Raw genomic sequence first — 53,441 nt, forward strand, 5'->3', positions numbered from 1 at the left:
TGTGTCTGTGTAGGTGTCAAAGTGACAAATATATATATATGGGGCACTCGCACCCGCTCTGACCTGCACCTTTTGCAATCCCTTTACTTGTCACCCGATCCAACCCACTGGTGCCAACGGTGACAAGTGACCCCCAGCGCCCACTGAGCCACCCCTACCTTTCCGCACGAAATCAACGATTCCAAGTTGCCACACCCCCTCCAACCAGAGGTGACAACACCCCAAAACGGTGTGCGAGCACCAACCCGCCCATCACGACCACCGAGCCCTGACCCTCGCGGCCACCGGTAGCCACCATCAGCACCCATCGGCGAGGCAGTTCGAGCACCCACCGGCGGGCAGTGTCCGCCCGGCCCCCATCCCGATACGGGATCCGGTCGAGGCACTCGTCCAGGGCACTCGTTCGGGGTGGGCCCGCGCATGCACGTGGGGCGCACCCGTAGGGGCGGGCATGGCCGGGTGCGCCGGGCTAGAACCCCCATGAGCAAGAAGACGCCCGCGCCCAGTCCCCGCCCGACGTTCCCGGCCGAGAAGTTCACGACCCTCGATTCAGGGCACGGGGCGGACAAGCTCGCGGCCTGTGCGGTGGCACCCCTGGTCGCTGCCGCACGCGGCTATGAGACGATCCGGCCGGACGGCATCAAGGACGCGGTGGCCCGCCTGCGGCTGGGGTCGATGAACTCTGGGCACGCCCGCCAGTTGAAGAACGACGTGGGTCTGTCCGATGCGATGCTCATGCCCTGGTACCGGGTCGATGAGACGGCTGCGGCCGCGAACGCCGGCAACGTGGCCACGCACACGACCCTGCAGATGCGCCCGGCCGAACCGATCATCGGCAAGGACGGCAAGCAGCGCAAATACGACATGTTCAAGGGCACGGACACCGAGCTCGACCTGCACCCGGCCACCCCCGCCTCCTGGGCCACCGACCCGGCCGGATTCTTCTTCACCGAGGGGCTCATCAAGGGCGATGCGGCACTGACGGGACTGCTGCGTGCCGCGGGCATCTCCGCCAAGCAGCTGGCGAAGGTCCACGACGGTGGCGACCCGGCCATGGAGCTGCGCGCCCTCATGGAGCAGGTGCCGCCCGAGCACCGGTTCCTGATCATCTCTTTCGTCGGTGTCGGGAACTGGAAGGGCCGACACGAATGGAACTCGCTTCCGGTCAAGGGCCGTCCCGTGTGGGTAGCCTTCGATGCCGACGCCGCCGTCAACCGGAACGTGTGGGACCAGGCACGCCAGCTGCTCACCCACCTCGATGCCCGCCACGCCTCCTCCGCCCAGTTGGTGAACCTGGCCCTGGCCAGTCCCGAGGCTGCGGCCACGAAGGCCGGCGTCGATGACTTCCTCGCCGAGTACGGCCGCTGGGAAGATCTGGCCGGTGCCCTGACGGACCTGCCGGAACGTCCCGCCGGTAAGGACGAGGGTGCCCCCAAGGAGTGGCGTGTCCACCCGGGCGGGGTGAAGACCCAGGAGGCCGTGCCCGTTCAGGACGACGGGTTGGGGGAGTCGACCCGCTGGGTGGACCGGGTGCCCATCGGTGGCCGGGTCCTGTCGGAGGAGACGCTGCGCCAGCCCACCCGCACTGAGATGCTGACCGGCCGCACGGCCCCCTACGACGAGTCGGCGGACGTGCGCGTGGAGGTGGAGACCTCGTGGATGAACGAGCAGACCGACCTGGTCGATTCTGCCGTGGTCACCGGCCCGGCCATCGTGCTCGGCTACCCGCCCAAGGACTGGGACCGCAAGGGTGGGCGCATCCCTGCGAGCCTGCTGCGTCACCCCGAATGGCCACCGGAGGAGGGCCTGAAGTGGCTGCGGGCGGTGAAGAAGAACCGCACTGCCGAGACGACCACCAACACCCGCTGGGCGTGCATGGGCTGGGTCCCCTCCGATGAGGGTCTGCCCTCATACATCGTCGGCAACCAGGTCATGACCGCCGACGGCATCCAGACCTCTTCGCCGATCATCGGGGTCGGGGACGACATGCTCGCCGGTGCCTCCAACTTCGGGGTCGTGCCCCCAGCGGCAGACGTGGACTGGATGGAGCAGGCCCGCGCCGACCTGCGCGACGTGATGGACGTCTACATCGACTCGGGTGCCTGGACGGACCCGAAGATGGCCTCGACGATCCTGGCTATCGCCCTGCGACCGGCGATCCCAGTACGCCCCTCGACGGTGGCCTATTTCGTGGGTGCCCGCCGTAGCGGGAAGTCGTTCTCGGCCTCCCACGTCATGTCGTTCTGGCACCCCTCCCCGGGCACGTGGGGCGGGGACCACCTGCCCGGTTCGGCCAAGGACACCATCGCCTCGATGGAGCATTCGGTGGCCCACGCCAACATCTGGGTCTCCGACGACCTGGCACCCTCGACCGACCGCAACCAGGCGTCCCGGGAAGAGGCCGCGATGGGTGACCTGATCCGGTCGATCCACAACGGCACCGGCAAGCGGCGCATGAACGCCGACATGACCGCCCGGGCGGTGAACAACCCGCGCGCGGTCCTCATCGTCACTGCCGAGAACGAGCCGTCGGTCTCCTCCGTCAGCGACCGGCTGGTGCTGCTGCATTTCGGTGACGGGGTGCTGGGGGACCGGTCCCAGACGAACCGGCTCGAAGAGATGCTCGGCCACGGCGGGCAGCCTGCACGTCTTGCTGGGGCGTTCATCCGCTGGCACCTGTGGAAGGCCGCGCAGAGCCCGGACGGGTGGGCCGGGATGGTCACCCGGGTCGAGGACGAGATCAAGGAATGTGAGGCGTACGCGGCCCAGGTGATCTCCCGTTCCGACAAGGGGGACGCCTCTCGGCACGCGGGCATGGCAGCCGATGTGATGATCTCGCTGGTGCGGCTGTCGCAGATGGCCGACGACCTCGGTATGGGCAGGGAGTTTACGCGCCGCCTGGCGATGGCAGGGCTGCCGGCATTGGTGGCCCAACAGGTCGCCTCCGCCCACGACGAGCAGAAGGGGACCTCCCCGGGACGGCGGGTGCTGCAGGCGGTCGGCAAGCTGCTCTCGGCCGGTCAGGCGCACGTAGCCGCACTCGATGACCCGAACTATCCACCGGCCAGTGGCGACAACGAATCCGACCTGATCAACCGCCAGCTCGGCTGGGTCAAGCAGGGCGGGGAATCCCGGCCACTCGGCCCCCGCATCGGCTGGGCGGTGACCACCCCGGACCGGCACACCCCGGTCATCCTCCTCGACCAGGTGATCGCCTTCGATGAGGCGCAGCGCCGCTACCCCGGCCTCCTGCCGTACGGGCAGAAGCAGGCCACCGCCTGGACCTCCGCCTGGGACGAGCGCCTGACCGTGCCCGAATCCAGTGGCTGGAAGCGCCGCTCGAACGGGCGGTCCCTGCAGCCGACGGTGCGCGTCTCCTCCGGGGACCAGAAAGTCGCAGGCGTCCCGGTTCTGCGGGAACTGCTGCTCAACGGGGTCGGTGACGAGGACAGCGACGAGGACGACACCGAATAGGCGGGCGGCGTGGGGTGGCCGGAATCGGGTGGGGAGCATGGGGTAGGGAGCATGGGGTGGGCGACAGCGAAGGCACCCGCTCCCGGGCTAGAACAACCATGCCCGCAACGACCCTCACCGCCCCCGCGCCCACCTCGCAGGCCACCCCGCCCGAAGGGGAATCGGCCCCCGAGCCCGCTGGTAGCGACACTGCTGGCGGCAACCCTGCTGAGGGCAGTGGGTCCGAGGGCAAGCCGGACACGGGCCAGGAAGCCGAACAGAGGCCGATGCATGAGGTGACTCACTGGACTGAGACCTCCCTGGTCGTCGACGATCCGGTGGCGCTGGCGAAGGTGGACCGTCCGGCCCTGTCGGCCTCGACGATGAAGGCGGTCCAGAGTTGCCCGGCCCGGTTCGTGGCCGACCGGTTGCGTCCCCGCGATGAGGACCCGTTCTCTCCGGCGGCGCTGGGCACGTCCGCCCACGCGGTCTTCGAGGAACTGTTCGGGCTGCCTGGACCGGAGCGCACCACAGAGCGGGCCATCGGCTTCATCGTCGAGCTCGCTGCACAGACGTGGCGTGAGGACGAGCAGGTGGACCGCCTCAAGTGGGGCGCGGAGGTGATGTCGAGGGTGCTGCCGCTGTTCAAGATCGAGGATCCGACCGCCGTCGATGTCGTCGGCCTGGAGGAGCGTTTCGACGGGATCGAGGTCGGCGGGGTGCCGTTCATCGGTTTCATCGACCGGATCAGCCGCACCGGTGAGGACGGCATCGAGATCGGTGACTTCAAGGCCGGCAGGGCGGTGACCGCTTCTCAGGCGTTGCGGTTCGGTGACGACCACGGCGACCAGATCCGCCTGTATGCGGCTGCCTATGAGGCCCGCTACGGGGTCCGCCCGAAGGTGGGACGGCTGCTGTACACGGGGGCCGGTCGGTCCCGGAAGGTGTCGGTGACGGGCCCAGCGATCAAGCGCACTGTCGCCGGATTCACCGAGACGTGGGACGAACTGAAGGGCTACGTCGCCGAGGGGGAGTTCCCGGCGAAGACTTCGGCCCTGTGCGGCTGGTGCCCGCTGGTGAACACCTGCCCTGCCGCGAAGCTCGCCGGTAAGGGGCCCCGGGTGCCGCAGCCGTCGGCACGGGAACTGCCGATCCCCGGCCCGCACACCCCGGTCCGCGGGAAGGTCAAGCGCATGGACATGCTGGCCGACCTGGAAGAGGCGACCGCCGAGGACGACGCCCCACCACTGGATGACGAGGCACTGGATGACGAGGCACTTGTAGACGAGGTGGCCGCAGATGAGCCACTTGCAGACGAGCCACTTGCAGATGAGGTTGCCGGGGATGAGGCAGCCGGGGATGGGGCGGCTGGATCGGATTCGGATTCGGATCCCGATGCGGGGCGCGGACCTGCCGGTGCCGCACACCGGAAGGGCAAGACCACCAAGGACGACGACGGTAGCGAGGATGAGGAGCACGAACCGATGACTGGTTTCACGAAGCGTGAGGGGAAGCCGTGGGATGACCCGCCCAAGCGCGGTATCGACCCCGCCAGCTACACCGCCATCGCCTTGTTCGGCACGGTGACCTTGGCCGTCCAGCAGCTGGATGCCCGCGGTATCAAGATGACCCCGCAGACGGTGGATGCCCTGTCCAAGACGTTCGGCATGGTCGTCCTGGACGCCCAGGAGAAGGCGTTCGGCACCCGCGACTGGCAGGCCGGGTCGAACACTCGGATGCGGCACGCACTGTCTTCGACGCTCGCGACCCTGCCGCTGCCGTTCGGTGGTGACAGTGACGATTGGGCCACGTGGGCGAAGAAGGCCACCCGCCGGTGCGCCTCGATTGCCGCCGCCGCGGTCTCGCTGCATGACGACGAGCCCGATGACCATCCGTGGGAGGCCCTGGCCACCCGCATGACCTACGACCGGGTCGCCTGACCCACCCCAACCCCTTCCATCAAGGAGCAACCACCGCCATGACCGTCACCACCGAGGATGTTGTCCTCGCCGCCGTCACCTCCATCGCCCCCAAGGGCACCGACGAGTCCGATGCCGACTACCAGACCCGCGTGAAGACCCAGGCGATCTCGCTGCGGATCATGACCGGGGAGACCTCACCGGTCTCCAGGGCTGTCGCCCAGATCGACGCCTGCAAGGTGTTCACCGCCACCGTCGTCAAGGTCGTGAAGGAGAAGTCCTCCACCCGCGGCAAGATCACGCTGAAGACGAAGCCCTCGAAGTGGAACGAGGACGGCGTCGAGTATGCGCGCACCGAACGTTCCGACAACCCGGACGGGATGGCGATGGCCAAGCGACTCAACGCCCTGAAGGGGCACCGGGTGCTGCTGTGGGTCGAGGTCGAAGAGTTCGACGGCGGCAAGGTGCGAGTCATCCGCCACGTCGAGGACCTCGGGGAGGCCGACAGCGACGACTGACCGGACTCCCGCTCGACCTCGGCGGGCCCAGTCAGCCCCGGTCACCGTCCTGGTGGCCGGGGCATCGGTCTGCCCGCCCCGCACACCCAGGTGGTCAGCACCCTGTTCGCCTCACCTGCATTGGAGAATGCCATGTCTGCCCGCCGCCGCCCGTCCAAGCCCGGATTCGAGCTCCCCGAATCGCTGGTGAGTGGCCGAATGCAGCACCGCTCCTCGGGTGCCGCCGGTGTCCACGCCGACCAGAACGCCCGCCGCCTGCGGGCCGGTGGCCGCACGAACCGGGTCGGGGCTCGCTCGTCCCAGCGCCGGGCCGCGATCACCGACCAGGCAAGGTAGGGCCAGCCAGAATCCACCCCTGACGGGCCACCACTCACTGCTACTCGAACCTCTACTTGAAGCCCCTGCGGGCACCGACTGCTGTCACGACAGCACGGACACGCGGGGGCTTTCGTGCGTCTACGCATGGGCCTATGCGAGGGGGCGAAACGCCCACCACGTGAGAACCAGGAGACAACCCACGATGACGACGATGACCGGCTACGACGAGTTCGCCGACACCTACGACGGCGCTGACACCGGTGCTGGCAACGACACCGGCGAGGACGCCTTCGACACCCCCACCAGCGAGCCCTCGGACGCCGCGTACACCTCGGACGCCGGGGACACGGCCGACGAGTCCAATATCGACGAGTCCGGTGCGGATGAGGGTTCGGGTCAGCCGGCGGCCGGCAAGCGGCGCAGGCGCACCGGACCTGACAAGCACCTGATCCGGCGTTCGGCTGCGAAGTCGATTGAGCTCAGTCGGGCCGATGAGACCGATGTGGGCCTGCTGGCGACGCTGCTCGGCACCGGCACCGATCCGGTGGATCTGGCGGTGGCGGTGATGACGTCCTCGCGGGCCGATACGACGGTCCTGTCCGATGTGCGTGACCTGGCGATCAGTGACCCGGCGGAGCGTGCGGTGACGGTGCTGACGATGAACAAGTCCCGGATGAAGTCGATCTGGCAGGTGCTCGCCGAGCTCGGTGTGCTGCCGGGGACGATGCCGACGGCGGATGCGAAGGCGGCGCTGGCCTTGTCGGCGGCCGACATCACCGACGCGGTGCTGGGGCATGTCGAAGAGGTGGCCTCGCTGGCCAAGAAGGGCTGATCGGGGTCATGGCCAGGTGCAGGAGTTGGCGTCCCACTCCCAGTGGTGCCACGTCTCCAGGGGTGTCCACTCCGGGGAAGGATCGCCGTGACTGGAGGCGGTGCCGCCGCCGGGTGGATGCCGGGCAGGTCCGCTGCGTCGAGTGCACGGAGATGCTCAGTGCCCATGCGGACGTGACTGTGCGCCGAACGTTGGCGCGGGAGACGGGCCTGGCCCGGGACGTGCTCGAAGTGCTCTTGGCCGACCCCGACTACCTGGTGGCCGAATACGCCCGGGAGGCGACCGGCCAGATAGGGGACGGCCATATGGGAGATGGGCAGACGGGGGGCAGGTCATGGTGAAGCGCAAGCGGGTGGATGCGTGGGCGGATCGGGTCAGTGAGGCTCCCCGCTCCGGCCTCCCGGATGAGCGTGGGGTGGCCCGGGCGCGCTGGCAGAGGCGGTACGTCACGTTCGCCACGTATGCGCTCGTGCCATCGCTGCTGCTGGCCGTGTTCGCCGTGTTCGGCCCGAACACCTCGGATGGGCAGGTTCAGGCCGCCCCGGGGACGGTGACGGCGGATGACCCGCTCACGGTCCAGTCTCGTGCCGTGGCCACGCAGGCGGTCAGGGATTGGCTGGCGGGTGACCCGTCTCCGTTGCCTGGCGGGCGGGTGCTGTCGTGGAACTATGCCCGCGAGGTGCCGGCCATGTCGGCTCCCGGCCAAGAAACCGACCCCGATGGACACTCAGGTGGGCTCTCGGGTGGGCCCACGGGCGCGGGCGGGCAGTTGGATCGGATCCTGGCTCACCGGTTCACGCTGACCGATGGGACGAACACGTTCTCCTCCCAGGTGACGACGATCGTGGACCCCTCCCTCGGGGTGCAAACCGTGGGAACCCCGTCGCTGGTTCCGTACGCGCCGAGCGCGCCCCAGTTGCAGGCCGGTACGCCGTGGCCGGGTGCGGTGACCGTGGGGGCGTCCAGTTCGGTCGAGGAGGCGGTGCGGCAGTGGGCGAAGGCGTTCACCGGGCAGGATCCGGCGGCGTTGCGGCTGGCGACCGGTGACCCCGATTCGGCGCACTCGTACATGCCGCTCATGGGCGTGTCGCTGGCCCGGGTGGAGCTCGGTGACTCCTCGGTCCCGGCCTCCCTGTTGAATGAGGAGGGGCGGGCACCGGCAGACCCCGATGTGCTGATCACGCGCGTCGAGTTGATGTTCACGTGGGGCGAGGAACCTGCGCAGGGGAATCCGGCATCGGATGCCCAGCCGGTCTCCTACGACCTGCTCATTCACCGGGCCGACACGGCCTCCCCGCAGGTGGTCGCATGGGGCGGGCCGGGCAGTGGGCCGGAGTTGAAGCCGTTCCAGAACGCGGTGACGGGCAGGACGCTCGTGGCACCGACCGATAGCGACAACTCGTCCAGCCAGCCTACCGACGAGCAGAGTTCCAGTGACCAGGGTGACGGCAGTGAGAGTTCCGGTGATGCCGGCAAGGATGAGCAGGAGGAGGACCAGTGAGCGCCAAGGCACGTATCGACCAGTTCGAGGGGACCGAGCCGGTGTGGCCGACGGCGATGCGCACCCGGCTGCGTGATGGCCGCCTGGTGGGCCGCCCGGGCGCGGGGGTGTGGCTGTACCGGCGGGTGCCGATGTCGGCGGTGCAGGACGCGAAGACGATGTCGAAGATGCTCGCCGCTTCGGAACCGCTGTTGTCGGCGTATGAGGCGGTCTCGGCGCTGACCCCGATCCGGGGCGGGAACCGGCGGGCGATGGTGAAGGCGAACTACCGCAATGTGCATCTGCTGCTGGTGAATGTGCCGACCTGGTTCGAGCCGCCGCGCGAGCACCCGTGCGCGGGCGACCTGCGGGACGATTACGGGCAGGATTCTGTCGACCGGCGGGTGTTGCTGTTCGGGGTGCGTCTGCGTGACCAGGTGGTCGGCAAGGCCGGGCTGCGGGGCGCTATCGACTCGGTCATGGAGACCCTCATGACCGGTGGCACCCCGATTGAGGACTTCGATGAGGATTTCGCCCGGGTCGATGCTGCGTTGACGCGCGCCGGCCTGTTGACGGCATCGGCCTCCGATATTCGCATGGCGAACGCCTGGTTCAATTACGGGCTGGCCTCGGACCCGGTGATGCGCCCCGAGGTGGATTCGATTGCCGTGTTCTCACGTCCGGCGATGGCCCGGTACGCCCGCGACCACCTGGCCGATAAGCCGATGGCCGACTGGCCGAAGATGGACGGGTTCCACACCCTGTCGATGGCGGCCGTCCAGGACGTTGAGCTCGACTATTCGCCCTCGGATTCCTACCGGGCGCAGTGGGCGACGCAACTGGTGGATGCCGGGGCCGCGGTCATTTCGATCCGGGGGATGGTGGAGCCGGCGAGGATCACCCGCAAGGAGGTCGAGGCGCAGCAGAAGCGGTACCGGGAGGACATCAACGAGCGGGCCCGCAACAACAAGCTCGACAAGGATGAGCAGCATCAGATGCTCGCCGAGCTCGAATCGATCAACGCCCTCTACGGCACCGGGAAGGCACCCTCCACGCTCGTGGACGCCTCCATCGTCGTCGGTCTCGGGCAGGCAGTCGAGGACATGGAAGACCTGCTCGGGCCCGGTTCACCGATCCGGTTGAACCCGATGACGAACCGGCAGCCGGCTGCCCTGGCCGAGACGTGGCCGTGCTCGAATGTGCGCGCGAACCCGCACCTGCTCGACCTGCCGACCTCCACCATCGCGTTCTCGGGCGTGGTGGCGTTGTCGAAGGTGGGGGATGAGCCGAAGAACGGTGCCGCGCTGGCTGGTTTCACTGAACGGGACCGGCAGCCGGCATGGTTCAACCCGCGTGCCGCCTATGAGGCGGACAAGTCGCCGACGTACCTCGTCGCGGGAGCGTCAGGTTCAGGCAAGAGCTTGATGATGCTGCACCTGGCGGACCAGTTCGCCCGGGCCGATGTCCCAGTAGTTATCGTGGACCCAAAATTGGGATCAAATCACCAGGACGCCGTCGACAACTCGGGCGGGCAGACGATCTCACTCGATGAACTCCTCAGCGCCGATGGCGTATTCGACCCGCTCCGGTTCGGGATGAGCCCCGACACCGCAGTGGACCTGGCCGCCTCGATGCTGCAACAGGTGAACCCGTGGGGCGACAACCGAGCCAACTTCGAGACGCCCTCGAACGTGGCCCTGGCCTACGGGGTCGAACACGGGGCAACCTGCACCGGGCAGGCACTCCAGATCGCGTTGCGGGACGGGGTGGCACCGAAAGAAATGGTCGACTCGGTCATCTCGCTGGCGGAATCGAACGCACAGTTCCGGGCCATGTGCGGGATCAACCCGACCTCCCGCGCACTCCGGCTCGCCCACGGGATCACCTACATTCGGGTCGGGAACGCGAACCTGTCCCTGCCGGAGCCGGGGGCCACGAATATCGGCCTCACCCAGCGCATCTCCATCAACCTGGTGCGCCTCATGGTGTCCGGTTCCGCGATGGCACTGACGGGCAGGCACGGCGTGGTCATGCTCGATGAAGCATGGGTGTTCCTCGGTGCCGGCAACAGTGAGCTCGAACGGCTCGCCCGGGTGGCCCGCTCCCAGTCGGTCTCGGCGATGCTGTTCACCCAGCGGGTCTCCGATGCGACCGTTGCCGGGATCGATGAGCACATCGCCGGCGGGTTCATCCTGCCGTTGAAGCGGGCCGAGGCGATCGCCGCATGCGAGATCCTGCAACTGGAACCGACACCGGAACGGATCCGCCGCATCACCGCCGAGGCGACCATCGGTGGGGTGGGCGATGGTGAACTGGAACCGAACTGGGACTCGATGCGGGCCTTGTACGAGCCGGGCACCCGGCAGGTGATTCGCGGGTCTGTCGCCCTGTACGCCGACATTCACGGCCGCGTGGTCCCGGTCGAGGTGAAGATCGGGGCGAACTTCCTGTCCCGAGCGTCGACGAACTATGAGGACGTGGCCGCCCGCGCCCGCCAGTAGCCCTGCTGTGACGCCAGTATCACTGGTGTGCGGGCAGTGGCCCTTCTGTCCCGCCAGTGGCTGGCTCTGCGGGCTAGAACAGTCCATGAAGCTCATCCCGTCCTCACCGCTGGGCCGAATGCTGGCCGCCGCCGCCGTCTCGATGCTGCACATCGTGGCCCTGTCCAACCTGGTTCCCGCCGTGGCGTCCGGGTGGGGCCTGGATGGGCGCGTCTACCTCACCTGGTCGATCACGGTCGTGCCCGGGCTCGTGGCATTGGCCGTCTCCCGGACCGCCCGCTCCTACTGGTGGCGCTGGCCGGTGCTGTGGATGCTCGTGTACGCCTCCTACGGGGACTGGCCGGTCCTGATCCTGTTGGTCGGTCAGATGTGGGCGCTGTGGCGGCTCGGGAAGGACACCCCGCGCCCGCGCCGAGAGCCTGCCCCGACGCCGGGGAGCGGGTTGAGGCTGCGGGCCATGCAGGACACTTCCAGCGGTTCCTGATCCGACCTGGATCCGATTGACCTGGCCCATTGGCCCCACCCGGTCAGCTGGTAGGCGGGGGCGGGCTGCCGGGTCCGTGCCGGGCTAGAACAACCGTGACCCCATCTCCCGGTCTGACCGACCTACTCACTGCCGCCGTCCGCAATGCCACCGGCCTGCCGGAGGCGTCCCCGCGGCCCGGGCAGCTGCGTCTGGCCCAAGACATCGACGAGGTGTTGCAGGACGGTGGGGGTCACGTGGCCGGGAAGGCCGGCACGGGGGTGGGCAAGTCGCTCGCCTACCTGGTCCCGGCCGCGAGGTTGGCGCTCATGGGGGAGCGGACCGTGATTTCGACCGAGTCGCTCGGGCTGCAGCACCAGATCACCGCCAAGGACTTCCCGGTCGTGGCGAAGGCGGTGCGTGATGCCACCGGCGTCGAGATCGAGGTCGCCGTCCACAAGGGATGGAGCAATTACGCATGCGTCGCGAAGGCCGCGGATGCTGCCCGCACGATGGTCCCGGCGTCGGTGTCCTCACGCGCCCCTGAGACGGGGTCGCTGCCCGAGCTGCGCGAAGGACTGACCCGGCTCTCGTCGGCGACGACCGCGACCGACCCGCTGGTCTCGTGGGCGTTGTCTCCTCAGAATCAGCGCGGGGACCGGGCCGAATACCCGCACGCGCTCGATGGCCAGGCGTGGGGGCGGGTCTCGGTCACCCCGGACGAATGCGAGGGGGCGGACTGCCCGCTGCTGGAACTGTGCTTCCCGGAGCGGGCGAAGCGGAAGGCGGCTGAGGCGAACATCATCGTCACGAACCATTCGATGCTCGCCGTGCAGGCATCCAAGCAGGTGCCGGTGGTGGTCGGGTCGAAGGCGCTCGGCCAAGTCGATGCCCTCGTGGTCGATGAGGCCCATACCCTGCCCGGGATCGTGCGCGATATGGGGGCGGTCGAGGTGTCCCAGAAGCGGGTCCTGTCGGCGGTGCGGACTCTGACCCGGGCGCTGCCGGAAGGCGACGAGGACGTGAAGGACATGTGCGATCAGGGCCGTGTGCTCGCCGACGCCGTGAACAGCGAGGTGGTGGCTGCCGCGAAGAAGGCCGGTGGGAGCGGGAAGAAGATCCCCGGCGACTACGACCCCCTGGCGGGCACTGGTGAGGCGCTGGCCGCCTGGTGTAAGCGGGCTGCCTCCATGATCATGTCGGCCACGGCGTCCTCGCGGGGTTCGGCCCGGATGCAGGCCCGCCGTGATGCCGGAAGGATCTCTGCCCTCGGCGCGGACGCGGGCGATGTGCGTACCGGCGATATCGGGGTGGCGCGGTGGGTCCAGCTGCCGGAGCAGGGCATGTTCACCCGCGGACCCCAGGTGCCGACCCTGTGCCTGTCCCCGGTGGATGTGTCGATGCCGCTGCGGGCGGGGCTGTGGACCACGCCGGAAGCACCAGGTGAGGATGATGGCCCGCGAGAACCGGACGGCTTCGACGAGAACGGTGAACCGGTGTGGGAACCGCAACTGCGCTACCTGCCGGTGGCGGCGGTCTCGGCCACCCTGCCGAAGTCGTTCCCGTTCGATGCGGGCTTGAAGGCCCCCATCGTCGAATACGAGTCGCCGTTCGAGTCCGCCTACGACTCCTCGCTGCTGTACGTTCCCCGGGCCCGGGCGGACGGGCGAGACCTGCCGGTGCGCTCCTACGGCCAGCGTGCCTCCCTGGACACCCAGGAGCACCCGGCCTGGGCGGTCGAGTTGATGCAGACCCTCATCGAGGCCGCGGGCGGGCGGGCCATCGTCCTGTCGGCCACGTCCTCGGCGGGACGGTTCTACGTCGAGGCGCTGCGCCGGCGTTCCCGGGGCCGCTGGCAGGTGCACTCCCAGTGGGATGGGCGCGGCAAGGAGCACACGACCCGGGCGTGGCGCGCAGATGAGACCTCGGTGCTCGTGGGCACCCGCTCCTACATGACCGGCGTGGACGCACCGGGACGGACCTGCTCGCTGGTGATCGTCGACCGGGTGCCGCGCGGTGCCGCGAACGTGGTCGATGACGCGCGGGTCGATGTCCTCGCCCAGGACATGAACGAGTTCCGTGCCCGCGACCAGGTGTACGCGGTCGATGCGGCCCAACTGTTGGAGCAGGCGGCGGGCCGGCTGATCCGGTCCACGTCCGACCGGGGCGTCGTCGCGGTCTTGGATCCGCGACTGCTGAAGAAGCAGCCGGTGTCCTACCCGGGCTCGACACGGTCCATCTACATGGGGGCACTCGAACATTTCACGTCCCGGACCGCTAGGCTGTCCGTTGCCACCGACTACCTGAATAGCCTGTGCGCCGACCCAATGGACACCCCCAAGGCAGCCTGATGACCGACCACCCGATAGCGGCTGTGGATGAGCAGATGCGCCGAGCAATCGTGCGCGGGTTCACCCGCAGTGACCTGCTGTTCATCGGCGAGCTCTGCGACGTGACACCGGCAGCCACCCAGCTCGGGTTCATCGCCCCCGTCGCCATCTCCCGGTCCGTACAGGATGCGACCACGGTCCTCGCCGGCGTCCTCGGTGTCACGACCGCCCAGGCCCTGCGAAAACTGCTGCTGTCACTGTTCAACCTCGTGAGGGACCGCGAGTTCGACCGGGACGAGAAGGCAGCGTTCACCAGCCCCGGCTACCCGTACGACCTGTTCGTGCATGCGGCACCGACCGACGCGGGGGCATGGTTCCTGAGCGTGTACGCCAGCGGGGAGACCGCGGCACTCGTGTGAAAGTCCAGCCGGACCCTCACCCGCCGTGGCGGAACCTCCGCGAGCGGGACCCGATGACGGGGAGCGAGATCCTCGCGGGCTAGAACATCACGTGACCCGCACACCGACCGCCTACCTCACCGGCACCTACCGTCAGCCGATACTGCGGCTCTCGTTCCCCTCCAACGCCCGCGATTCCCGCGGCAAGTTCCTCATCGACTGGGTCAAGAAGCTGCCCGGACGCACCTGGAATCCCGCCGAGAAGGTGTGGGACGTGACCGGTACCGGGCCCGCCCCGTCCCGGCAGCTGGTTGCCGCCGGGTTCGACATCGACCTGGACACGCTCTCGGGTGACCCGTCACTGGACGGGGTGGAAGACCTCGATGAGCTCGTGGCCCCACTGTTGAAGCGGTCGAAGGCCCGCCCCCACGTCGTGCTGGTCCGGCCCCGGCTGGCCGGGTTCATGGCTGCCCGGGACCTGCTCGGTGCCGGGGCCATGTGGGACAAGGCGACGGGACGATTCGAGCTGCCTTTGACCGATGTGCTCAATGATCGCGGGCGTCCCCGCCCAGGGGTGCACTGTTCGGACGCCCTCGTGGAGGCTGCACGCCAGGCTCGCCAGCCGGCGCGCCTCATCGAGGGGGTCTCCTCGCTGGCGCTGGCTTCATCGGTCGATGCAGCCGGGTCGGCCGGGGCAGGAGCAGTCGAGTCGGTGGGGGACGTGCCGGACTGGTTCGCGCTGGCGCTCTACCCGTACCAGCGGGCCGGGGCCATCGCAGCCGCCGGCGGGCACCGCATTCTGGGCGATCAGCCAGGTTTGGGCAAGTCACAGCCACTCACCGCTCCAATTCCGACACCGACGGGGTGGACGACAATGGGAGAGTTGCGCCCGGGGGATGAAGTATTCGCCCGTGACGGATCGGTCACGAAGGTGCTCGGGCTCTCCCCGATACACGTCAAGCCGGTGTACTCCGTGCATCTCTCTGACGGGCAGGTAATTGAGGCATCAGGCGACCATGAGTGGATCGTGGCACCGGCACGGGAGCGCAAGGCGCACTGCAGGAGCAAGGCATTCGGGAACCGCATGCGCGAGCGGGTATTCGCTGAGGCCGCAGCACTTCGTACAGTTGGAGCCCGTCTCGGCGAGGTCTTTCTACCGGCGAGAGTGATTGCTGCCGCTGCCGGGGTGAGCGTCCCATATGTGCTGGCGACGACCAAGGACTTCGGTATCGAACGGCGCACGGAAGACCGGGGGCCAACCAAGTACCGCGCCCAGAGCACGATCAACACGCTTGCGTGGCGACGTGAGCGGCATTACCTGCCGGGTGGGCGCAACTATCTTGCGCCGCTGGAGCGAATCGTCACGACCGATGAGATGCGCAAGCAGTTACGGTCGGGCATGTACGACGACGCTCGGAACTGGGCGATTCGACTGCCGGAGGCCGTAGTGCTGCCAGAGGCCGAGCTGCCTCTCGACCCATATATCCTCGGCATGTGGCTCGGAGACGGGCACCGAGGGGGTGGGGAGTTCACTGCAAGCCCCGTGCCGTGCTTGGATGGCACCGCTAGCGACCAGGAACACCTGATCGCCGAACTGGAGCACGCCGAGTTCAGGCCAAGACAGACAACGAGGGACCCGAAAAGGATTGGCACAACTGGCCTCAAAACAGTGCTTTCGCAGATAGGCGTGCTGTGGGATAAGCACATCCCGACTGAGTATTTGCGGGCATCCGCGGAGCAGAGGTTGGCCCTCGTCCAAGGGCTCATGGACTCAGACGGGTCCGTCGTCACGGCTGCGAACTGCGAGTTCGGCCAGTCAGACGCCCGTATTGCCTGGCAGATGGCGGAGCTTCTCCGGTCTCTCGGCATCAAGGCACATGTCAGGTGCTACGAGCACAGCTACCGGTATAACGGGGGGCGCAGGGATGCCAAGACCCGGTATCGCATCGGGTTCACCACGACCCAGCGTGTGTTCCGGCTGCCGCGGAAGGCATCCAAACTCCCCACGCACACACGCGAAACTCAACGGTGGCTCTACATCACCGACATCACCGTCGGTGAACCAGTCCCGATGCGGTGCATCCGGGTCGAACACCCGGAGCACCTGTACCTCACCGGTGGGTTCGTGCCGACACACAACACCCGGCAAGCCCTCGCGGCCCATGCGATCACTGGTGTTCGCCGTCTGCTCGTCGTCTCCCCGCCGGTGGCCCTGACCCAGTGGCAGCGCGAGACGACCGCCTCGAAGGTGGCCTCCCGGCCCGCGACGCCGCAGACCCCTCGTGCCGAATCCGAGGCCGTGGTCATCACCTCCAAACGGAAGGAGCCCGGCTTCCCCGACGTGGGCGCGGTCATCGTCTCCGACTCGCTCATGGCCTCCCGCCCGGCCCTCCTCGAACGGATCAGGGCGTGGGCTCCCGATGGGCTCATCGTCGATGAGGTTCACCGGCACAAGACGTGGGATTCGGCGCGCGCCAAGGCCGTACGGGACGTGGCCGAAGGGATCGACGGGACACGAATCGCGATCTCTGGGACGCCCATGCTCGCCAACCCGGTCGAACTCGCCTCACCGCTGGCGATCACGGGCCAACTCGGACCCATCTTCGGCGGGTACGACGCCTTCGCCACCACCTACGCCCGCCAGAACCACTTCAAGGCGTGGGTGGCGCGCAAGAAGATGATGCCGCAGCTGCGCACCGTCTTCGATTCCCGCGTGTGGGTGCGCCGCCGCAAAGAGGACGTGCTGGACCTGCCGGCCAAGACCCGCCACGACCTCATCACCGACGTGGACCTGTCCGGGTTCCGGCAGGCGCACAAGGACGTGAAGGCGAAAGTGGCTGAATGGGTCGCAGACTACGTCGACGAGCACGGCAAGACCCCCGACGATGAGGCGGTCACCGCCTACTCCCGCGACTCGATCGGCCTGACCTCGATGCTGCGACGCGCAGCCGGCATGGCGAAAGTCGCACCCGCCACCGAATACATCACCGACTGGATCGCCCAGACCGGAACGTCCATCGACGAGGCAGGTAGGACCACCTTCAACCGGCCCCTCATCGTGTGGACCCACCACCGGGTCGTCTCCGAGGCGATGGCGACAGCCGTCCCGGCCGCAATCGGGGGAGCCCGCGTCATCATCGGCGGCACCGACAACGACACCCGCACCAAGATCGTCGACGACTTCCAGGCCGGACTCGTCCCCGTCCTGGTCGCCTCCATCACCGCCGCCGGCACCGGAATCACCCTCACCCGCTCCAGTGACGTGCTGTTCGTCGAGACCGATTGGACCCCCGCGCTCGTGCAGCAGGCAGAAGACCGCGCGCACCGCATCGGCTCAACCAGGCCGGTCACGATCACCACCATGGTGGCCCCCGGCACCCTCGATGAGCGGGTCCAGAAGGTGCTCTCCGACAAGGGGCTCCTGCTCCAAGACCTCATGGGGGAAGGGCAGGACGTGTCCGTGGTCGACTTCGAGGACGACGAATCGGTGGCTCCGGCCCAGATCGTCGCCGACATCGCCCGGGACGTGGTCGACAAGGCGAAGCGGCGGACTCCGACCCGAAGGAGCACTGTCCGGCAGGGTTCCGGCGAGCAGTGGGCCGCGTAAGGGTCATGTCCGCACACCTGGATGGCATGACCACCACCTCGAATCGCGCCCGCCAGCCCGCCGGAACCCCGGACGGTGGCCAGTTCGCGCAGGAGACCCGTCCCGATGGTGGGCTGAGACTGTCTGAGCCGTCCGAATGGGTCGAGGAAGACACCGGCGACGACAACCATGTCCGCCAGGTGCGCCGGATCGAGTCGAACCCGGCGTTCAATGCCCGCGTGCGCCTCCTGCTCGGCGTGAGTGACCCGGACGCGCCCGTGAGCGTGGTCGAGGAAGAGGAGTCCTTCAACCCGTGGGGCTGCGACACGTGGGAGAGCTCCTCGTCCATCGAGGTGTCCGCCGGTGGGGTGTCTCGCACGTTCGGGACGCTGCCCGACCTCCTGGCCCGTCTCGAAGCCGCGGACCGGCCACCGATCACGGCCCGAGCGATCTTGGACGACCTGGGACGTGATGCGGAGTGGACGATCCAGGTCAGCGGAGACTCACCGATTCGGCTGCGGGGTCGCATCGGGAATGCTGACGGTGGCACCGTCGTCATCGTGACCGGAGACCGCACCACGGCGTATAACTGGATCCGAGGCATGCACAGCGACACGGGCGACGGCGGCACCCTGCTGCGGGTGAGCATCGCGGACGTGATCTCCTACGACGTGGACCGGACCCAGGCCCGGTGCATGCACTGTGACGTGACCGTCACAGACACTGTCGGGATCGAGACTCAGCGCTGCGACCCCTGCACCGATGAGCGCCGGTGCCGAACCTGCGGCGAATACTTCATCTTGATCGGGAAACTCGGCTACACCGAATGCACCACCTGCCAGTACGGGCAGGGCTGAGGCGAAGGCGAGCCCGCGCCGCACACCCCCAACACGCCAGATCGGCCGCTCTCCAACCAGGACCAGTAGAGGAGGCACATGCCTACGAGCCCAGCGAAAGTCACCGTGATGACGGTCGACGAGTCGCTGCCAGCTGCCGGGCAGGCCGCTTCACTGGCGCTGACCCTGCTGCGCAGGGTCAAGGTGAGCTCGATGGCCGACCTCGAAACGGGTCTCGCGCAGGGAGAGGCGAGGGTGGTGGCAGCACTGGGGGCGATCTGGCTGGACCCCGAACAGCACGACCTGCTCACCGAGCACCGGCAGGTGGCCTGCGCCGTCTCACCGGTGACCCCGCGGCGCACCATCGCCCTATGCGAGGTCTGCGGGGCCTACCTGATCGTGGCCGGAACCGTACCGTCCAGGTGCGCGATCACCCTCGGATGCGAGGGCACGTACGTCAAGGTCCAGCCCGCGAAGAGCGAACTCGTCCCCGCCGCCGACCTCACCCCGAACCCGGGAACCGGCGACGACGAGCAGGACGATGACGCCCTACCCAGCGATGAAGCCGAGCACCTTGATGCCCCTGAGCCCGATGATGATGATGACCCTGTACCGAGTGACGGGCCAGTCGGCGACGGGGTTGCCAGTGACGGGCCAGATGCTGATGGGTCAGATGCTGGTGGCCTGACGCCGCCGTGGCGCGGACCATGGGACGACGCCGGTGACGAAGACGACGAGGAGCCGTTCGACTTCGGATGAGACCGCCCCGGTGTAGTCTTCCACCGGCCCACGCTCGTTGTCATTGGTTCACGCTGGCGGGGCGGTGAATCGGCGTCGCCGCACACATGACCGGTATGCGCTCCAACGTCTCCGCCGGCAAGATCCTCGGCACCATCCTGATCCTGGTCCTCGCGTTCTTCTACGCCAACTCCCGCGGACTCATCCAGCCGCTGCAGGACGCGGTCAGCCACGCTGCCTCCGGTGAGACTTCCATCGAGGTGCCGGGACCGTTCGAGGGTGACATCGACGCCACCGAAGCAGCGGACCGGTTCGAGCAGATCACCATCGAGGGGCTACAGCCGATCACCTACGACCGGGAAGGCCAGTTCGGGCGCGCCTGGATGGACGTGGACGGCAACGGCTGCGACACCCGCAACGACATCCTCGCCCGGGACCTGACCAGCATCACCCTCGACGACGACGACTGCACGGTCCTGACCGGCACCCTCCTGGACCCCTACACCGGCAAAACCATCGACTTCGAGCGCGGGGTACGCACCTCCTCCAAGGTGCAGATCGACCACATCGTCCCCCTGCACCGGGCAGCCCAGTCCGGTGCCCTCGACTGGGACCAGGACACCCGTGAGGCGTTCGCCAACGACCCCATCAACCTCATCGCCTCCGACGGCCCCGCGAACATGTCCAAGGGTGACCGGGGCCCCGGCGACTGGCTGCCCGCCAATGAGGCGTTCCACTGCGACTACGTTGCCGCCTACGTCAGCGTCATCGACACCTACGACCTGGCGATGCCCGCAGGCGATGCCCGGGCCGCGCAAGAAGTCCTCGCCACCTGCTGACCTGCACTGGCTGACCTGCACTGGCTGACCTGCACTGGCTGCACTTGCCGAACGGGCCGGTTGGGCATCTTCTGCCCGGCGGATCACCGAACCGGGCGCGCCGCACACACCAGTAGGTGTGAAGAAACGAAACCCCACCACCCTCGCCCTCGTCGGTGTCCTCGCCTTCGGCGGACTGGCCGGCACCGGCGCAACCATCGACGGGCTCCGAAAGGCCCAGCACGAGCAACAGGTCACCGCCGAAGCCGACGCCGTCACCGCCATCTCCCAGACCCGCGCGTCAGGCCGTGAGTCCATGGCCGCCGACGCCCAGGACTGGATCGAGGAGCAGATCGCGGAGGCCACCAAGGCCCGCGACGAGGCGATCACTCCCGCCGAGAAGACCCTGGCCGAGACCAAGGGCAAGGTCGCCGACAAGGAGACCCGCACCAAGCTCGCCGACGCCATCGCCTCCGCCGAGAAGCAGTCGACGATCCCCGGCATCGAGAGCGCCACTACCAAGGTGATCGCCGCCGAGAAGAAGGTCGCCGAATCGCACGAGGCGTGGAAGAAGGCCGAGAAGGAGCGCAAGGAGGCCGAGGCAGCCGCCAAGCGCAAGGCCGAGCAGGAGGCTGCGGCCCGCGCCAGTGCCTCCGCGTATTCGCCTGCGAGCCGGTCCGCATCGTCGGGCTCCTCCTCGCAGTCCGGCACGTCGAACAACAGTAAGTCCAGCGCAGGTAAATCCAGCGCAGGCAAGTCCAACTCCGGTAAGTCGAGTGGGGGTAAATCCAATTCGGGTTCCTCGAAGCCGAAGGCACCATCGGGCGGGTACAAGTCCCGAATCGCCGGGATCCTCAGCACCTACGGCTGCGGCGGTGCAGGCATCAGCATCGACGACCCGCGCATGGGCAAGGGCGCGAACGGGACCGCCGACTGGTACAACAACACGGTCCTGATCCGTTCGGGCCTGACCGGCCGGCTCAACTACGTCGTCGCCCACGAGTGCGTCCACCTGAAGCAGTACCGCATCTACGGCGGGAACCTGGACGCCCTGCAGGCCGACATGAACCGCATCTACGGCGGCACCGGGTTCTCCGGCCTGGAGCAGAACGCCGACTGCGTCACCCGCCGCTGGGGAATCAGCCAGTACCACTACACGACTTCCTGTGGCGGTGCCCGAGGCAAGGCCGCTGCAGCCATCGCCGGGGGCAGCAAGCCCTGACCCGATCCGACTGAACCTGCTCCCGGAATCTGCCCCCGAATCTTCTCGGCAAGCACCCCCGATCCGTCCTGGGTCGGGGGTGCTCGTTTTCCCCGCACACACCATCGGCATGAGCATCCACAGCCGCAACCGTCAGCCCGCCGGTCGTCCCACCGGTGGCCAGTTCGCCCAGGAGGCCCGAGCCGCCGCCGGGCTGTCCCTGCGGGACGCCGACCCCGATACCGACGGGCACGATGTCGATGGGTTCGATGTCGATGGGTACCGGGAGCAGGAAGACTGGCAGTTCAGCCTCTTGACCGGGCCCGGCGGTGACGCCCTCAGCCCCGACGACTTCGAGGCGCACATCGTCGATGTCTACGAGTACCTCGATCAGCGGTCGCGTGGGAGTGTGTGGCGTTCCACGTTCGGGGACAACTGGACCAGCGAAGACGCCCGCCAGGACGCGGTGGAGGAGATGCTGGCCCGCGCGAAGCGGAACGGGCACGTCGCCGGCGTCAATACCGGGTACGCCCGCGGCTACCTCGCCGGCCTCGTCTCCCGCGGCGTGCAGGCGATGCGGGAGGGGAAGGACCCGAGCGACCACCTGAAGGTGAACTCGGCGCACATGAAGGCGTTCAACATCTACGCCGCCCAGGCCGACACCCTCGAAGCCGAACTGGGTCGCCCGCTCATGTGGCACGAGCGCGACAACCTCGCCGAGCAGGTCCGAGACGAATGGCCCGACCAGCGTCACCGTCCCAGTGTCGGCTTCCACCGGCCCATGCACGCCCAGTCCACCGATGCCGAAGAGTTCAACCCGGCAGCCTCCTCCACGGCCTCCGCCGAAGAGCTGTACTTCGATTCGCTCGCGGCCGGCGGGGAGGACACCGAGCGGGTGTTCAGTGCCCCGAAGCGCGGCGGTGGCGGTCGCAAGTACGGCTGGAATGCGATGTGCGAGGTGCGCGGCATCCCCAAGGCGGCCAACGGCTTCCTCAACAACCGGCAGGTCGCCTACTGCAAGGAGCACGTGCCCGAGACGAACGATGCCGTGCTGGACGCCCTGCAGGAGTGGGAGTCCGGCGGTCACAGTGAGCGGACCGAATCCCTGTTCCGCCCGTTCGGGGCCGCCTCCCAGTCTCACCGGGCACAGATCGCCGACCTGATGCGGGACATGCCGGATTCGGCCTCGCAGTTCTACACGCTGGCCCTGGCCGGTGCGACGAAGCGGAACTTCCAGTGACCAATACCCCGCTATTCGATGCTCCGATTCGCATGGGTGGGCCTGTGACCAGCACCGATGCGCGAATCCCGCACACACCGCTGACATGAGCAACTACATTCCCAGGCGTCAGCCCAAGGGGCAGCCCACCGGCGGCCAATTCGCTGAGACCGCGAAGGCCAGTCCAGGGCTGTCCCTGGGCCAGGACCCCCACTCAGGCGACCCGCTGCGCCCGAGCGGTGACGATTCCCGGCAGGTGCGTGAGCTCGCCAAGATCGCATCCCGGCCGGACGTGAGCGTGGCCGAACTGAACATGCTGCTCTCCCATGACCAGCCCCTGGTCGTGCGGGTGGCGGCGGCCCGGACCCCCTACCCGGGCGTGGCCGAGAAGGCGTCCTATGACCCGAGCCCGTACGTGCGTGCCCTCGCCCTCGAAGGATGGGACTTGTCAGAGGAGTCTCGTAGCCGCCTGTCCGCCGATCAGGGCGTCATGGGGCTGCTCTCGGTCGTCGGGCAGCCGTAGGGGCGGGCAGGTGGCTGCTCGCCGGGCTAGAACCCACATGACCACCCCACCGCACCCCCTCATTGGGCTGACCGGCTACAAGAAGGCCGGCAAGGACACTGTCGCCGAGATGCTCGGTGTCATCGCCGGATATGAACGGTACGCCTTCGCAGACGGAGTCCGGGAAGCGCTCTACACCCTCGACCCGCTGATCGGCGGGGAGAAGTCGCTTCGGGCCCTGGTCGACGCCTCCGGCTGGGACGCGGCGAAGCGGCACCGTATCTACGGTCCCGAGGTCACTCGCCTCATGCAGGTCCTCGGGACCGAGGTCGGCCAATCCTTCTTCGGCAAGGGCGCATGGATTCAGGTGCTCGCCTCGGAACTGGACAGTGCCGGCGGGCCATCCACGGCCCACCCGGTCGTGGTCACCGATGTGCGTTACGCCCATGAGGCGCAGTGGCTCATCGACAACGGTGGCCTGATCTGGCGTGTGGAACGCCCCGGCACCGGACCGGTCGGCACCCACTCCTCGGAGAGGCCGCTCGATGAGAAGTACGTGCATCGGCGCATCCCCAACGACTCCACCCGGTCGGCCCTGTCGCTGCAGATCGCGGCGGCGTTGGAGCACGCACCGGTCATGGCCGCACACCCTGCCGCGGCTGCTGCATAACAACCAGCCGCATTCAAGCAGCCGCATTCACCCGTTCAGCTTCATCTCTTCGACACAGAAACCAGAAGGAGGCCCACCGATGGGCGCACTCATCATCACCCACGACGAGCACGGCAATAGCCAGGTGCTCGAACCGGACCGGGAGTTCGCTCTGGTCCTGGGGGACCGGACCATCCTGGCCGACACCCGCACCGACCTCATCGAGGCCCTCAACCCCGGCTACGCCGACCTGCTCGCCGGTCCGAACGGCCAGCGGGAAGCCGCCTGGTCCCGGTACACGTTCCTGCTCGGCGCGGCCGACGCACTCGCCTCCACCGTCCTGGCCGCGATGGTCAACGCCGGTGACGTCGAGATCACCGCGCTCAGTGAGGACGAACTGAACTTCATCATCCCGCCCGACCGCATCCAGGCCCGCCCGTTCATCGGCAACTGGACCTCGCGGGTCCCGCTGGTGGCGCTGCGCAGCGACTACGCGCCCTTCACTGATGTCCCGGAGCCGACCGGCAACGTGAAGTTCTTGGATCCCTCGAACGAGACCACGTTCATCGACTCGCTCGTGGAGGCCGGTATCGCCCACTTCATGGTCAACGAGTCCGCCCAGGTCGCCGCATGAGGAAGGCAGCGCATCGTCCCCGTGACGGCCCGGGCCGGCAGGGCTGGCAGCCTCTCAGGGCCGGTCGGTCAGCTGCACATATCTGTGTGGGCCCGTCTACGCATGGGCCTGTTTGGACCCGTCTACGCATGGGTCTTCAGCGGAGGCACCACAACCGTCTCCGTCTCTTGCAAGAGAAGTATCAACAGAAGGGATTCAACCGTGACGGTTGATTCGACCAAGTCCGGGCGTAGCCCCGGCAACCACTCCCAGAAGGGGTGGCTGGCCCGTACGGGCCATAAGGCGGCGGCGATGTTCGGCGTCGCTGCTCTCCTCGGTGCCGGCACGGTGGGAATGATCTCCGGTCCGGCGTCGGCGAAGGATGCCTGGACCGGTCAGACGACCGGCTGGGACCGCGGCGCTGGCGAGGTCACGGGCGGAGGGAACTACTTCGGGAACTTCCAGGACTCCGCTGGGCACCGCGCCGTCTGCGGTGTCGATGGCTACACCTTGGGCCCCGGCCCCGGAAACCGCCCTACGACCTACTCGGCCCCGAGCGTGATCACCAGCTTCACGCCCGAGAGCATGCGGAATGCTGACGGGACTCGCGGCTTCACCGGTAGCCCCGTCACTGGCGACACGCTCGCCGAGATCGCCTACATCATGAGCGAGTTCGCCGACACCGGAGACAAGGTCGAGGCCGCCGCATCCGAACTGGCGATCTACCGTCACTCCGGCGTGGAGCAGGCGTGGACGACTAGCATCGTCGCGGGTGCCTCGGCCCGTGCAGACGAGATGATCTCCGCGGCCCAGTCGAAGGCAGGCCCGTACACGGTGCCCAAGCCGAGCGTGAACCTCGCCTCGGATGGACGTACCGGCCTGGTGACCGGGATCGGCGCGAAGTCCGACCGCAGTGGCGACTGGCTCGCCGGTTACGACTTCACGGCGTCCATCAGTGGCCCGGCCACCTGGGACGACAACGGTTCGCAGTCCTTGACCGGCACCACGACCGGCTCGGGTGCCTCCTTCGGGATCACCTCGACCGGCAATGGCCCGGTGAAGGTGAAGGTGACCGTCTCCGGTCTGCCGTCCAGCCAGGTGTTCGAGATGACCCCGCTTGATGGGCCCGAGGGCCAGTCCCAGCGCCTGTTCGCGGCCGGGATCACCCAGGACCTGCAGAACGAGGGCGACCCGTTCGACATGGCCTTCGACTTCCAGCCGACGATTACCACCGAGGTGTCCAACCGGTACATCTCCGCCGGTGACAGCTTCGATGACAATGTGACCGCAGGTGTGGATGGTGACCCGTGGGTCGAGGGCGTCTCCGTCCTGGCCGAAGGCACCCTGTATGGCCCCTTCTCCACCCCGCAGGCCGAGTCCGCCCAGGCACCCGCGGACGCCCCGGTGGCAGGGACCGACGAGCTCACCTTCGATGGCCCGGGCACCCAGACCGCCGGTGGTGACATCACCGCCAGCGCCAGTGGCTACTACACGTGGGTGTGGACCATCGACAAGGACAGCCAGTCCGCGGTGACCCAGAAGTTCATCCGGGACTCCTTCACCGACGGGTTCGGTATCGCGGCCGAGTCGATGATCGTCCGGGCCACCCCGACCATCACGACCGAGCGTGAATCCGAGATCATCGACACCCCCGGGGACGTGACCCTGCGCGACACGGTCACCCTGTCCCTGGCGGACGGTCAGGACTGGCCGGTCGACTTCGACGGGTCCAGCGCGGTCATCGAGGCCACCGGTGAGGTCTACTACTCGACCACCCCGTTCGCCCAGGCCGCTGCCGGTGAGGCCGTGCCCGGTGAGAACGTCGGCACCGCCGACCTGACCTTCACCGAGGCCGGAGACCAGGTGGCTGAGGCCGCCCTGAACAACGGCGGCAAGCCCGGGTTCTACACGTGGGTGTGGACCATCGACCAGTCGAACCTGTTCGACGGCTACACGACCCCCTCCTGGGAGCTCGTGGAGACCACCACGGTCCGTCACATCGACCTCACCCACGAGTCGATGACCCGCGAGTACAACGTGGTCCCCGGTGGGCGCGCGTTCGACTCGATCACCATCGGCGGCGTCCCCGGCTACCACGGCGACTACACCGGTGACGTGGACGGCTGGGAGGCCGACAACACCACGGCGAACGTGACCCTGTACGGGCCGCTCGACGAGGCCCCCGCCACCGCTGAGGTGCCCGCGGACGCCCCGGCGTTCTGGACCAAGGACGTGCCGTTCGAGAACGGCCGCTTCCAGGTCGGTTACGACGAGGACGACCCGATCGTGCTGGACGACGAGGGCTACTACGTCTTCGTCTACTCCTACGACGGTGACGCCCGCATCGCCCCGTTCTCCTCGGACTTCAACGACGTCCTGGAGCGCGTGTACGTGCCGGGCACCCCGACGCCGGAGCTCCCGGCCGAGGTCATCACCCGCGCCACCCCGTCGGTCCCGGTGGGTACCCCGTTCAACGACGAGGCCCACGTGAGCGGCAACGTGCCGGAGGGTGCCACGCTCACCTTCGACCTGTTCAAGGGACCGTTCGAGCTCGATGAGGCCGGCAAGTGCGTCGTGCCCGCCGAGGAAGACGCCGAACTGGTCGCCTCCTTCGAGGCCATCGAGGTGGACGGACCGGGCGTGTACGCCTCCGAGGAGTACATCTCGGATGAGGCCGCGTGCTTCTTCTGGGTCGAGACCCTCTACGGCCCGGACGGCGACGAGATCCACAAGGGCAAGTTCGGTCAGCCGGGCGAGACCACCAAGGTCTACGAGCCGGAGCGTGAAATCGGCGTGGTCACCCAGCTCGGCCACGACGGTGACCAGGAGTCCGGCCCGGTCGTCGGCGACAACATCTGGGACGAGGTGACCATCGAAGGTGACATCAAGGAAGGCGACTACACCATCGTCGACCTGTTCACCTGGGAGGACGGCGAGTCCCCGGTCTGCACCAGCCCGGTGTGGTCCTCGGACAAGATCGAGCTCGTCGAGGGCACGACCGTCTACGAGACCGGCGAGTTCACCACCGAGGACGCCAAGGTCCACGGGTTCGTCGAGACCACCTACGACCGCGATGGCAACATCCTGTCGAAGGGTGAGTGCGGTGAGCCGGACGAGACCATCACCGTGACCAACGGTGGCGGTGGGGACACCGGTGCCGGCGTCGGCGACCAGGGCGAGGAGATGCAGGTCACGGGTGCCCAGGTGGGTATCGGTGCCGGTATCGCGGTCCTGCTCGCTGCGGCCGGTGTGGCGCTGCGGCTCGTGGGTCGCCGCCGGGAAACACCCAGCCAGATCTAGACAATCGGCTAGGGTGAATCCACCCCCCTGATGGGCGCGGCCCGGGAATCGTCAAGGTTCCCGGGCCGCGCTCGGTGTGTGCAAGACCCCTTTCCGGTCGTAGGAGTAGTTCAGGCCGAAGGGGCAGGGCAGTAGAGGGCACGCCGTCGGGGAGCAGGGCAATAGGGGAGCAGGGGTGCGTCTACGCATGGGGCCAGGTGACAGGGGCAATCCCGCCCGAACCAGCGCCCGGCATTCACGAAGGTCAGCAGCGATGAGAGGACAGGTAGCGATGGGGGAGCAGGACATGACGGCAGGTAGCAGGCGGCGGTGGTTCACCCCGACTCTGCCGAAGCTGGCGGTCGCATTCGTGGCCGTGGTCGCCGTGGTGGTCGGGGCCGTGCTGACGGTGCAGTCACTGCGTGCCAGCGCCCTCGAACAGTCCAGCCGGAGCCTGGACCAGGCGGTCGCTGCGGCCGAGGGGTTCAGGGATGGCCTGGGCGCGGACACCGACCCCACGGGCGAGCAGGTGCGTGACTCGCTGGAGGCGGGCAAGGCCCTCACCGGGACGGACGATTACGACCGGCGGGGAGAGGTGGATGAGGCTGCCGAGAACCTGCGCGACCTCACTGCCCGGGCCCGCGTGGCGCTCCTGGACGGGGCGAAGGCGTCCCTGGCTGCCGGCATCGAGGAGGCGGAGGCGATCATCGACCTCGCCGGCGGACACATGGACGACCCGGGCCCGGAGCGAATCAACGACCTGGACGAACTGTTCACCCAGGCCGAGCAGGTCTCGGGCACCGACGACTACGACCAGATCAGGGAACTGGCTGACCTCACCGGCCAGATCGACGCGCAGGCCACCTACCTGGCCGCGATCATCCTGCGTTTCGATGCTGCGGCACTCGATGAGGCACTCGAAGCCGGTCACGGTGTCGGCACGTGGAGGGATGACGCCCTGAACGATGCCCGCAAGCGTGCCAAACAGGACCGGGACAAGGCGGTGGACAACGCCGTCGCCACCGACATCACGGACCGGCGGGAGGCCACCGATGCGCTGAACGTCGAGGTCGAACGGGCCATTGCCGAGGAGGAGGCCCTGGCGGAGAAGGCTGCCCAGGACCGGGCCGACTGGCAGGCGGAGATGGACGAGCTCTACGGGTACGACCGGGATAGCCAGTGACCAGTGCTGTGGGCCCGCGCTGCGCGGGCACGGTAACGAAGATCACGGCCCCTCCGGCGTCATCGCCACTGGGTCTGGGGCGTCTGTCTCGGTGGAAGGTGTGGCATCGGTCGTCTCGTGCCGCACACGTGACTGAGTGAGTACTTGACGCCCACCCGAACGCTCATATGCAGCGCAGGAGGCCGCCAACCAGCCATCCCGAGAGGAACCACCCACCATGTCCGACCCGACCCAGACCGATCCGGCCCAGACCGATCTGTCCGAGACCGGCCTGTCCGAGACTCAGACCGATCCAGTTCAGGCTGACCCCAGTAGCGACCCCCGTGCCGACACCGGTATCGGTCAGCCCCCGGCGAAGCGTGCCCGCTTCCTCGCCTCGACGAAGTCGAAGGTCATCGCCGGCGTCGCCGCAGCCGCCCTCGTCCTCGCACTCGGTGGCGGGGCACTCGCCTATATCAACGACAAGAACACGAAGCGCGACGCGCAGATCGCGGCCCAGGCTGAGGCCGACCGGCAGGCCAGCGAGATGGTGGAGGCCGCCGGCGAACTCGTCGAGGCCACGAATGCGGCGAAGGCTGCCGCCAGTGACGCCGATGGTCACCTGTCGAAGGAAGATCAGGCCCTGCTCACCGGCATCAACTCGCTCATCGCCGAGGCCGGCCCGCTTCAGTACACCTCCGACTACGCCGACCTGGGTGAGATCACGGCCCTGACCGGCGAACTGGAGGATGCGACCGGTGAGTTGGAGGACGCGGTCCGCGACTTCGACAACGGCGAGCTCACGGAGGCGATCAAGTCCGCCGAGAAGCGACTGAAGGAGTCGAAGGACAAGGTCGCCGATGACGAGGTGCGCGGGAAGCTGTCGGCCGCGATCTCTGAGGCGAAGCAGGTCGGATCGGACGCCGAGCTCGACGACATCCGGGGCGCGACCAAGTCCGTCACCGATGCTGCCGCGAAGGTGAAGAAGTCGCAGGACGCCTACGCCAAGGCCGAGCAGGAGAAGAAGGAGAAGGCCGAGAAGGAGCGTCAGGCTGCCGCTGGCAATTCCTCGACGTCTGGGCAGTCCTCGTCTGGCCCTTCCTCTCCGGCGTCCACCGGGACCTCGAACCAGTCGTCCTCGTCGTCCAGTAGCTCCTCGTCTTCCTCCTCCCAGCCGAAGCCGAAGCCGAACAAGCCCGCCCCGAAGCCCAAGCCGGCCCCGGCCCCTAAGCCGAAGCCCAAGCCGCAGCCTTCGGGCCTGAGCGCGGGTGCCGCGAAGTCGGCCATCGCCGGCCTCTCGAACGGTTCGTCCGGCTGCGCGACCCTGAAGGCGTACTACGCCGACACCGCCGAGAGTCTTCGTTTCTGGGCCAACGACTTCAAGGCCAGCCAGGCCCCGCTCGCGGTGAAGTTCACCTACATCGGGCCCGGCTCGAACGGAACCCAGGGCATCAACGGGATGATCTGCAACTCCTGACCCACGCGGCCCGAACTGCTGATGTCACTGGCGGTGATGGTGCTAGCGGTGGTCATGGTGGAGAGAGTCTGAGTGGCGGAATGCCGGTCGTCTTCGACTGGCTGAGCGGCTGAGGTTCTGGCTGTCATCGTCACGCCTGCCAGGTGTGCGGCCCCAACCCATCAGCGACACGGGCCCATCAGCGACACGGGCCCATCAGCGACACGGGCCCATCGACGACACGGGCTCGCTGGTGACACGGGCTCGCTGGTTCAGGTCGGGTGTGGCGGGAGTCTCGGGTTCCCGCACACACAGGTGGTGGACGTGTGTTCGCGCGTCCACCACCTCCCTGTGTTGCAGGGCGCACCGAAGGAGCACAACCCCTTGAAGACCCCCACGAAGGCGAGCCGGATCGCAGCAGCGACTGCCGCGGCCTCCCTGCTCATCGCCGCCAACGCGACAGCATCCTGGGCAGGTGAACCCCCGGCCGAGACCGAAGATGTCGTCACGGCTGATGCGCCCGACCCGGGCGAGGAAGACCACTCCGAAGAAGCCCAGTCCGAGGAAGACCAGGCCACCGACGAGCCCGCTGCCAATGAGCCTGCCGACAACGAGGCCGGCGGCGATGAGCCCGCTGGCGTTGACCAGGATGACTCGGGTGACCAGCCCGATGCAGGCGAGTCGGATGTGAGCCAGTCGGATGCAGGCCAGGCCGAGGATCCGGCCAGCGACCCTGCCGATGAAGACCCTGCCGATGAGGATCCGGCCCGTGAAGATGCTGCCGATGAAGAGGCGAGCGGCGATGACGAGGATCCCTCGGTGAAGGAGCCCCAGGCCCCGGCGGCCAGCACCCCACAGCAGGCCCACTCTCAGGAGGCCCAGCAGCAGAACCAGGCCCAGCAGAGCCAGGCTCAGGGCTCTCCGCGTGCTGCCGCGGCGAAGGCCGATTTCGACTTGGCCGGGACGAAGGCGAAGCTGCTCGCCGAGCGTGACCGCCTGGGTCACCGCAACTACCAGACCGGGGATTCGTGCTCGCTCAGCCAGGTGCTGTGGACCACCAACGACGCGGAGACGATGATTGCGGTCGGTCCTGGCTTCAAGGAGTACGACGCGATCATTGCCCCGACGGAGACGGTCCGCATCGAGATGAGCATTGGCCGGCCCCCGGGCGGGACGATGGACACGATGGAGATCGCGGTCTACCTGTGCACCCCGGCGATCACGCCGAAGGCTCCGACGTTCGATGATGTCGATGGTGACCAGGACACGATCACGATCCCGTCCCAGTCCGGTGTCTCCTACGAGCTCGACGGGGTGCCGGTCGATGCCGGGACCTACCCGGTCGCATACGGGTCCAGCCCGCAGGCGTTCGTGACCGTGACAGCCCATGCTGCCGGTGACCGGGAGTTGACCGGAACGACGTCGTGGGAGCGGGAGTTCGATGGCCGGACCACCGTGGCCACGCAGGCCGTGACGGGTCAGGACATGCCGGGCACCAGTCAGGACACGTTCACCGTTCCTGATGTCGAGGGCATCGTCTATGAGCTCGCGGGCTCCGAGGTCGACCCGGGCACGCACCAGGTGGACCTGTCCGCCTACGACGCCGCCACCGAGGAGGCCAACCTGGCCTTCACCGCGGTCCCGGCCAGCGCGTGGCACCGGCTCAGCGGTGAAACGTCCTGGACGGTGACGGCGACGCTGCGCACCCTCATCACCGCCGAGGTGGCCCCCACGTTCAACGAGCGTGACGGGCGCGATAACGACACGTTCGTCATCCCCGATGTCGAGGGCATCACCTACGAACTGGGCGGTTCGGTCATCGAGGCCGGGGAGTATTCGGTGGGCGATGAGATCGGGTACGGGTCGAACGACCTCGCTACGGCGCAGGTCACTGCCACGGTGGCCTCCGGCTACCGGCACCCGGGCGGCGACGTGCAGTCCTGGACGGGGGAGTTCGATTCCCGTCTCATCGCTGATGCCCCCAGCGCCCCGCAGTTCGAGGACGCCGACGGGTTCACCGGTGACACGGTGACCGTCCCGGAGACGAAGGGCGTGGACTACCTCATCGACGGTGAGGTCGTGACCGGGACCGTGAACGTCGGCCGCAACGCCGGCGGGCTCTATGACGTCGTGGTCGAGGCGCAGCCGCGTGAGGGCTACAAGATCCTGGACGGCCAGGACCGGTCCTTCACGGTGGAACTGGATTCGCGGGTGACCGCGGGCCAGCCGCAGGCTGCCACCAGTTCGGACCTGCCGGGTCACGACGAGGACGCCTACGTCGTCCCGGCCATCGACGGCATCGTGTTCACCATCGGTGGGATCGAGGTCGCACCGGGCAGCTACACCTTCGACGAGTCGGCCTACGACGCGGACACCGAGGTCGCCCACCTGGTGTTGACCGCGGGCCTGGCCGACAACACGAAGCTGCCCAGCGGGCTCGACCTGGCCGACTACGACCAGTCCGTGACGGCCACCCTGCGCACCGAGGTCTCGATTCCCGAGCCGGGGACCAGTGATGTCGACGGCATCGGCGATGACCGCATCAGCCTGCCCGACGCGGAAGGGGTCACCTGGCTCGTCAACGGCATCGAGGTGCCCGCGGGTGAGTTCGCCACCAGCGCCGACGACTACGACATGTTCGCCACGTACACGGTCCAGGCCGTCGCAGCCGATGGGTACGTGTTCGCCGGGCTGAACGAGACCGGGCCGGAGCAGTCGTTCACGTTCGACTCCCGTGTTGGTGCGGAGCCGCAGGCACCCACCGCCGAGGACGCCTCCGGTGGCACGTCCGACACATACACGGTCCCCGAAGTGGAAGGCGTCGACTACGTGGACGCCGAAGGGCAGATTGTCGAGGCCGGCACCTACATCGTGTTCGGGTACGGCCCGGACGGGACGGTCACGTTCGAGCTCACGGCCATCGCCCAGGACGGCTACCGTCTCGACGTCGATGGGGTCGAGGCCGTCAGCGTGGACTACTCGTTCACGTTCGACAACCTCACCCACGTCACCCCGGTCGCCCCCGAGTTCACCGACTCCGACGGCGCGGACCAGGACAGCTACACCGTCCCCGCCACCGCGGGCGTGGAGTACCTCATCGACGGGAACGTCGCCGAGGCCGGCACCTACCCGGGCAGTGGCACCGTGACCATCACGGCCCGCGCGCTCGACGGGTTCAAGGTCACTGGCACCAGTGAGTGGTCGTTCACGTTCGACCCCACCGCGGCCTCCACCGGTGATCCCGAGCAGGGCGGGCTGGAGTCGATGGATTCGACCGTGAGCACGTCCGTGAACCAGTCTGGGAACACGGCTGGATCCCCGCAGGCTGACATGTCCGGGGTGCCCACGGGTGCCGACGTGTCCTCCTCCGGGCTCATCGCCTTGGTGATGGGCGGCCTGGGCGGGGCACTGTTGGCGGTCCGCCGCAAGCTCACCGCAGGCCAGCAGCGATAGCCATCACCGAGCGGCAGCAACAGCCCACGCTGTGAGTGTGGGGGTGGCCCCGAGGTTCCGATTCGGTTCCTTGGGGCCACCCCCTCTGTCGTGTCCATGCAGGTCTCGCGTCCACGCAGGTCTCGTGTGCCATATGGGCATTTCAAGTCAAGACAAGGTAAAATCTGGGTATGGCAACCTACGACGCTTCCCTGACCGAGGGCGAAGACGGACCACAGCGTTCCGTCGTCATCGAAGCCCCCTCATTCGGCGCGGCCCTCCAAGAACTCACCACCCGACACGTCCCGGACGGCTGGCGCATCGACGACCTCGCCCTGCGCCCAATCTGACCGGCACCCAGTCTGACCAGCCCCGAGAAACCAACACCGGCTCATCCAGTACCGGGGGAGCCGACGAGCGGGCTGGCCTCCGGCTGGCGGGCTAGAACGTGTGTGACCACCGAACTGCAGTACCTCCTGAGCGAGCCACCCGAGCCCGAACCGGCGCATCAGCCGGCACCGAACCGGCCGTCCCGGAAGAAGACGGCCCAGAGGCAGTCGTCCCGAGGCCGTAGGCCACTTCGCCCGCTCACGGTCACCGGCGTCCTGTCCGAGCTGTTGCTGACCGCCGGGATCCTCTTGGGGCTGTTCATCGCCTGGCAGGTGTGGTGGACCGACGTGATCGCCGGTGCCGACCAGGATCAGGCCGTGGAGGCGTTCACCGCATCCGACACCTACGTCCCGCCCGTGCAGGCTCCCGCCGATGACGGCGACAAGGAGACCGGGCAGGCCCCGGAAGCCGCAGTGCCCAGCGTGCCCGCCAGTGCGTTCGCCACGATGCGGGTTCCCCGGTGGGGCAGTGACTACGTGATGCCGGTGGCCCAGGGTGTCGGTCTCGACGTGATCAACCGCATCGGCCTGGGGCACTACACCTCGACCGCCGAGCTCGGTCAGGAAGGCAACTTCGCCCTCGCCGGGCACCGCACCACCTACGGCCGGCCGCTGCACAACGTCCACACCCTGCGCGAGGGGGACGACCTCATCTTCGAGACCGACGACACCTGGTACGTGTACCGCGTCATCGGCCACCAGATCGTCCAGCCGACCCAGAACGAGGTGCTCGGGCCCGTCCCGCCCATCGCCGGAGCCAGTGAGGGAGGCCGCTACGTCACCTTGACGACCTGCCACCCGTTGTGGGGGATGAGTGAGCGGTACATCGTCTACGGCGAGCTCGATTACTGGCTCGACAAGGCCGACGGCACCCCCGACCAGGTCATCGAAAACTAGGAGACCCACCTCATGTACATCCGAATGTTCCGGGCATTGCCCGGCCCGGCGCTGGTGCGCGCCCTCATCGCCCTGGTCCTCATCGCCGCGGCTGTCGCGGCCCTGTTCCTGTGGGCGTTCCCCGCGATCGCACCGTACATGCCGTTCCAGCCGGACCCAGTCAGTTGAGGCCCAGTCAGTTGAGGCCCAGTCAGTTGAGAGAGGACTCCTGATGCCCACGTACGCGAAAGGAACCGAGGTCACCTCTTCTCGGTCACGGGAGGAGATCGAACGCACCCTCCTCCGGTATGGGGCCGACGCCTTCGCCTATGCGACGAGCCGCGAGCGGGCCATGGTCGAGTTCAGCGCGAATGGGCGCCGCATCAGGTTCCTGCTGCCGCTGCCAGACCCGAGCAGTCCCCAGTTCACACGCACCCCCACAGGCCGCGAACGGAGTGCCACCGCGGCCCGAGACGAGTGGGAGAAGGGCACCAGGCAGGCGTGGCGGTCCCTGGCGCTCCTGGTCAAGGCGAAGCTCGAAGCAGTCGAGTCCGGCATCGTCACCTTCGAGGCGGCATTCCTGGCGCACACGGTCCTGCCATCGGGGTCCACGGTGGCCGATGAGGTCGAACCGCAGATACGGGATGCATACGCCGGCGGTCAGGTTGCGCCCCTGCAGATCACGACCGGACCATGAACGTCCCTGATTGAGCACCCACCCGAGGAAGGTGGGGGTATGGCCTGTGGCGGGGAGCGAGGCTGGCCGCACACCGGGCGGGTATGGACATCGACACCCGCCACTTCATGCGCCGCGCCCTAGCCGTGAGCCTGCTCGTGCTCGCGGGGCTGGCCGTCTGGATCATCGCCGTCCCGAACCCGTCCCCGGATGGGCGCACGGTGCTCGCGTTCCTGGTGGCCGGGGTGGCCATCGTCTCCGCGTTCGGGGCTGGTGAAGACCGATCTCGCCAGTAGCGGTCGGTCTCGCCAGTAGCCGGCGGCGGGCGTGAAGGAGCCCCCACCGAGATCCGGCAGGGGCTCCTACTCTCACATTGTTAGAGTGCGTTCGAGCTCGTCACTGGTTGTCGGGCCAGCCCTGACACGTCATCCAGTCCCAGTCGCGGGAACTCAGTCCCACCAGAGCCGCCACGCCTTCTCTCCCGGCCGCCACGGCACCTCCACCAGGTCGAGGTTGTCCGGCTTGCGGGTCGCATCGTGCAGGCCGTAGGTGCCCTTCGCCTTGGCCAGCACCTCCTGCGGGCTCGCGTCGTCCTCACCGAAGATGTAGGCCGTGTCGGCGCTGAGACGCTCATCGGTGCGGTCCTGGCCGACGACGTAGCCTCCGAGCTCGACCTTGCCGGGGTGGGCGACCGTCGCCGCGAGCATCGTGGCCACAGTCGGACCGTCGTTCTGCCGCTCCTGGGCCAGGGCCTGCTCCGGGGCACCGGCAAGCACCTTCTGGGCCGCGTCCGACCCGAGGCCGGCGTAGGAGATGAGCCCGTTCGCGCCGTTCTGCCCGTCACGTCCGTCACTGGAGGAGTAGTAGTCGGCGGGGCAGTAGGTGGAGGAGGTGAACTGGCCCATCGCACCGGGCAGCACCTTGGCCGTCCAGCCCCGCTGGACCCCGTGGTCGGTCGTCTTTCCGGGCTCACGGTACTCACCGGCGTGGTCGGCGAGCATCGAGGCCATGTCGATGGTGCGTTCGTTCTCGGCGAGCACATGCACCGGCCCATCGGCGGAGACGGCCTCAGCGGTGCTCGTCCCAGTGCCAGTGCCCGAGCCAGTGCCCGTGGTGGATCCAGTGCCAGCGGTCGAACCAGTGCTGGTCCCGGAGCCCGTGGTGGATCCCGTGCCGGGGTCGGCCCCGGAGTGCGGGGTGGCGACCAGGCCGAGCGCCCGGGCCTTCGCGCGGACCGCCTGCGGGTCCTGGGCGGGCAGGGGAGCCTTGTGGCCTGCCGGGCAGGTGTGGGCGGCTCCTGCGGCCTTGTAGCGGCCACAGTCCTCACAGCGCTCCACGCCGACCCGCTCACCGCCCTTGACGAGCTTGTTGAACATGGCACCGGGGGTGCTGGAGGTCGTGACCGCCTTGTACACGTGCTTGGGCACCTTGTGGCCGTAGACCGACCCGTTGGTGGTCATCGTGGCCATCACGCCGGCGGCCTGGTTGTACCCGACGGAGGAGATCCACTGGGAGCGGACCCCCTGCATCCAGATACCCTGCTCGGCTATGCGCCGCTTACGCCGCTCGATCAGGTCACCGAACGACTGGGGCCGCATCGAGGCCGACCGCCCCTCCAGTGTCGCGGCCACGGCCTCACCGACCGCCACGCGGGCCGACCCGGCCGAGTCCATGCCCAGGGCGGTGGCCTCCCAGGAACCCGGGCCCGTCTTGGTGACCCGCACCCACGTCTGCACGTCCCCGTTCGGCAGCGAGGCCGAGACCGGCACGTCGAAGGTGGCATCCCCATTCTCGGAAGAGAACCGGTGCAGGGCCGTCCGGGAGGGCATCCGCACCGCGACCCCGCCGGTCGAGTAGGCCATTCGGTGGGTGCGCCGGTGCCCGCTCATCGCATGACCGCGGGTGCGGCCCGGGGTGTAGTCGTCCGGCATCTGAAGGTAGCCACCGGATTCGTCGTATTCGGCCTGCACGAAGTGGGTGTCCCACCACTGGGCACGCTTGGCGGTCGTCGAAGGGGAGACCACGGCAGCGGTGGCGACCCCGGGCACATACCCTTCGTCCTCCAAGAGTCGGGCGCGCTCGGACAGCAGGTCCTCACCCACAGGCCGGTACCCGAGCAGGGACAGGCCCGCGGCACGCTTCTGGTCTTCGGTCCACTGCCCGCCGACAGGGACGCCCTTCGGCTGACGAGGCTGAATCGTGTGATGGTTGCTCATGCCCCACATGTGTGCGGGACCGCGTGCCCACCACCGTTTGGGCCACCACCGTTGGGCCTGCTACTCGAAGTGGAGCATCCCGTCCTCGCCCGAGATCAGGTCCAGCTCGCCGTAGGACTGGGCCGCCCGCGTGAGTTCATTGTCGTCCTCACCCAGTCCCCGGGCCCAGGAGCCGGCACCGTGGTGGTTGCGGGTCAGCCAGAAGTTCCGGCCGATCTGGGAATCGGTGTATTGACTTCCTCCCCCACCTGAAGGTGGGGGATTCCTACGCCCGGCGGTCATGCGACTGCTCGGGTTCGGGGGGTTCCTGCTTCATCCCCGACAGCGCACGCGAGCGTGCGTCTGACATCAGGTCCACAGGCGTTTATTGTCTCCGCCAGTCCGGCGGCGACGAGGATGTTCACGGCGGCGTTGTAGTCCCGGTCCAGTCGGGTGCCGCATACCGCGCAGGTCCAGACTCGCACGCCCAGGGGTTTGGGTCCGTCCAGGGTCGCGCACACCGAGCAGGTTTGGCTGGTGTGCGCCGGGTTCACGGGCGTGTAGGTGCGTCCGTGTTCTGTTGCCTTGTCTTCGAGGATGCGAAGGAAGGCTCCCCACCCGGCATCGGCCACGGACTTGCGTAGGCCGGAGCCCCGCCTGCCTTTGGCTCCTGCTCGGGATAGGCCCACTACGTTGAGTGCTTCGACTGCGACCGTTTGGTTCTCGCGGATCAGTCGGGCGGCTAGTTGGTGGTGGAAGTCTGTGCGGGCCTCGCGGACCTTGCGGTGCTGGCGGGCCACCTTGATCCGGGCACGGTCGCGGTTGTTGCTGCCGCGGGTCTTGCGCGATAGTGCCCGCTGGGCGCGAGTGAGTTTGCGTTCACGTGCGCGCAGGTGCCGAGGGTTGGCGATCTTCTCGCGGGTCCCATTGGAGTAGGCGATGGCGGCGTAGTCACTCAGGCCCAGGTCCAGGGAGGCAGCCCGGCCGGGGTTGGCGGGGCTGGTAGGTGCGGGTTCGGTATCGACGACGAATGAGACCCGGTAGGTGTTGTCGGCCTCCTTGATGACCGTCACCGATGACGGATCCGAGGGGAGGTCGCGGGACAGGGCGAACCTGACCCATCCGACCTTGGGGATGCGCACGTGTGCGACACCGTGGGTTGTGCCGCGGACGGTGAATCCGCAGTTACGGGTGAATCGCGCCTTCTGGGTCCGGTCGTGGCGAGATTTGAATCGCGGCTTGCCCATTCGGGGGCCCTTACGTTTGCCTGCCAGGGAGTTGAACCAGTTGCGGTAGGCACGGTCGGCGTCTCTGGCTGACTGCTGCAGAGGGGTGTTGGACACTTCGGACAGCCACGCCCGCTCGGGGGTCTGCTTCGCCAGCGTCGTCACCAGTTTCGCGGTCTCGCCGAACCCGACGCTCTGGTGTAGCCCTTCCCGGTGGAGCCGGTCCCGTTCAGCGAGGAAGTCATTGAAGACCACGCGGGCACACCCGAATGTTCGGGCCAGCATCTGCCGCTGCCCGGCCGTGGGATAGGCCCGATAGGTATAGCGCTTCTTCATTGTCCACCAGTATAGTTGGTGTCATGGCCGAAAATCCAGATATCCGGCGCGGCAGGCATGCAGTTTGGGACTGTCACGCACATTTGGTGTTTGTAACCAAGTACCGGCGCGGGGCACTCACCCCAGGCATCCTGGACGACTGCGAACACACGATGCGGAAAGTGTGTACGGACTTCGGATGCGAGCTGCGCGAGTTCAACGGTGAACAAGACCATGTCCACCTACTCATCGGGTTCCCCGCCACAGCCCAACTCTCCCGACTGGTCAACTCTCTCAAAGGGGTCAGCTCCCGCCTCCTACGCAGGGATCATGCCCAGCACCTGAATCAGTACCTTTGGGGCGGACACCTGTGGTCACGCTCCTACTACTGCGGTACCGCTGGGGGCGCGCCGCTGTCAGTCATCGCCGAATACGTCCGCAACCAACAGAGGCCGTCCTAGACGCCGCTCACCTCCACCGTGAACGGTGGAGCACGCCGCAGCCGACGACCTAAAGGTCGATAGTCGCCCGGTTGCGCGTCAGGAAGTCCGAGATGTCCCGGTCCATCCGGCGGGCCGATCCGGGGGCGATATCGTCGGCGTCCCAGTCGGTCTTACCCGAGCGGACGGCCATGGCGTCGAACTCGGTCCACAGGGCCGCCTCGGCGTAGGCCACAGACGTGTTGTGCACACGCTCCTCGTGGGCGGTGATGTGGCGGGCCAGGTGGTCCCACATGTTGCGGGTGCCGAACGTGCCATGGTCCTGCTCGTTGAACAGGGCCGCTGCCTTCGTGCGCTCATGGATCGCCTCGGTCAGGCCATCGGCCGGGGTACTCGCGGGCACGTCCACGTCGAACCGGGCCACCATGTGATCAATACCTTCAGTGTCGCCCTCGAAGTCGTCCATACCGTACTCGTCCGACAGCCACGCCTCCACGACGTCGGACCGCTCATCGAGCCACTGACGGGACCACTCCTCGTTGGCGGCGATGTTGCGCGGGACCGCCTGCTGCAGCATCTCGTACCCGCCCCAGATGGTGACCGTGCTGGAGGTGTGCACCGTGCTTGGGTCATCGTCAGAGGGGCTGGCCTGCACCGACTCCAGGACCGGATCACCGTGGTCAACCCGCTCCAGCCAGAGCCCGTCACCGGGTGAGATCCCATCGAGCTCCTCAGCGAGCGTCGGCCCAGCCGCAGGCTCGTTCAGGGCGATACCGGGGGAGGGGCGCTGCCCTTCCGCGAACTGGCCGCCGGTGGGTTGGCCGGCGGGCTGCCGGGCAGGGGACTGGCGGTTGCTGGGCGTGTCGTGGCTGCTCATGCCCTACAGGTGTGCGGGGTCGGCTACCGGTTGGCCTGCGCCCTGACCGGATCGACAGCATGGGGACAGGTGCTTGCCCCGCTTCGGTTCAGGGGAGCAGATCGGCTACTTCCTTTAGCGTGGCCAGGATCTCTGCCGCCGTGCCGTCTGCCAGTTTGCGATCCTGCTTCTTGATCCGCCGCTGCAGCTTCTCCATGATGCTCTCGGGAGTGGCCGATCCCCTATGCAGCTGAAGGAAGGAGACCCAGGCATCAGTCCTGATCCCAAGCACTGGCACCGCCATCGTTTGCTTGATGAACGAGTCCATGAGGGGCCGGGAACGCGGAAGTCGACCGAAGTTACCGCCGCTATCTTCTGCCGCGACGGCGTTCACCCGGTTCGCCTTCTCGGGATATGGCCTGGCACCCTCAGGGTAGGAGATCGAGGTGTCGGTACCCTTGCTGTCGCGCACGTTCTGCCACCAGTAGTCGCGCCACTCAGCCGCGTAGCGGGCGGACTCGATCCAAGGTTCGACCACCTGCGGTAAACCGGAAATCGCGCTGCTCAGGTACCAGGGCACCACGCAAATCAGATCGTGGGGTGCGCAAGCCTCAGGGGAGGGCACATACCTCCCTGATGGAACGCCCTCCTTGGCGAGCATCCACCAGCCTTTAAGCTCAATACCGAGCGCGATGTCTTCAGCGCCGTCGAGATGGTGCCGGACGAGCCTCACGTCGGGGAACGCCTGGTTTGAGCGCTCAAAGCGGTACTCGCTCCACTGGTTCTCCTTGTCCCAGATGTGGCGCAGCCCATTGAGTGTCCTGATCACTTCGAGCTCGATGCCCGCACCCAAGAAGGTGTTCAGGCTGAACAGGTCGGTAGCGTTGACGCCGCTGACGGGGTGCGGGAACTCAAACTCGCCGGGGAGGGCCATGAGCGCGCTTCTGACAGCTGTATTGAGGGCAGTCAGCTTATCGTCAGGGGCTAGTACAGGGCGCTGGGGGCCGTGCTCGACCTGCTCTGCAGATGCAACGGCGTCGTCTTCCTTGGGCATGGGATCACCATAGCGACCATCTGCCTAGCCGACCATTTGGGAGGAGTCGCCCCCGCGGGCGTCGGAAACGGCGTTCGTAAGCCGCTCCTCAGCCAGGTCTGCGAAATACGGATCGATCTCAGCCAGGTAGGGGACGCGCCCCTGGTCAACGGCGGCGACGGATCCAGTGCCCAGGCCGCCGAAGGGCTCCCAGACGACGTCACCGACGCCCGTCGTCGCGGCCACGAGCCGCTCCATGAACTCCAGCGGCTTCTGGTTGAGATGGGTGCTTGAAGCCTTGGTCGGCTTGTAGGTGCGCGGTGCAGATCGTCGCATCGATCCGCGAAGCCGCTCGCTGTCATGCAGGGGTGGGCGGGTCCACACGTTCGTCACCCCGTGCACGTGGTTCCAGCGATAGCGCATAGCGTCCCACTGACTGGCCGTAACGGAACTGGAACCATCGAGCGAGAAGTACGGCCGACCGGACTCCAAGCCGTGCTCATTGCAGTACGCCGCCATCGCTTCGACCGCAGCCCCGGGTGGCCAGTACCAGAGCCAGTCAGCGGTCAGGTACTTGCGCGTAGCTGCGTTCTTGACCCCACACGCGGCATTGGCCAGGTACATCGGCAGCCCGGAGCGACGCCACTCGTGCCGAAGCCAGTCTTGGGCGGTGCGCGTCTCACCTTCGACAACCGCCTCGAAGCGGCGCTGGTAGAGGGCACATACCTCGGTCACTACCGGGAATCGACGGATCGTCCTGCTGTTGACGTTGCCCGCGATGTGCGAAATGCCCTTGTCCCAGGTGATGGACTGAATGTAATCCCAGCCTTGCCGGTCCAGTTCGGCGTGCACAGTCGCCCACCCGACTTCGGTGCCCCAGAACCAGAGCGCCGTAGCCGGCGTCGACGCCCGTGTCCACGCCTCGATGTGTGGCATGTACCAGTCGACGAGTCCCCCGGCATCCGTGGTGTCGCCATGAAACCCGCGCACGCCGTAGGCACCGTCGCTGATGATGGTGGCCGGTGTTGGCCAGGTCTCATAGGCATCGAGAACGTTCCCGCGGTGCAGGTGGAACTCAGGGGGAGCGATGGCAGCCGGTTCCGGGACTGCGTGAAGACTCGGGTCCAATGTGTCTCTTTCCTGCCAGCCTGCGCCTGCGCATCTCAACGATAGGGTCCCGCGGGTACACGCTGTTGCAGGCGCACCGAAGGGTGAGGGTGTTCACGACACTAGGTGTGCGGCCTTGACCCTCTCGTGCCACCCTGGCCCCGTCACGGGTTCGAGTAGTTGGGGCGCAGGACACCCCGGATGTGCCAGGTGCGGTAGGTCCGGTACGCGCCGTCAGCGGTTGTGACCCCGCCCTGCCAGGGCATCTCGTGTTTGGCGACGGCCTCGGCCTCGTCGTATGACAGGTACCGGTTGGCGTCCTCGATCATGTGGTGGACCCGCACGACGTCACGGATCTCGAAGACGGGCATGTGCGGCCATTCGGATTCGAGCCGCTTCTCGTTCTCGGCCCTGAACGCGAACCCGGACTCCTCCCACTTCCGACCGGCGGCCGCCATTGCGTCGGTGCCCCGGATCTTCGGGCCGCTGTACTTCGGGCTATCGGGCCGCGGGTTCTCTTCCAGCCACTCGTCCGAGAGCCGGTTGAGCTCAGAGGTGATCGCGGTGTCACGGGCCTGCTCATACGCCCTATGAACCTCGACGAGCACCTGATCGGGGATGGGCACGCTCTCCCAGAACGCAATGTGCTGGGACGCCGAGCGCGGACGCGGCGGGTAGGTGAAGGTCCCCTCGGCGTTGTACTCCGCATCGCTGAGCTCATGCAGCGCCACATCTGCCCCCGGTCGGTCTTGGGCGGCGAACTGCCCGCCGGTAGGTTGCCCGCCGGGCTCACGCCGCTGGTTGCTCGATCCGGTCATCGTAGCCGTCACCTTGATCCTCCTGACTCAGTCTTGAACAGTGATCGTCCGCGTCTCACCACGTGATCACCGCTGCACCTGCCTGCGGCCCCGCCCCGCGCCTCACCCATTCGCCTGCTCCCGCTGCTTGCCTGTGGGCTGTTCGCCTACGGGCTGCTCGGGTCGGGGTGCCGGCTGCGGGGCGGCGGACCCACCCTGCGGGCCGGTGGGGCCATCCGGCACGTCACCGGTGGGGATCGGCGTGACGTTGGCTGCCGTCGAACGAGTGGACGCCCGCGTGGATGGCTGGGAGCCCTCGGCACCGGCTGCGGGGGTCTCCTGCGCCGGGGCCTGTCGGTCCGGCTCGTTGGAGCTGCCGCCGTCTGCAGCCGTTGCACCGCCACCGCTCTCGCCTCCGCCACCTGTTCCGGGCGTGCCGGGTGCCTGGTCGTTCTCCGCCTTCTCGGCGGCCTCCTTGCGGGCCAGTGCCGCCAGCGCCAGTCCTGTGCGTTCTTCGTTGCGGACGGCGCTGGCACCGTGCACCTTCCCCGCGACCTTGACGGCCCCGTATCCGGCGGCAGCGAACGGCAGGAGTGGCCCGAGGGCGGCGGCACCGAGACCGATGCCGGCAACCTTGGCGCTCCTCTTCGCAAGCCCGCCCAGGGGTGCCTTGACGGGGTGGGCCTTGAACGCCGCGGCCATGCGCTTGGCCTTGTCCGTGCCGACGTCCTTCATTGCCCCGGCCAGGTGGCCTGCGCTCATGCGCGCCTTCTCACCGTTCGAGGCGTGACGCCAGTTCGCCGGGCCAGTGGCCAGACGGCGGGCCTTCATCGCGGAGCGGATGGAGGTGCCGTTCTGTGAGATGAACTCTTCGGACTGCTTCTTCTCCTTGGCCTGGTCGGCGTAGTACGCCTTCAGGGCGGCCTTCTTCTCGGCCTTCGACGCATCGGACCCGATGCCGAGCTCGGCCAGGATCGCCTCTTCACCTGCGGAACGGCGGTCAGCGGCGGCCTGACGCTGCTCGAGGGTGAGCTTCGCACCCTTGCCGCCGGCGTGCTTCGAGTCAGTGCCGGTTTCGGTCCCACCGGCCTCAGCTGCGGCAGTACCAGTAGTGCTGGTCTCGGACGATCCCTCGGGGCCTGCGGTCTTCGACTTGGTGAACGCATGACGGTCTGCGCCGCCGCCCTTGCGGGCGAGGGGCTCCATCCCGGCACGACCACCAGCACGACCCATCCGGCCACCCGTGGCCTTATGCAGAGCCGCATCCCCGACACTGCTCATCGCCCGGGCCGCCGTGCGCCTGGCAGCCCCACCCATCGTGCGGCGCATCATCCCACCGGCAGTCAGACCGCCCACAGCCCCACCGACGGCCCCGCCGATGGCACCGGAAGACTTCAGCCACGACCCGGCCCCCTTCAGCGAGAGCGGGTTCGGCATCTTCAGCACGTTCTTGAACAGGTAGGAGATGCACAGGACCGCCGCCAGCGGGGCGATCCCGGTCCAGAACATCGCCGGGACCGAACCGGGTGCGAAGGCGTGGTCACCGACACCGATGTTGACCATGATCGAGGTGAGCGCGCCCACGACCGAGAACAGCAGCACCGACCCGGCCGTCAACAGCAGCACCCCGAGCGCCTTCCCGGCGAATGCGGACAGGATCCGGTTCCCGTGCTCCCCAGGCAGCAGCGCGAGCATGAGAGCCACGAGCATCGTCAGAATCAGCAGCAGGCTCATCGCCTTGACCGCGATCACCAGGAACGACAGGCCGCCGAAGACGATCAGGGTCACTGCGGCGGAGACGACGAACCCGGCAGCGGCAGTCGTGGACGAGCCGGCCTTGTTGGAATGCATGGACAGCAGGAAGTCCTGAGCAGCCGGATCCTCCGCCGTCGCAGCAGCGATAGCGCCCTTGTCCGGCTCCCAGTTGAATGCGGTCTTGTTGCTCTCGAAGTACCCGTTCGGGGCACCGGTGATGTTGCGCTTCAACCAGGACGACTCACCCGGGTCCGCGGGCAGGGTCCACCAGCCGGCGCACGCCTCATCCGAGTTCGGGTCCACCTTGTCCGGGTCGTCGGTCAACAGCCCCGTCGCACCGGAGCGGAACTTCCAGCCCTCCCCAGAGGGGGTGCACAACGCCCAACCGACCAGGGACACGTCCCGGGTGGCGTCGTTGGTGGCCGCGAATGCGATCGAGTTCGCCACGGGCGCGGGTGCCTTCGAGGTGTTCCAGGACGTCTTGCCGCCCCAGTTGAAACTGGACCCGCTGCCGGGGAAGCTGTGGTTGCCCTGCAAGTACTGGGCCATGACGCCCACACGGGTCTGAGCCCACTGGCCCCCGTCCCCACTCGACCCGCCGACCGGGACACCGTTCAGTTCGTCCAGCAGGCGGCAGTACACGTTGTCGCCGTGGACGTTGTTACCGAACTGACCCGTCTTCCAGGCCGCCAGACCCGTCGCCTCCCACATGCTGTTCAAGATGCGGGGCATCGCCGCCTCCGAGGCACCCCCGTACACGTACTGGAACTGGGAGTTCAGCCCGCGCAGATACTCCTTGCACGAGAACGGGTCAGCCGTGAGCTCACCGCCCACCTCATCCCCGGTCGCCACCTCCAACGTCGCCGGGAAACCCGCAACCGCGTTGACCGTCTCATTCGCCTTCGCCAGCAGCCAGCCCGGCGAGCCCTTCCCGAAGGAGGAGTCGGTGGAAGACATCGCGCCGTTGACCATGACCACGAGCAGTCCCGCAATCAGCACCTTCGGCAGGATCAGCCGCAGCGGAGACGGGCCACCACGGCGCATCGAACGCACCACCGGGACCACAATCGTCACGAGGAACAGGCCCACGAACAACGCCGAAGCACCCTTACCCTTGCGCGTGAGTGAGTCACCCATCTTCCCGGCCGCCTGGTCGATGGCGTGCCCAGCCATATCGAGGGGACAGAACTTGACCGCCCACATCGACATGCCACTGGTCGCCGACCACAGCATGTTCCCCATCGAGATGTTCTGACCGGCGAGCACGTCACGCTGAGTACGTCCGATGAAATCCAGGGTAGTCAGCCCGCCCGTGCGGGAATGGAAGGACATGTTGCTCGACCAGCGGCTGATCGGCAGGAGGTTGTTGCGCTTGACCCAGTCCAACTGGGAATCCGAGGAGCCACAGATCGGGGTCGGCTCCTGGGCATCGGCCGCGCCCCCAGCCATCGGAACCAGACCAGCAACAGCAGGGCCAACAGCAGCAGGGCCAACCGATACGCCCGCAGGGGAGCTCATCACGCCTGCAGTCGAAGCAGCGGCACCAGCAGTGGCAGCCGTCGCGGGAACGGTACCCAGGCCGGTCAGAGCAACGAGAAGCGCCAGAACGGCCAGCAGCCGAGCTCGCAGGACCCTCACGCCACTGGGCCCCGAACCACTGAGACTCGAACCGGGGGTACGGGCATTCAGCAACTGAGTCGGCTCTTCGATGAGGTGGGCACTCACTGAGGGTCTCCTTCGATGAGGTCGCCGATGGACAACCCACTGGGTGCCGGCTCATTGGGCCCGGGCTCGTTGGACACGGGCTCGTTGGACGCTTCCCGGCCGGGTGATGGCCGGCTGGGGGAGGACCGGCGGAATGCCGTCTTCGTGTTGGGCCGGTGCGGGACGTGAGACCGGTGCCCCTGCGACTGACGACCCTGCGACTGGTGGCTCTGCGACTGGTGGCTCTGGGATTGGTGGCTCTGGGATTGGCCGGTGATCACATCGACCGATTCGGCGTCGAGAGAGCCCCGACCCACCGGCATCGTCGCGGCCATGACCTGGTAGTCGTCGTAGCTGCCCGGGTCGATGACCACCCCGCACTGGATGAACTTGCCGGCGAGAGTGCGCTTACGGTCGAGGATGGTCTGCCAGGTCCGGGTGTGCAGGCCCGTCTTCGAGCGTCGCTGGACGAGGTAGAACCAGGCGCACATGACCACCGCGGCGACGAAGACCGCGTACACGCCGACGATGAACGCGAAGATCCCGGCCACCAGCATCGAGGGGATGAGCCCGAGCATGAACACGGTGAAGTGCTGCTTGCGGACCTCGAAGGAGCCGACGATCATCTCCCGGTCATCGCTACGCCGGCGACCGGTGATCTTGGTCAACGTGAATAGGTGCGGTGCCTGCACTGTCTCTCGGGCAAACGCGGTCTCGCTACTCACTGGGCTCACCCCCTCTCTCGGTTCCTGTCACAACGGGCTGGCTGGGCTAGAACTTGGCGCTGGCTGGCTGGGTCAGAAGGACGACACGAGGCCGATGACGACGTTGATGATGAACTCCGCCAGCTTCAGGAAGAGCGGGATCACCACTTCGGGTCCGGCGAACAGTGCGCCGATGATGAGGGGGACAGCGAGGTTGCCCGCGCCACCCATCGCACCGCCCCGCCGTCGCTGCCAGAAGTGGCTCACGAGGCTGAAGACGATGATGGCCACGCCGATGACGGCCAGCACCTTCGACAGCCCACTGAAGCTGTCACTGACGCCACCCCAGAGGGTGTTCCAGCCCGAGACGAGGTCGACCTTGTTCACGTTGATGCTCCTTGATTGGTGGTTGCTACCCAGCCCCATGCGTAGACGGGCAGCGCTACGTCACCTGTGTGTGCGGGATGGCCGAGCACCTGAAGGCCAGGGCCTGAATGCATCCCGGTAAAGGCTGAGGGCTTTGCTGCACGGGTTCAGCCCTCGAACACGAACGCCGGGATCCCCGCCGCCCGGGCCAACCGGATGCATCCACGTGTCCCTGCCGAGCGGCCGAGCGGGAAACCGATGCACAGCGCTGCACCGAGGCCGACCATGCGGGCGTTGCGGATCGGGCCGGCGCAGCGGCCATACCGGTCCCAGTCAGCCGGATGTGTCTCTACCGGCAGTTCGAGTCTGCGCCAGTAGTCATCTGCGATCCGGTCCGCACCCGCTGGGCAGTTCCCGTGCACGAGCATCACTTCGACTCCGGCGGCTGACCGGCGAATATCGTCCAGGACGGTTTGGACCAGGTCGTGGTCGGTCCATTCCCGTGAGCCCGTGAGCAGGACCCTCATGCCGGCCCCTCGCCCCGGCCACGAGACTGCTGGGTTGCCTGTTGCTGGCCTGCCTGCTTCTGGGCCTTGGCGGCTATGGCTGCATCGACTCGCAGTTGGTGGGCTGCGGCGGCTGCACCCTTCAGCTTCGGGGCGGGGGCGTCCCTGCCGCCGGCCTCGCCCCAACCACCACCGGAGTCCAGCCGGGACGCTGGCCGTGAATCGTCACTGCCGTCGTCATCGAGAGACGGGGTGTACTTGGCGATCTGGCCCGGGGTGGGGGCCGGCTGGTTGGTGGTGGGCACGCCGAGCTTTCGGAGCCGGTCCTGGTAGTCCTTCGTCGTGGCGAAGAACGACTTGTACACCGCCGGAGTCTCACCTTCCAGGTCGGCCACCCCGACGCCTCGGGCCGCCGCACCGCCGGAGCGGACGTTCTCGGGGACGACAGGCACCGCGGACTCGTCACTGAACGCCTGGGCGCGGGCCGTCTTGGACGGGTTCACGCCCTGAAGGATCTTGTGCCCGATCTTCGCCTTCAGCGACGGCGGGATGCCGGTGTTGTTGTTGGTGACCTGGGTGGACAGCACCATCCGCATCCCCACGAACCGCTGTTCGGCGATGATCTTGGAGATGAGGGAGGCGAGCTTGATCTTCAACAGGTTCGTCTCCACCGCCTCACGCACGAGCGGGTGGTCCTTCGGGATCCCGGAGGGGACCTTCTCCGTCACGAGCAGGGCCGAGACCTCATCGACGACGATGAAGATCGGGGTGAACTGTTCCCCCGGGGGCATGTCCAGCCAGTTCACGTACCCGCTGGCCGCGAGCACTTCGGCGCGGCGCTGCCCCTCCTCATAGACCATCGCCAGGGTCGTGACCGCCCCTTCGAGGGAGTCACACCCCCACCCGCCGGCGCGCACGAAGTCCTGCGCCCACAGGAAGTCCACCCGCTTGGAGAAGTCGTCGACGATGACGAGCTCGTTGCCGTGGGAGAGGGCATCGGAGATGAGCGCGTTCAGGCATACCGACTTACCGGAACCGGGCATGCCCGCAAGCAGGGAGAACGCCTGGGCCGTCCAGTCGATACTGATCAGGTCGCCCTTCTTCTCGCCGGGCGCTGGCAGCTTCATCCCGAACGCCGTGTGGTCCCGTGACCCCTTCCCGAGGCGGGACATCGGGGTGGGGATCGCGGCCGGGAACGTGGGCGGGTCGGACGGGGTGATTCGGGCGGTCAGGTTCGCCGGGTCCGGGGTGACGAACCAGCCGGGGCGGCCGATGACGTGCTCAGCGACCTCGGTGAGCTTGTCGTCATGCTTGGAGGGCACGTAGGAGTTCGGGAGCTCGACCAGGAAGCCGCCGTCGCCGGTGGCCGAGACCTGCACGTCCCACGCTTTGACGCCGAGGGCGACCCGGAGGGCCTCGCGGGCACGGATGACCTTCGGTTCGAGACGGGCCATGGTGGCCTGACCCAGGTACGGGTCGAACCGGGTGAGCTTGAAGCCTGGGTGGGCATCCTCGAACTTGGCGGCGATCCGGTCCCCGTCACTCGGCTTCGTCCCCCGCCCCAGTCCGAGCACCATCTCATCGGACCGTCCGCCGGTGGTGACCTCGGTGACCTGGGCGAACCGGGAGGCGGTGAGGGTGTGGGCGGAGGAGTCGATCGCATCGACTTCCCATCCTTCCCCGTGCTTGGCGGCGATCTTGGACAGCACAGCCGGGGTGTGCTTGCGCGGGTCGAACGCTGGGGGGAGCTTGACGGTGACGCGCTCGATCTTGCTGGCCATGGTGCGCCGGTCCTCCTGGGGCTCTGGGGTGAACGTGTTCACCTGGCCCCATGCGTAGACGCCGGCGGATCCGCGACGGGGGAGTGGGTTGCATCTGGGTGGCAAATCCCCTGCTGGGTGGCAGCCGGGTGGCATCTGCCGGCGCTCAACGGGACCGACCGATGGCCCAGAAACCGCACCAATGCAATAATCTGGGACACCGAAGGACGCCTACAAACACGTGGTCGATTGACTGGGGGTCAAGGGGTCGTGGGTTCAAATCCCGCCAGCCCGACCATGTGAAAGAGGCAGAGAATGCCCGCAATGACGCGGTTTACGGACACTGGGGCACTGTCCACCCCGGACCCCCTCAGCACCCCGCCAGGCCCCCTGGACGCCAACTTGGACGCCATCGTTGGCGGCCCGAGCACACGCCATCGGACACTCTCGGAAAATCCCGCACACATGACGTGCATGGATCAGAACCAGCCCACGGGCCAGCGCATCCGAGACATCCTGACCGAGCTCGGTGAGGCGATCACCGACCTGACCGCCAGAGAGGAGGAACCCGTACGCATCAACCCGAGGCTGCTCACAGTCGAGGTGGAGTGTTCCCGCTTTAGTAGACAGGAGAATTAGGCTGCCAATTCGTTGATGTTCCTATATCCTAGTTCATATTCTGTGGGTGTCAAGTATCCGAGAGTCGAGTGCCGACGGATGGTGTTGTAGTAGTTCGTGATCCAGTCGATGGTCGCTTTGCGGAGTCGTGTCATGTTCGGCCAGGGGCGGGTGTGGATGAGTTCCTTCTTGTAGGTCGCGAAGAATGATTCCGAGACTGCGTTGTCGTAGCAAACACCGGTCCTGCCCAGGGAGCGGCGGATATTGTGGTCTTCGCAGTATTTGGCGAAGGTGGTGGAGGTGTATTGCGTTCCGCGGTCACTGTGGAATATGACACCGGCGGGTGGCTTCCGGGTCTTGAGTGCCATGTCGAGGGCGTCGGTGACCAGGTCGGTGCGCATGTGGTCCTCGATCGCCCAGCCGACCAGGGCGCGTGAGTGCAGGTCGATGACGGTGGCCAGGTAGGCCCACCCTTCCCACGTCTTGACGTAGGTGTTATGTGCTGCTGGACATAACACCTATTCGGCTCAGTTGCCGATTATGTGCAGCTCGGCGTTCTGAGCACCCCCGGTCGCCTTGTGGTGTGGGCGTTTGAGTGTGCCAGTCTGAAGTGGCCCCAGTTGGAGCGGGTTTGATGCTCTGATTTGGCCCCACTCTCGACCTACCAGTCCTACCGTCCGTGATGTCGGCCAAGACGTTCACGGGAGAGGTAGAGGCGATTGAAGGAGTTGTCGAGAGTGGAGCAGTTCGAACGTATCCGACGAGACCGGAGGGATGAAGACATGTCGATCCGGGCGCTTGCCGAGAAGTACAAGGTCCACCGTCGTACGGTGCGTCAGGCGCTGGCTGATGCCACGCCGCCGGCGCGTAAGGTCCCGGTGCGCACGGCGCCGGTGCTGGGCGGGCATGTGGAGACGGTGCGCGGCTGGCTGGTCGCGGACAAGGACGTTCACCGTAAGCAGCGTCATACCGCGCGTCGGGTGTGGCAGCGGCTGGTCGAGGAGGAGGGGGTGGTGGTGGCCGAGTCGAGCGTGCGTGGGCTGGTCGCCGAGCTCCGCCGGGAGATCTTCGATCAGTCGTTGCAGGTCACGGTGCCCCAGACGCACGGCCCGGCTGAGGAGGCCGAGGTCGACTTCGGCGAGTTCCAGGCGGTGATCGGCGGGGTGGTGATGAAGCTGTGGATGTTCGTGCTGCGGCTGTCCCACTCGGGTAAGGCCGTCCATATCGCCTACGCGAACCAGGCCCAGGAGTCGTTCCTGGACGGTCATGTCCAGGCGTTCGAGCGTTTGGGCGGGGTCCCGGTGGGGATGATCCGCTACGACAACCTGAAACCGGCGGTCATCCGGGTGGCGTTGGGCCGTGAACGGGTGGAGAACCCGCGGTTCATCGCGCTGCGCTCGACCTACGGGTTCGACTCGTTCTTCTGCGCGCCGGGTATCGATGGGGCACATGAGAAGGGCGGGGTCGAGGGCGAGGTCGGCCGGTTCCGCCGCCGTCACCTGGTCCCGCTGCCCGAGTTCGCTGATATCGCCGCCCTGAACGCCTTTATGGCGGCCGCGGACGGGAAGGACGACGCGCGGCGGATCACCGGCCGGGTCGAGACCGTCGGGGCCGCGGCCGCCCGCGAGTTGCCCGGGTTGCGGGCCTTGCCCGCCGAGGCGTTCGACCCGGCAGCGGCACTGTCGTGCCGAGTCGATGCGAAGGCGCGGATCTGTGTGCGTCAGTGCTACTACTCCGTCCCAGCCCGTTTCGCCGGGCGCCGGGTACAGGTCAAGCTCGGGGCCACGAGCGTGGTCGCGATCAGTGACGGGGTCGTGGTGGCACGCCACGTCAGGTCGATCCACAAGAACAGTGAGGACTTGCTCCTGGACCACTACCTGGAGGTCCTCGCGCGTAAGCCCGGGGCACTGGCCGGGTCCACCGCGCTGGTCACGGCCCGGGCCAGGGGCCTGTTCACCGCCTCCCATCAACGATTCTGGGACGCGGCCCGCAGGGATCTGGGCGATAAGGACGGCACCCGGGCGCTGATCGGGGTGCTGCTGCTGCACCGCACCCAGGCCGCCGCGGGCCTACTGACCGCGATGGATGCCGCGGTGGCGATGGGACGCTACGAGGCCGACCTCGTCGCCGTCGAGGCCCGCCGACAGTCCCAGGGCAGTGCCCCGGCGCCGCTGATCCTGCCCGCGGGCGCGCCCCCGGCAGCACGGGCCGACCAGCGTCCGGTCCCCTCACTGGAGGCCTACGACACGCTCCTGACAGGAGTTGGAGCATGAACGCACCCACCCCGGCGACCCCGGCGGTCGCGTCGTTGACCGAGTCCGCGGCCCAGGCAGCGATCACCGCGGCCTGCAAGACGCTGTTCCTGCCCACGATCCGCGCCCAGGCCGGTGAACTGGCCCAGGCCGCCGCGAGGGA

44 protein-coding genes are annotated in these 53,441 nt (G+C 67.5%); 31 read left to right on the plus strand and 13 right to left on the minus strand.

Annotated elements, in window-relative coordinates:
- The first annotated feature begins 480 nt into the window (after nt 1-480).
- The 28 genes from GCG21_RS13580 to GCG21_RS13710 all read left to right on the plus strand — a co-directional run bounded on the left by GCG21_RS13580 (nt 481) and on the right by GCG21_RS13710 (nt 35,940).
- Nucleotides 481-3,474 (plus strand): hypothetical protein, encoded by a 2,994-nt coding sequence (locus GCG21_RS13580; protein ID WP_152910221.1) that lies wholly within the window; start codon nt 481-483, stop codon nt 3,472-3,474.
- 266 nt (nt 3,475-3,740) lie between these two features.
- On the plus strand, nt 3,741-5,393 hold the full coding sequence (locus tag GCG21_RS13585) for a RecB family exonuclease (RefSeq protein WP_305071747.1): 1,653 nt from the start codon (nt 3,741-3,743) through the stop codon (nt 5,391-5,393).
- Between the two features lie 38 nt (nt 5,394-5,431).
- Nucleotides 5,432-5,890 (plus strand): hypothetical protein, encoded by a 459-nt coding sequence (locus GCG21_RS13590; protein ID WP_152910223.1) that lies wholly within the window; start codon nt 5,432-5,434, stop codon nt 5,888-5,890.
- A gap of 132 nt (nt 5,891-6,022) precedes the next feature.
- Nucleotides 6,023-6,226, plus strand: coding sequence for a hypothetical protein (locus GCG21_RS13595; protein WP_152910224.1), 204 nt, complete (start codon nt 6,023-6,025; stop codon nt 6,224-6,226).
- Nucleotides 6,227-6,419: 193 nt separating this feature from the next.
- Nucleotides 6,420-7,040, plus strand: a complete 621-nt coding sequence (locus tag GCG21_RS13600) for a hypothetical protein (RefSeq protein WP_152910225.1) — start codon at nt 6,420-6,422, stop codon at nt 7,038-7,040.
- A 334-nt stretch (nt 7,041-7,374) separates the two neighbouring features.
- The gene (locus tag GCG21_RS13605) at nt 7,375-8,541 is read left to right on the plus strand and encodes a hypothetical protein (protein WP_152910226.1); all 1,167 of its coding nucleotides are present in this window, start codon (nt 7,375-7,377) and stop codon (nt 8,539-8,541) included.
- Nucleotides 8,538-11,021 carry an ATP-binding protein gene (locus tag GCG21_RS17350; RefSeq protein WP_152910227.1) on the plus strand — a complete coding sequence of 828 codons (2,484 nt, stop codon included), beginning with the start codon at nt 8,538-8,540 and terminating at the stop codon, nt 11,019-11,021. The genes GCG21_RS13605 and GCG21_RS17350 overlap by 4 nt, the downstream gene beginning before the upstream one ends.
- An 85-nt stretch (nt 11,022-11,106) precedes the next feature.
- On the plus strand, nt 11,107-11,505 hold the full coding sequence (locus GCG21_RS13615; RefSeq protein WP_152910228.1) for a hypothetical protein: 399 nt from the start codon (nt 11,107-11,109) through the stop codon (nt 11,503-11,505).
- A 95-nt stretch (nt 11,506-11,600) separates the two neighbouring features.
- Nucleotides 11,601-13,835: an ATP-dependent DNA helicase gene (locus tag GCG21_RS17355; RefSeq protein ID WP_152910229.1), complete on the plus strand. Its 2,235-nt coding sequence runs from the start codon at nt 11,601-11,603 to the stop codon at nt 13,833-13,835.
- A gap of 35 nt (nt 13,836-13,870) precedes the next feature.
- Nucleotides 13,871-14,233, plus strand: coding sequence for a hypothetical protein (locus tag GCG21_RS13625; RefSeq protein ID WP_152910230.1), 363 nt, complete (start codon nt 13,871-13,873; stop codon nt 14,231-14,233).
- Nucleotides 14,234-14,708: 475 nt separating this feature from the next.
- Nucleotides 14,709-17,819: a helicase-related protein gene (locus GCG21_RS13630; RefSeq protein ID WP_194165103.1), complete on the plus strand. Its 3,111-nt coding sequence runs from the start codon at nt 14,709-14,711 to the stop codon at nt 17,817-17,819.
- A gap of 26 nt (nt 17,820-17,845) precedes the next feature.
- Nucleotides 17,846-18,655 carry a hypothetical protein gene (locus tag GCG21_RS13635; protein ID WP_152910232.1) on the plus strand — a complete coding sequence of 270 codons (810 nt, stop codon included), beginning with the start codon at nt 17,846-17,848 and terminating at the stop codon, nt 18,653-18,655.
- Nucleotides 18,656-18,733: 78 nt separating this feature from the next.
- Nucleotides 18,734-19,393, plus strand: coding sequence for a hypothetical protein (locus GCG21_RS13640; protein ID WP_152910233.1), 660 nt, complete (start codon nt 18,734-18,736; stop codon nt 19,391-19,393).
- An 86-nt stretch (nt 19,394-19,479) separates the two neighbouring features.
- The gene (locus tag GCG21_RS13645) at nt 19,480-20,211 is read left to right on the plus strand and encodes an HNH endonuclease family protein (protein WP_152910234.1); all 732 of its coding nucleotides are present in this window, start codon (nt 19,480-19,482) and stop codon (nt 20,209-20,211) included.
- Nucleotides 20,212-20,329: 118 nt separating this feature from the next.
- The gene (locus GCG21_RS13650; protein WP_152910235.1) at nt 20,330-21,412 is read left to right on the plus strand and encodes a hypothetical protein; all 1,083 of its coding nucleotides are present in this window, start codon (nt 20,330-20,332) and stop codon (nt 21,410-21,412) included.
- Nucleotides 21,413-21,521: 109 nt separating this feature from the next.
- Nucleotides 21,522-22,631: a hypothetical protein gene (locus GCG21_RS13655; RefSeq protein WP_152910236.1), complete on the plus strand. Its 1,110-nt coding sequence runs from the start codon at nt 21,522-21,524 to the stop codon at nt 22,629-22,631.
- Between the two features lie 85 nt (nt 22,632-22,716).
- The gene (locus GCG21_RS13660) at nt 22,717-23,133 is read left to right on the plus strand and encodes a hypothetical protein (RefSeq protein ID WP_152910237.1); all 417 of its coding nucleotides are present in this window, start codon (nt 22,717-22,719) and stop codon (nt 23,131-23,133) included.
- Nucleotides 23,134-23,170: 37 nt separating this feature from the next.
- Nucleotides 23,171-23,782, plus strand: coding sequence for a hypothetical protein (locus tag GCG21_RS13665; protein ID WP_152910238.1), 612 nt, complete (start codon nt 23,171-23,173; stop codon nt 23,780-23,782).
- A 79-nt stretch (nt 23,783-23,861) separates the two neighbouring features.
- On the plus strand, nt 23,862-24,395 hold the full coding sequence (locus GCG21_RS13670) for a hypothetical protein (RefSeq protein WP_152910239.1): 534 nt from the start codon (nt 23,862-23,864) through the stop codon (nt 24,393-24,395).
- A 201-nt stretch (nt 24,396-24,596) separates the two neighbouring features.
- On the plus strand, nt 24,597-27,674 hold the full coding sequence (locus GCG21_RS13675; RefSeq protein ID WP_152910240.1) for a hypothetical protein: 3,078 nt from the start codon (nt 24,597-24,599) through the stop codon (nt 27,672-27,674).
- Between the two features lie 355 nt (nt 27,675-28,029).
- Nucleotides 28,030-28,836, plus strand: coding sequence for a hypothetical protein (locus tag GCG21_RS13680; RefSeq protein WP_152910241.1), 807 nt, complete (start codon nt 28,030-28,032; stop codon nt 28,834-28,836).
- Between the two features lie 217 nt (nt 28,837-29,053).
- Complete coding sequence (locus tag GCG21_RS16360) at nt 29,054-30,292, plus strand: hypothetical protein (RefSeq protein ID WP_194165104.1); 1,239 nt, start codon at nt 29,054-29,056, stop codon at nt 30,290-30,292.
- A 363-nt stretch (nt 30,293-30,655) separates the two neighbouring features.
- Entirely contained in the window at nt 30,656-33,724 is a 3,069-nt protein-coding gene (locus GCG21_RS13695; RefSeq protein ID WP_152910244.1) for a hypothetical protein, read from the plus strand.
- 170 nt (nt 33,725-33,894) lie between these two features.
- Nucleotides 33,895-34,053 (plus strand): hypothetical protein, encoded by a 159-nt coding sequence (locus GCG21_RS16365; RefSeq protein ID WP_194165105.1) that lies wholly within the window; start codon nt 33,895-33,897, stop codon nt 34,051-34,053.
- Between the two features lie 102 nt (nt 34,054-34,155).
- On the plus strand, nt 34,156-34,989 hold the full coding sequence (locus GCG21_RS13700; RefSeq protein ID WP_194165106.1) for a class E sortase: 834 nt from the start codon (nt 34,156-34,158) through the stop codon (nt 34,987-34,989).
- Between the two features lie 12 nt (nt 34,990-35,001).
- A complete protein-coding gene (locus GCG21_RS16370) occupies nt 35,002-35,157 on the plus strand; it encodes a hypothetical protein (RefSeq protein ID WP_194165107.1) in 156 nt (51 codons plus the stop codon).
- Nucleotides 35,158-35,200: 43 nt separating this feature from the next.
- Entirely contained in the window at nt 35,201-35,665 is a 465-nt protein-coding gene (locus tag GCG21_RS13705) for a hypothetical protein (RefSeq protein ID WP_152910246.1), read from the plus strand.
- An 83-nt stretch (nt 35,666-35,748) separates the two neighbouring features.
- Complete coding sequence (locus GCG21_RS13710; RefSeq protein WP_152910247.1) at nt 35,749-35,940, plus strand: hypothetical protein; 192 nt, start codon at nt 35,749-35,751, stop codon at nt 35,938-35,940.
- Nucleotides 35,941-36,093: 153 nt separating this feature from the next.
- On the opposite strand, the gene GCG21_RS13715 is transcribed toward GCG21_RS13710, so the two are convergent.
- From GCG21_RS13715 to GCG21_RS13725, 3 genes are read right to left on the minus strand one after another with little or no spacing between them, the layout of a single operon-like run.
- Nucleotides 36,094-37,860 carry a hypothetical protein gene (locus GCG21_RS13715; RefSeq protein ID WP_152910248.1) on the minus strand — a complete coding sequence of 589 codons (1,767 nt, stop codon included), beginning with the start codon at nt 37,858-37,860 and terminating at the stop codon, nt 36,094-36,096.
- A 60-nt stretch (nt 37,861-37,920) separates the two neighbouring features.
- Nucleotides 37,921-38,142 (minus strand): hypothetical protein, encoded by a 222-nt coding sequence (locus GCG21_RS13720; protein ID WP_152910249.1) that lies wholly within the window; start codon nt 38,140-38,142, stop codon nt 37,921-37,923.
- Nucleotides 38,139-39,401 carry an RNA-guided endonuclease TnpB family protein gene (locus GCG21_RS13725; protein WP_152910250.1) on the minus strand — a complete coding sequence of 421 codons (1,263 nt, stop codon included), beginning with the start codon at nt 39,399-39,401 and terminating at the stop codon, nt 38,139-38,141. Before GCG21_RS13725 ends, GCG21_RS13720 begins: the two co-directional genes overlap by 4 nt.
- A gap of 23 nt (nt 39,402-39,424) precedes the next feature.
- On the opposite strand from GCG21_RS13725, the gene tnpA reads away from it, so the two are divergent.
- The gene (gene tnpA / locus GCG21_RS13730; RefSeq protein WP_152910251.1) at nt 39,425-39,841 is read left to right on the plus strand and encodes an IS200/IS605 family transposase; all 417 of its coding nucleotides are present in this window, start codon (nt 39,425-39,427) and stop codon (nt 39,839-39,841) included.
- Nucleotides 39,842-39,890: 49 nt separating this feature from the next.
- Here the strand turns inward: tnpA and GCG21_RS13735 are convergent, their stop codons facing one another.
- The 9 genes from GCG21_RS13735 to GCG21_RS13775 all read right to left on the minus strand — a co-directional run bounded on the left by GCG21_RS13735 (nt 39,891) and on the right by GCG21_RS13775 (nt 50,429).
- Nucleotides 39,891-40,697 carry a hypothetical protein gene (locus tag GCG21_RS13735; protein ID WP_152910252.1) on the minus strand — a complete coding sequence of 269 codons (807 nt, stop codon included), beginning with the start codon at nt 40,695-40,697 and terminating at the stop codon, nt 39,891-39,893.
- 88 nt (nt 40,698-40,785) lie between these two features.
- On the minus strand, nt 40,786-41,730 hold the full coding sequence (locus GCG21_RS13740) for a hypothetical protein (protein WP_152910253.1): 945 nt from the start codon (nt 41,728-41,730) through the stop codon (nt 40,786-40,788).
- A gap of 24 nt (nt 41,731-41,754) precedes the next feature.
- On the minus strand, nt 41,755-42,837 hold the full coding sequence (locus GCG21_RS13745; protein WP_152910254.1) for a DNA methyltransferase: 1,083 nt from the start codon (nt 42,835-42,837) through the stop codon (nt 41,755-41,757).
- A 143-nt stretch (nt 42,838-42,980) separates the two neighbouring features.
- Nucleotides 42,981-43,646 carry a hypothetical protein gene (locus GCG21_RS13750; RefSeq protein WP_194165108.1) on the minus strand — a complete coding sequence of 222 codons (666 nt, stop codon included), beginning with the start codon at nt 43,644-43,646 and terminating at the stop codon, nt 42,981-42,983.
- Between the two features lie 90 nt (nt 43,647-43,736).
- A complete protein-coding gene (locus GCG21_RS13755) occupies nt 43,737-47,093 on the minus strand; it encodes a hypothetical protein (RefSeq protein ID WP_152910256.1) in 3,357 nt (1,118 codons plus the stop codon).
- Nucleotides 47,090-47,740: a hypothetical protein gene (locus GCG21_RS13760; RefSeq protein WP_152910257.1), complete on the minus strand. Its 651-nt coding sequence runs from the start codon at nt 47,738-47,740 to the stop codon at nt 47,090-47,092. Before GCG21_RS13760 ends, GCG21_RS13755 begins: the two co-directional genes overlap by 4 nt.
- A gap of 129 nt (nt 47,741-47,869) precedes the next feature.
- On the minus strand, nt 47,870-48,163 hold the full coding sequence (locus tag GCG21_RS13765; protein WP_152910258.1) for a hypothetical protein: 294 nt from the start codon (nt 48,161-48,163) through the stop codon (nt 47,870-47,872).
- Between the two features lie 146 nt (nt 48,164-48,309).
- Entirely contained in the window at nt 48,310-48,669 is a 360-nt protein-coding gene (locus GCG21_RS13770; protein WP_152910259.1) for a DUF2493 domain-containing protein, read from the minus strand.
- Nucleotides 48,666-50,429 carry an FtsK/SpoIIIE domain-containing protein gene (locus GCG21_RS13775; RefSeq protein ID WP_152910260.1) on the minus strand — a complete coding sequence of 588 codons (1,764 nt, stop codon included), beginning with the start codon at nt 50,427-50,429 and terminating at the stop codon, nt 48,666-48,668. The genes GCG21_RS13770 and GCG21_RS13775 overlap by 4 nt, the downstream gene beginning before the upstream one ends.
- Nucleotides 50,430-50,882: 453 nt before the next feature.
- Here GCG21_RS13775 and GCG21_RS16375 point away from each other — a divergent pair, with 453 nt between their 5' ends.
- Nucleotides 50,883-51,047, plus strand: coding sequence for a hypothetical protein (locus tag GCG21_RS16375; protein WP_194165109.1), 165 nt, complete (start codon nt 50,883-50,885; stop codon nt 51,045-51,047).
- Here GCG21_RS16375 and GCG21_RS13780 read toward each other — a convergent pair.
- Nucleotides 51,044-51,544: an IS3 family transposase gene (locus GCG21_RS13780; protein ID WP_152910261.1), complete on the minus strand. Its 501-nt coding sequence runs from the start codon at nt 51,542-51,544 to the stop codon at nt 51,044-51,046. The two genes, GCG21_RS16375 and GCG21_RS13780, sit on opposite strands and share 4 nt — an antisense overlap.
- A gap of 210 nt (nt 51,545-51,754) precedes the next feature.
- Here GCG21_RS13780 and istA point away from each other — a divergent pair, with 210 nt between their 5' ends.
- The gene (gene istA / locus GCG21_RS13785; protein ID WP_227993847.1) at nt 51,755-53,299 is read left to right on the plus strand and encodes an IS21 family transposase; all 1,545 of its coding nucleotides are present in this window, start codon (nt 51,755-51,757) and stop codon (nt 53,297-53,299) included.
- Nucleotides 53,300-53,441: the final 142 nt, after the last annotated feature.

The sequence above is a fragment of the Pseudactinotalea sp. HY160 genome, assembly GCF_009372055.1.
Taxonomy (GTDB): domain Bacteria; phylum Actinomycetota; class Actinomycetes; order Actinomycetales; family Beutenbergiaceae; genus HY158.

Excerpts from the sequence above, each read along its gene's own strand:
- GCG21_RS13580 (WP_152910221.1), top strand. The coding sequence starts at position 481 with ATGAGCAAGAAGACGCCCGCGCCCAGTCCCCGCCCGACGTTCCCGGCC.
- GCG21_RS13585 (WP_305071747.1), top strand. The coding sequence starts at position 3,741 with ATGCATGAGGTGACTCACTGGACTGAGACCTCCCTGGTCGTCGACGAT.
- GCG21_RS13590 (WP_152910223.1), top strand. The coding sequence starts at position 5,432 with ATGACCGTCACCACCGAGGATGTTGTCCTCGCCGCCGTCACCTCCATC.
- GCG21_RS13595 (WP_152910224.1), top strand. The coding sequence starts at position 6,023 with ATGTCTGCCCGCCGCCGCCCGTCCAAGCCCGGATTCGAGCTCCCCGAA.
- GCG21_RS13600 (WP_152910225.1), top strand. The coding sequence starts at position 6,420 with ATGACCGGCTACGACGAGTTCGCCGACACCTACGACGGCGCTGACACC.
- GCG21_RS13605 (WP_152910226.1), top strand. The coding sequence starts at position 7,375 with ATGGTGAAGCGCAAGCGGGTGGATGCGTGGGCGGATCGGGTCAGTGAG.
- GCG21_RS13615 (WP_152910228.1), top strand. The coding sequence starts at position 11,107 with ATGAAGCTCATCCCGTCCTCACCGCTGGGCCGAATGCTGGCCGCCGCC.
- GCG21_RS13625 (WP_152910230.1), top strand. The coding sequence starts at position 13,871 with ATGCGCCGAGCAATCGTGCGCGGGTTCACCCGCAGTGACCTGCTGTTC.
- GCG21_RS13630 (WP_194165103.1), top strand. The coding sequence starts at position 14,709 with ATGTGGGACAAGGCGACGGGACGATTCGAGCTGCCTTTGACCGATGTG.
- GCG21_RS13635 (WP_152910232.1), top strand. The coding sequence starts at position 17,846 with ATGACCACCACCTCGAATCGCGCCCGCCAGCCCGCCGGAACCCCGGAC.
- GCG21_RS13640 (WP_152910233.1), top strand. The coding sequence starts at position 18,734 with ATGCCTACGAGCCCAGCGAAAGTCACCGTGATGACGGTCGACGAGTCG.
- GCG21_RS13645 (WP_152910234.1), top strand. The coding sequence starts at position 19,480 with ATGACCGGTATGCGCTCCAACGTCTCCGCCGGCAAGATCCTCGGCACC.
- GCG21_RS13655 (WP_152910236.1), top strand. The coding sequence starts at position 21,522 with ATGAGCATCCACAGCCGCAACCGTCAGCCCGCCGGTCGTCCCACCGGT.
- GCG21_RS13660 (WP_152910237.1), top strand. The coding sequence starts at position 22,717 with ATGAGCAACTACATTCCCAGGCGTCAGCCCAAGGGGCAGCCCACCGGC.
- GCG21_RS13665 (WP_152910238.1), top strand. The coding sequence starts at position 23,171 with ATGACCACCCCACCGCACCCCCTCATTGGGCTGACCGGCTACAAGAAG.
- GCG21_RS13670 (WP_152910239.1), top strand. The coding sequence starts at position 23,862 with ATGGGCGCACTCATCATCACCCACGACGAGCACGGCAATAGCCAGGTG.
- GCG21_RS16360 (WP_194165104.1), top strand. The coding sequence starts at position 29,054 with ATGTCCGACCCGACCCAGACCGATCCGGCCCAGACCGATCTGTCCGAG.
- GCG21_RS16365 (WP_194165105.1), top strand. The coding sequence starts at position 33,895 with ATGGCAACCTACGACGCTTCCCTGACCGAGGGCGAAGACGGACCACAG.
- GCG21_RS16370 (WP_194165107.1), top strand. The coding sequence starts at position 35,002 with ATGTACATCCGAATGTTCCGGGCATTGCCCGGCCCGGCGCTGGTGCGC.
- GCG21_RS13705 (WP_152910246.1), top strand. The coding sequence starts at position 35,201 with ATGCCCACGTACGCGAAAGGAACCGAGGTCACCTCTTCTCGGTCACGG.
- GCG21_RS13710 (WP_152910247.1), top strand. The coding sequence starts at position 35,749 with ATGGACATCGACACCCGCCACTTCATGCGCCGCGCCCTAGCCGTGAGC.
- GCG21_RS13715 (WP_152910248.1), bottom strand. The coding sequence starts at position 37,860 with ATGAGCAACCATCACACGATTCAGCCTCGTCAGCCGAAGGGCGTCCCT.
- GCG21_RS13720 (WP_152910249.1), bottom strand. The coding sequence starts at position 38,142 with ATGACCGCCGGGCGTAGGAATCCCCCACCTTCAGGTGGGGGAGGAAGT.
- GCG21_RS13725 (WP_152910250.1), bottom strand. The coding sequence starts at position 39,401 with ATGAAGAAGCGCTATACCTATCGGGCCTATCCCACGGCCGGGCAGCGG.
- tnpA (WP_152910251.1), top strand. The coding sequence starts at position 39,425 with ATGGCCGAAAATCCAGATATCCGGCGCGGCAGGCATGCAGTTTGGGAC.
- GCG21_RS13735 (WP_152910252.1), bottom strand. The coding sequence starts at position 40,697 with ATGAGCAGCCACGACACGCCCAGCAACCGCCAGTCCCCTGCCCGGCAG.
- GCG21_RS13740 (WP_152910253.1), bottom strand. The coding sequence starts at position 41,730 with ATGCCCAAGGAAGACGACGCCGTTGCATCTGCAGAGCAGGTCGAGCAC.
- GCG21_RS13770 (WP_152910259.1), bottom strand. The coding sequence starts at position 48,669 with ATGAGGGTCCTGCTCACGGGCTCACGGGAATGGACCGACCACGACCTG.
- GCG21_RS13775 (WP_152910260.1), bottom strand. The coding sequence starts at position 50,429 with ATGGCCAGCAAGATCGAGCGCGTCACCGTCAAGCTCCCCCCAGCGTTC.
- GCG21_RS16375 (WP_194165109.1), top strand. The coding sequence starts at position 50,883 with ATGGATCAGAACCAGCCCACGGGCCAGCGCATCCGAGACATCCTGACC.